This window comes from Dactylosporangium sp. NPDC049525 (assembly GCF_040676755.1).
Lineage (GTDB): Bacteria > Actinomycetota > Actinomycetes > Mycobacteriales > Micromonosporaceae > Dactylosporangium.
Genome location: NZ_JBFAPO010000014.1, coordinates 20,021 through 77,691 on the forward strand (window position 1 = coordinate 20,021; position 57,671 = coordinate 77,691).

Annotated in this window: 46 protein-coding genes and 1 pseudogene (1 of these 47 cut by a window edge); 42 read left to right on the forward strand and 5 right to left on the reverse strand. The window is 71.2% G+C overall.

The features are described from left to right. Window positions 1-688: 688 nt before the first annotated feature. The 35 genes and pseudogenes from AB0K00_RS21430 (at window position 689) to AB0K00_RS21600 (ending at window position 39,296) form a co-directional block, all read left to right on the forward strand. Window positions 689-1,162 (forward strand): pilin, encoded by a 474-nt coding sequence (locus tag AB0K00_RS21430; protein ID WP_363523178.1) that lies wholly within the window; start codon window positions 689-691, stop codon window positions 1,160-1,162. Between the two features lie 7 nt (window positions 1,163-1,169). Next, complete coding sequence (locus tag AB0K00_RS21435; RefSeq protein ID WP_363523180.1) at window positions 1,170-2,105, forward strand: hypothetical protein; 936 nt, start codon at window positions 1,170-1,172, stop codon at window positions 2,103-2,105. Between the two features lie 32 nt (window positions 2,106-2,137). Further along, window positions 2,138-3,082 carry a PrgI family protein gene (locus tag AB0K00_RS21440; protein ID WP_363523384.1) on the forward strand — a complete coding sequence of 315 codons (945 nt, stop codon included), beginning with the start codon at window positions 2,138-2,140 and terminating at the stop codon, window positions 3,080-3,082. After that, a complete protein-coding gene (locus tag AB0K00_RS21445) occupies window positions 3,079-4,887 on the forward strand; it encodes a DUF87 domain-containing protein (protein WP_363523181.1) in 1,809 nt (602 codons plus the stop codon). Before AB0K00_RS21440 ends, AB0K00_RS21445 begins: the two co-directional genes overlap by 4 nt. Before the next feature lie 71 nt (window positions 4,888-4,958). Beyond that, the gene (locus AB0K00_RS21450) at window positions 4,959-7,511 is read left to right on the forward strand and encodes a DUF87 domain-containing protein (protein WP_363523182.1); all 2,553 of its coding nucleotides are present in this window, start codon (window positions 4,959-4,961) and stop codon (window positions 7,509-7,511) included. Window positions 7,512-7,919: 408 nt separating this feature from the next. Next, window positions 7,920-8,903, forward strand: a complete 984-nt coding sequence (locus AB0K00_RS21455; protein WP_363523184.1) for a replication-relaxation family protein — start codon at window positions 7,920-7,922, stop codon at window positions 8,901-8,903. 590 nt (window positions 8,904-9,493) lie between these two features. Beyond that, complete coding sequence (locus tag AB0K00_RS21460) at window positions 9,494-10,318, forward strand: hypothetical protein (protein ID WP_363523186.1); 825 nt, start codon at window positions 9,494-9,496, stop codon at window positions 10,316-10,318. A gap of 263 nt (window positions 10,319-10,581) precedes the next feature. Further along, window positions 10,582-11,031 (forward strand): hypothetical protein, encoded by a 450-nt coding sequence (locus tag AB0K00_RS21465; RefSeq protein WP_363523188.1) that lies wholly within the window; start codon window positions 10,582-10,584, stop codon window positions 11,029-11,031. A 127-nt stretch (window positions 11,032-11,158) separates the two neighbouring features. After that, the gene (locus AB0K00_RS21470; RefSeq protein ID WP_363523189.1) at window positions 11,159-11,989 is read left to right on the forward strand and encodes a hypothetical protein; all 831 of its coding nucleotides are present in this window, start codon (window positions 11,159-11,161) and stop codon (window positions 11,987-11,989) included. A gap of 297 nt (window positions 11,990-12,286) precedes the next feature. Then, entirely contained in the window at window positions 12,287-12,577 is a 291-nt protein-coding gene (locus tag AB0K00_RS21475) for a hypothetical protein (protein WP_363523191.1), read from the forward strand. Window positions 12,578-12,883: 306 nt separating this feature from the next. Then, complete coding sequence (locus AB0K00_RS21480; protein ID WP_363523193.1) at window positions 12,884-13,564, forward strand: RNA polymerase sigma factor; 681 nt, start codon at window positions 12,884-12,886, stop codon at window positions 13,562-13,564. Window positions 13,565-13,582: 18 nt separating this feature from the next. Beyond that, window positions 13,583-13,738, forward strand: coding sequence for a hypothetical protein (locus AB0K00_RS21485; protein ID WP_363523194.1), 156 nt, complete (start codon window positions 13,583-13,585; stop codon window positions 13,736-13,738). Window positions 13,739-13,954: 216 nt separating this feature from the next. Then, on the forward strand, window positions 13,955-14,170 hold the full coding sequence (locus tag AB0K00_RS21490) for a hypothetical protein (protein ID WP_363523196.1): 216 nt from the start codon (window positions 13,955-13,957) through the stop codon (window positions 14,168-14,170). Between the two features lie 131 nt (window positions 14,171-14,301). Continuing rightward, window positions 14,302-15,603: a hypothetical protein gene (locus AB0K00_RS21495; RefSeq protein WP_363523198.1), complete on the forward strand. Its 1,302-nt coding sequence runs from the start codon at window positions 14,302-14,304 to the stop codon at window positions 15,601-15,603. A gap of 105 nt (window positions 15,604-15,708) precedes the next feature. Continuing rightward, window positions 15,709-16,347: a GGDEF domain-containing protein gene (locus tag AB0K00_RS21500; RefSeq protein ID WP_363523200.1), complete on the forward strand. Its 639-nt coding sequence runs from the start codon at window positions 15,709-15,711 to the stop codon at window positions 16,345-16,347. Between the two features lie 129 nt (window positions 16,348-16,476). Further along, the gene (locus tag AB0K00_RS21505) at window positions 16,477-16,605 is read left to right on the forward strand and encodes a hypothetical protein (protein WP_363523202.1); all 129 of its coding nucleotides are present in this window, start codon (window positions 16,477-16,479) and stop codon (window positions 16,603-16,605) included. A gap of 46 nt (window positions 16,606-16,651) precedes the next feature. Continuing rightward, window positions 16,652-17,389: a hypothetical protein gene (locus AB0K00_RS21510; RefSeq protein WP_363523204.1), complete on the forward strand. Its 738-nt coding sequence runs from the start codon at window positions 16,652-16,654 to the stop codon at window positions 17,387-17,389. A gap of 303 nt (window positions 17,390-17,692) precedes the next feature. Then, window positions 17,693-18,739, forward strand: coding sequence for a hypothetical protein (locus tag AB0K00_RS21515; RefSeq protein WP_363523206.1), 1,047 nt, complete (start codon window positions 17,693-17,695; stop codon window positions 18,737-18,739). A gap of 152 nt (window positions 18,740-18,891) precedes the next feature. Then, the gene (locus AB0K00_RS21520; protein ID WP_363523208.1) at window positions 18,892-21,006 is read left to right on the forward strand and encodes a hypothetical protein; all 2,115 of its coding nucleotides are present in this window, start codon (window positions 18,892-18,894) and stop codon (window positions 21,004-21,006) included. A gap of 265 nt (window positions 21,007-21,271) precedes the next feature. Continuing rightward, entirely contained in the window at window positions 21,272-22,975 is a 1,704-nt protein-coding gene (locus tag AB0K00_RS21525; protein WP_363523210.1) for a DUF4314 domain-containing protein, read from the forward strand. Between the two features lie 150 nt (window positions 22,976-23,125). Next, on the forward strand, window positions 23,126-23,896 hold the full coding sequence (locus AB0K00_RS21530; protein WP_363523212.1) for a hypothetical protein: 771 nt from the start codon (window positions 23,126-23,128) through the stop codon (window positions 23,894-23,896). Window positions 23,897-24,196: 300 nt separating this feature from the next. Further along, window positions 24,197-25,303 (forward strand): M23 family metallopeptidase, encoded by a 1,107-nt coding sequence (locus tag AB0K00_RS21535; RefSeq protein ID WP_363523214.1) that lies wholly within the window; start codon window positions 24,197-24,199, stop codon window positions 25,301-25,303. Between the two features lie 265 nt (window positions 25,304-25,568). Then, the gene (locus tag AB0K00_RS21540; RefSeq protein ID WP_363523216.1) at window positions 25,569-26,168 is read left to right on the forward strand and encodes a hypothetical protein; all 600 of its coding nucleotides are present in this window, start codon (window positions 25,569-25,571) and stop codon (window positions 26,166-26,168) included. 88 nt (window positions 26,169-26,256) lie between these two features. Continuing rightward, window positions 26,257-27,522, forward strand: coding sequence for a hypothetical protein (locus tag AB0K00_RS21545; protein WP_363523217.1), 1,266 nt, complete (start codon window positions 26,257-26,259; stop codon window positions 27,520-27,522). A gap of 109 nt (window positions 27,523-27,631) precedes the next feature. Beyond that, on the forward strand, window positions 27,632-28,522 hold the full coding sequence (locus tag AB0K00_RS21550) for a hypothetical protein (protein WP_363523219.1): 891 nt from the start codon (window positions 27,632-27,634) through the stop codon (window positions 28,520-28,522). A gap of 185 nt (window positions 28,523-28,707) precedes the next feature. Next, on the forward strand, window positions 28,708-29,880 hold the full coding sequence (locus tag AB0K00_RS21555) for a hypothetical protein (protein WP_363523221.1): 1,173 nt from the start codon (window positions 28,708-28,710) through the stop codon (window positions 29,878-29,880). Continuing rightward, a complete protein-coding gene (locus tag AB0K00_RS21560; protein ID WP_363523223.1) occupies window positions 29,877-30,314 on the forward strand; it encodes a hypothetical protein in 438 nt (145 codons plus the stop codon). The genes AB0K00_RS21555 and AB0K00_RS21560 overlap by 4 nt, the downstream gene beginning before the upstream one ends. Before the next feature lie 118 nt (window positions 30,315-30,432). Continuing rightward, window positions 30,433-30,768 (forward strand): hypothetical protein, encoded by a 336-nt coding sequence (locus tag AB0K00_RS21565; RefSeq protein WP_363523225.1) that lies wholly within the window; start codon window positions 30,433-30,435, stop codon window positions 30,766-30,768. 309 nt (window positions 30,769-31,077) lie between these two features. Then, complete coding sequence (locus tag AB0K00_RS21570) at window positions 31,078-32,256, forward strand: AAA family ATPase (RefSeq protein ID WP_363523227.1); 1,179 nt, start codon at window positions 31,078-31,080, stop codon at window positions 32,254-32,256. Window positions 32,257-32,303: 47 nt separating this feature from the next. After that, window positions 32,304-33,902, forward strand: coding sequence for a VWA domain-containing protein (locus AB0K00_RS21575; protein ID WP_363523229.1), 1,599 nt, complete (start codon window positions 32,304-32,306; stop codon window positions 33,900-33,902). Window positions 33,903-33,934: 32 nt separating this feature from the next. Then, on the forward strand, window positions 33,935-34,384 hold the full coding sequence (locus AB0K00_RS21580) for a hypothetical protein (RefSeq protein ID WP_363523231.1): 450 nt from the start codon (window positions 33,935-33,937) through the stop codon (window positions 34,382-34,384). Window positions 34,385-34,568: 184 nt separating this feature from the next. Continuing rightward, window positions 34,569-35,258 (forward strand): hypothetical protein, encoded by a 690-nt coding sequence (locus tag AB0K00_RS21585; protein ID WP_363523233.1) that lies wholly within the window; start codon window positions 34,569-34,571, stop codon window positions 35,256-35,258. Between the two features lie 295 nt (window positions 35,259-35,553). Continuing rightward, window positions 35,554-38,133, forward strand: a complete 2,580-nt coding sequence (locus AB0K00_RS21590; protein ID WP_363523235.1) for a hypothetical protein — start codon at window positions 35,554-35,556, stop codon at window positions 38,131-38,133. Window positions 38,134-38,470: 337 nt separating this feature from the next. Further along, window positions 38,471-38,569: pseudogene (locus tag AB0K00_RS21595) on the forward strand (DUF4209 domain-containing protein); the annotation flags it as partial. Window positions 38,570-38,789: 220 nt separating this feature from the next. Then, window positions 38,790-39,296, forward strand: coding sequence for a hypothetical protein (locus AB0K00_RS21600; RefSeq protein WP_363523237.1), 507 nt, complete (start codon window positions 38,790-38,792; stop codon window positions 39,294-39,296). A 648-nt stretch (window positions 39,297-39,944) separates the two neighbouring features. Here the strand turns inward: AB0K00_RS21600 and AB0K00_RS21605 are convergent. Further along, complete coding sequence (locus AB0K00_RS21605) at window positions 39,945-40,928, reverse strand: LysR family transcriptional regulator (protein WP_363523239.1); 984 nt, start codon at window positions 40,926-40,928, stop codon at window positions 39,945-39,947. A gap of 180 nt (window positions 40,929-41,108) precedes the next feature. Here AB0K00_RS21605 and AB0K00_RS21610 point away from each other — a divergent pair, with 180 nt between their 5' ends. The 7 genes from AB0K00_RS21610 to AB0K00_RS21640 all read left to right on the forward strand — a co-directional run bounded on the left by AB0K00_RS21610 (window position 41,109) and on the right by AB0K00_RS21640 (window position 49,928). Then, window positions 41,109-42,335: a hypothetical protein gene (locus AB0K00_RS21610; protein ID WP_363523241.1), complete on the forward strand. Its 1,227-nt coding sequence runs from the start codon at window positions 41,109-41,111 to the stop codon at window positions 42,333-42,335. Next, complete coding sequence (locus tag AB0K00_RS21615; protein ID WP_363523243.1) at window positions 42,335-44,404, forward strand: Hsp70 family protein; 2,070 nt, start codon at window positions 42,335-42,337, stop codon at window positions 44,402-44,404. The genes AB0K00_RS21610 and AB0K00_RS21615 overlap by 1 nt, the downstream gene beginning before the upstream one ends. After that, entirely contained in the window at window positions 44,401-44,829 is a 429-nt protein-coding gene (grpE, locus tag AB0K00_RS21620; protein ID WP_363523245.1) for a nucleotide exchange factor GrpE, read from the forward strand. Before AB0K00_RS21615 ends, grpE begins: the two co-directional genes overlap by 4 nt. Then, window positions 44,829-46,634 carry a dynamin family protein gene (locus AB0K00_RS21625; protein ID WP_363523247.1) on the forward strand — a complete coding sequence of 602 codons (1,806 nt, stop codon included), beginning with the start codon at window positions 44,829-44,831 and terminating at the stop codon, window positions 46,632-46,634. The genes grpE and AB0K00_RS21625 overlap by 1 nt, the downstream gene beginning before the upstream one ends. Further along, a complete protein-coding gene (locus AB0K00_RS21630; protein ID WP_363523249.1) occupies window positions 46,631-48,652 on the forward strand; it encodes an alpha/beta hydrolase in 2,022 nt (673 codons plus the stop codon). The genes AB0K00_RS21625 and AB0K00_RS21630 overlap by 4 nt, the downstream gene beginning before the upstream one ends. A 400-nt stretch (window positions 48,653-49,052) precedes the next feature. After that, on the forward strand, window positions 49,053-49,295 hold the full coding sequence (locus AB0K00_RS21635) for a hypothetical protein (RefSeq protein ID WP_363523251.1): 243 nt from the start codon (window positions 49,053-49,055) through the stop codon (window positions 49,293-49,295). 171 nt (window positions 49,296-49,466) lie between these two features. Beyond that, complete coding sequence (locus AB0K00_RS21640) at window positions 49,467-49,928, forward strand: hypothetical protein (protein WP_363523253.1); 462 nt, start codon at window positions 49,467-49,469, stop codon at window positions 49,926-49,928. A gap of 422 nt (window positions 49,929-50,350) precedes the next feature. Here AB0K00_RS21640 and AB0K00_RS21645 read toward each other — a convergent pair whose 3' ends face one another. The 4 genes from AB0K00_RS21645 to AB0K00_RS21660 all read right to left on the reverse strand — a co-directional run. Continuing rightward, window positions 50,351-51,778, reverse strand: coding sequence for a hypothetical protein (locus AB0K00_RS21645; RefSeq protein ID WP_363523255.1), 1,428 nt, complete (start codon window positions 51,776-51,778; stop codon window positions 50,351-50,353). Beyond that, window positions 51,775-55,035: a BTAD domain-containing putative transcriptional regulator gene (locus AB0K00_RS21650; protein ID WP_363523257.1), complete on the reverse strand. Its 3,261-nt coding sequence runs from the start codon at window positions 55,033-55,035 to the stop codon at window positions 51,775-51,777. The genes AB0K00_RS21645 and AB0K00_RS21650 overlap by 4 nt, the downstream gene beginning before the upstream one ends. A gap of 524 nt (window positions 55,036-55,559) precedes the next feature. Further along, complete coding sequence (locus tag AB0K00_RS21655) at window positions 55,560-56,807, reverse strand: hypothetical protein (protein WP_363523259.1); 1,248 nt, start codon at window positions 56,805-56,807, stop codon at window positions 55,560-55,562. Window positions 56,808-56,809: 2 nt separating this feature from the next. Next, window positions 56,810-57,671, reverse strand: partial view of a bacterial transcriptional activator domain-containing protein gene (locus tag AB0K00_RS21660; RefSeq protein ID WP_363523261.1) — the end only. Its footprint extends 1,607 nt past the window's final position; the window shows 862 of its 2,469 coding nt (coding positions 1,608-2,469); the start codon falls outside the window, past its right edge; it ends in the stop codon at window positions 56,810-56,812.

Here is a 57,671-nt window from a genome sequence, read left to right on the forward strand (position 1 = left end):
GGGCCGGCGGGGCCGGCGGCCGCCCCGGGGCGCGGCCCCCCGCCCCCCCTGCCCGGGCGGCGCCCCTCCCCCCCCCCCGGGGCGTCGCCCCCCCACGGCCCTTTCGCTGTCCTCCACACCCCGCCGTCTCGCGGTGACGGCTTCGACACGCGCGGGCGGGGCGCCGGTGGGTTTGTGAGCGGTGTCGGGTCTGGCGGCCGTGAGCGAGACACGGTTCGGTCGCGCCGGATCGGCTGCTGTGTGCGGCTGTGAGTCGCTGTGTGTGGAGCTGTGAGCCGCCGTGTGCCGCTGTGAGCCGCTGTGAGCGGTGGGGGCGTTCGCCACGGCTCACAAACCCGGATAGGGGGGTGCAGGACTTCCCGGCCATGGCCATCGACGGCCACGCGTGCCGGGGTCCTGCCCGCCGCCGGGCGAACCCCCAGTTGCGAGTGCTGCGCCAGCTGCGCGCCTCGGGTGCCGCGCCATCGTGATGCGCTGACACCTCATCCCACAGCCGACCCGTAGAGGGAGGACGAGCTCCTCCCGAGCGCGTTCGTAGCTGCGCGACCGCACTCGCTCACCGGGTTCCAGCTCGGCGGCGGCCACATCCGCTGTTTCGAGCATTCGCCCCGCACCGCCCGCCGACATCCCGCGCCCCTCTGGCGCCGGTGCCGGCCCTGCGGTGCGGGGCGGGAGGTGAACCCCAACCATGTCCCGCTTCCTGCGGGCACGTCTGCGTGCCCACAACCCACACACCACCACACTCCAGGCCGCATGCCCCGAGCCCGGTCCGAACGCGACCGCCGAGGCGAGTATCCCGGTGCGTGCCGTCGGCCGCCGGAGGCGGCGGATCGCCGCCCGGGTGCTGACCGTCTCAGCGGTCGCTGCCGCGCTGCTGGCGGTCCCGACGGTCGCGTCCGCCGATCCCGGCGCCCCGGTCGTCGTGGCGGCGAACGCGCTGCCCGTCGTCATCGCCAACCTGCAGACGTGGATCATGGGGATTCTCGCCGCGGTGGCGACCCTGTTCCTCGTCCTCGCCGGGGTGTACTGGGCGACCGCCGGCGGCGATCCCGCCCAGGTCGACAAGGCCAAAGGAGCGTTGAAGAACGCCCTGGTCGGCTACGGCCTCGCGGTCCTGGCCCCGATCCTGCTGCAGGTCGTCCAGGGCATCGTCGGGGGCTGAGACGATCATGGGCTGGCTCCTGGACAACATCCTTACCTGGTTCGCCGAGAAGATCCTGGCCTGTTTCGACGGATTGATCGGCGTGATCACCAACGCGCTGCTGATCACCCCGGACGTCACGGCGTTGCCGCAGGTGCAGGCCCTGACCGGCCGGTCGGTCCTCGTCGTCGACCTCGTCTTCGTGCTGTTCTTCGTCGCTGCCGGCGCGCTCACCATGAGCGCCGGCGGCGACGACCGCTCCCGCTATACCGCCAAGGACCTCATCCCGCGATGCATCGTCGGGTTCGTCGCCGCGCACTTCAGCCAGCTGTGGTGCGCCAAGATGATCGAACTCGCCAACGCGCTGGCCGCCGCCCTCACCCGGGACGACCTCGGCGGCGACGGCGAGCTCCGCCCGGCCGCGGTCACCGCGATCAAGACCCACATCCTCGCGGCCCGGGACCAGACGGTCGGCGTCCTGTTCTGCGTCTGCGCCGTGATCATCCTGATCCTGCTCGGCTCCACCGCGATGAGCATGATCACCCGGTTCGCGGTCGTCCTCGTCCTCACCGCGATCGCACCGATCGCGCTGGCCTGCCACGCGCTGCCACAGACCGACCCGGTCGCCCGGATGTGGTGGCGCGCCTACGGCGGCACCCTGGCCGTGCCGGTCGTGCAGGGCTTCACCCTCTACGCCGGGCAATGGATGCTCACCGATCAGAGCAACCTGCTGTTCGCGCTCGGGCCGATTCCCGGCAACAGCGGCGGCGTCACGAACCTCTTCGTCATCATGGTCCTGCTCTGGACCACGGTGAAGGTCCCCGGCCTGATGCGCCGCCTCGTATCCCAGGGCGGCGGCAAGCAACCCAACTTCCTCGGCGCCGTCATCCGCGTCGTGGTGGTCCAGCAGCTGTCCCGGGCCGTGCCCGGCCTGGGCCGGATGACCCGGGCGGTGGCCCGGTGAACCGCCGGGACGAGGACGCCGTCCGCGCCCGGATGCCCGCCGACGTCGACGCCCCGGACAAGGTCGTCTACGGGCTGACGTTCCGGCAGCTGGCGATCCTCGCCGTCGCGGCGGTCATCGGCTACGGCGCCTGGAACGCCCTGCACACCCTCCTGCCGGTCCCAATCCTCATCGGCGCGTTCGTCGTGCTCGGCGGTCTGGTCTTCGGCCTGGCCGTCGGCCGCCGCGATGGGTTGTCCCTGGACGTGTGGCTGCTTGCCGGGCTGCGGCACTCCCGCAGCCCGCGGGCGCTGTCCACGACTGACACCACGGCCAAGGTTCCGGACTGGGTGCAGGCGCCGGCGTCGAAGGTGATGCTGCCGGCGCCGCTACGGCTGCCCGCCGACGCCATCGGTGATGACGGACAGATCAGCCTCACCGACCGCACCGGCGGCACGAAGGCCGCGATGGTCGCCGCGACCAGCGTCAACCTGGCCCTGCGCACCGCGGACGAGCAGGCCGCCCTGATCGACACGTTCGGGCGGTGGCTCAACTCGCTGTCCACGGCGACGCAGATCGTGGTGTCCGCGCAGCCGGTCGACCTGGCCTCCGCCGCCCGCACCCTGGCCCGCGTAGCGGACCGGCTCCCGGACCCGGCCCTCGCCACGGCGTGCGCCGACCACGCCCAGTTCCTCGCCGACCTCGCCGAACGGCGTGACCCGCTGCGCCGGCAGGTCCTCATCGTCACCCGCGCCGGCGCTGGGGAACGCGGCGAGCACGCCGCCCGCCGCCGCGCCGACGACACCGTCCGAGCCCTGTCCGGGCTCGGCGTCACCACCCGCGCCCTGGACGGCCCGGCCGTCACCGCCGCCCTCGCCGCCGCTGCCGACCCGTACCGGCCGTCCCGGCCAGGCGGGCTCGCCGCCCCCGACGCGGTCATCACCGCCGCGGCGCCGAAGCAGGCACCGCCCCGAACCCGCAGGAAGCCACCGTCATGACATTGCTTGCTCGTCGTACGGCACCGGCCGCCGCCCCGCCGACCGCGGGACTGGCGGCGGCCGTCGCCCCGGCCTCGGTCGAGGTCACCCCACGGATGCTGCGTGTCGGGGACGGCTACGCCGCCACCCTCGTCGTCACCGGTTACCCCGCCGAAGTCGGCCCCGCCTGGCTCGAGCCGCTGCTGTCCTGGCCGGGCCGCCTCGACCTCGCCCTGCACATCGACCCGCTGCCCGCGCCGATCGCGGCGAAACGACTGCGCACCCAACGGGCCCGGTTCGAGTCGTCCCGCCGCGCTGATGCGGAGCGGGGAAAACTCGCCGACCCCTACGTGGAGGCCGCGGCCGACGACGCCGCCGACCTCGCCGAACGTCTCGCCCGCGGCGCCGCCAAGCTGTTCCGGGTCGGGTTGTATCTGACCGTGCACGCCCGAACCGAGGCGGAGCTCCTCGACGCGTGCGCGCAGGTGAAGGCCGCCGCCGCGTCGACGCTGATCGAGGTGCAGCCGGCGACGTGGCGGCATCTACCCGGCTGGACTACCACCCTGCCACTGGCCACCGACAGCCTGCAGATGCTGCGGACCATGGACACCGCCGCGCTCGCTGCGGCGTTCCCCCTCGCATCCGCGGATCTGCCGGCGCCGCTGCCCGGCGACCCGGCCACCACCGGTGGTGTCCTCTATGGCATCAACCCCGACAGCTCGGGGATCGTGTGGTGGGACCGGTGGGCGCAGGAGAACCACAACTCGGTGGTCCTGGCCCGTTCCGGCGCCGGGAAGTCGTACTTCGTCAAGCTCGACGTGCTGCGCAACCTGTATCAGGGCGTGCAGGTGTCGATCGTCGACCCGGAGGACGAGTACCTGCGGCTCGCCGACGCCGTCGGCGGCACCGTGGTCCGGCTCGGCCAACCCGGCGTGAAGATCAACCCCCTGGACCTGCCGGTCGGTGACACGCGTCCCGACGTCCTGACCCGCCGCGGCCTGTTCCTGCACACCCTCATCGCCGTCCTGCTCGGTCACCAGCCACCACCGACCGAACGCGCCGCCCTGGACCGCGCCATCCTCACCACCTACCGCACCGCCGGGATCACTGCAGACCCGGCCACCCACCAGCGGCGCGCCCCGCAGCTGGCCGACCTCGCCACCGCGCTCCGCGGCGACGACGACCCGGCCGCCACGCAACTCGCCGCCAGGCTCGCCCCGTGGGTCGACGGGTCGTTCGCCGACCTGTTCAACGGCCCGACCACCACCCGCCCGGACGGGCACCTGGTGGTGTGGTCGCTGCGGCACCTGCCCGACGAACTGCGCACCGTCGGCACGCTCCTCGCCCTCGACGCGATCTGGCGCAGCGTCGACGCCCCCGGCAACCGCCGGCTCGCGGTGCGGCGCCTCGTCGTGGTCGACGAGGCGTGGCTGCTCATGCGCGACGGTGAAGGCGCCCGGTTCCTGGCCGTCATGTCCAAGGCCAGCCGGAAACGCAACGCCGGCCTCACCGTCATCACCCAGGACGTCGCCGACGTCCTCGGCACCGACCTCGGCATGGCCGTCGTGTCCAACGCCGCCACCCAGATCCTGCTCAAACAGGCACCGCAGGCGATCGACGCCGTCGGTGACGCGTTCGGGCTGACCGTCGGGGAACGGCGGATGCTGCTCGCCGCCCGGACCGGCCACGGCCTGCTGATCTCGGGCACCAACCGCACCGGGTTCGAGTCGATCGCCTCACCCAGCGAGCACCTGCTCGCCACGACGAAACCGGCGGACCTGCTCGACCTCGACGATGACCTCGACGACGAAGAGGCCGCGTTGTGAGCCCGCCGCAGCCCGGCGGGACCGCTGTGTGGATCCTTGCCGGTCCCAGCCATCCGCCGCCGTCGTCCCCGATGTCCGCGCTGTCACCGGCGCCCAGCCCCTCCGGGCCGGGCGCCGGTCTCATTTCCCCACCCTTCAGCCCACCGTCCAGCCCGGTCGTGGCACGGCTCCTCGACGCCGTGCACTGGGCCGCGGACCGACCGTGGCTGCTCGCCGTCGTCGCCGCCGGGCTCGTGGCATGGGTCGCCGGCCGGAACCTCCTCGACGGGTGGCGGCACACCCACCACGCCGCCGACGCGCGGCTGGTCACGATCGCGCCGCCGCCGGGGGTCGACGAACACGCCGCGGCGGCGCTGTGGGCCAACCTGCACGGCACCCTGACCCCGTCCCGCAGGCGCCGCCTGCTGTACGGGGCGCCGCACGTGGTGTGGCAGTACACGTGGACCGGCCGGCAGCTGCTCATCTCCGTGTGGGTCCCCGGCACCGTGCCCCGCGGCGCGGTCGAGGCCGCGATCCGCGCCGCCTGGCCCAGCGCCGCCGTCCACACCGACGACAACCCCCCACCCCCGATCCCGCCCGGCGCCGCCCCGGCGGTCGGCGGGCACCTGCTGCCCCAGGCCGCGGAGTGGCTGCCGTTCAACACCGACTTCGACGCCGACCCGCTCCGCGCGCTCACGGCTGCCGGCGCGCAACTCCGCCCTGGCGAGCACGCCTGCGTGCAGATCCTCACAAGGCCCGCACCCCCGCGGCGCGCAGCCCGGGCGCGGCGGGCGGCCGGGCGGCTGCGCGACGGCAAGACCGCCGTGCCGGTCATCAACCCCGCCGCCCCCATCCTGTGGCTCCTGGAAGCGTTCCAGACCGGCAGCTCCGCACGGGGCAGCACAGCTGGGCAGGCGCAACGCCGCGACCCGCAGGTCGAACGGGACGTGCGGGCCATCCTCGACAAGATCGCACAGCCGCTGTGGACCGCCGGCATCCGCTATGCCCTCGCCACCACCGACACCCGGCCCGGCGCCAACCCGGTCGGCCGGCTGCGCGGGATCGCCGACGCCGTCGCCTCCAGCTTCGCCGTCTACGCCGCCCGCAACCGCCTCGGCCACTGCGCCCGCATGCCGCAGTCCGTCGCGGTCCTCGCCGGCCGGCGGCTCGGTCGCGGGTTCCTGCTCGCCGGAGACGAACTCGCCGTCCTCGCCGCACTGCCACGGGACCTCGCGGTGCCCGGACTTGACCGAGCGCGAGCGAAGTCGATGCCCGCACCGGTCGCGGTCCCAGCCGGCGGCCGCGGGGTGAAGGTCCTCGGCGACGCCGAGGTCGGCGGACACGGCGTCGGCCTGTCCGTCACCGACGCCCGCTACCACCTGCACGTCGTAGGGTCCACCGGCTCCGGCAAAACCACCCTGCTGGTCAACCTGGCCGTCGACGAGATCAAGGCCGGACGAGGCACCATCGTCATCGACCCGCACGGCGACATGATCACCGACATCCTCGACCGGCTCCCCGCAGACGTCGCCGACCGGCTCGGTGACCGCCTCGTCATCTACGACCCCGACCAGCCGAACCCGCCCTGCCTCAACCCTCTCGAAGGCGCCGACCCCGACCTCGTCGTGGACAACATCGTGTCCATCTTCGCCAACATCTTCGCCAAGGCGTGGGGACCGCGGATGGACGACGTCATGCGCGTGGCCTGCCTGACCCTGCTCCGGCACGCGAACGTGACCCTGCAGCACATCCCGCCGCTGCTCAACAGCGCCCAGTTCCGCTCGGCGATGACCGTCGACCTCGACGACCCGGCCGGCCTCGCCGGGTTCTGGCAGTGGTACGACGAGCTCAACCCGGCCCTGCGCTCCCAGGTCATCGGACCCGTCCTCGCCCGGCTCCGCGCGTTCCTGCTGCGGGACTTCGTGAAGAAGACCATGCGGTTCCCGAAGTCCAGCTTCGACATGGGCAAGGTCCTCGACGGCGGCGCGCTGCTCGTCCGCATCCCCAAAGGACAGCTCGGCGAAGATACCACCCGGCTGCTCGGCTCCCTGGTGCTGGCGCAGGTGTGGCAGGCCGCGACCGCCCGCGCGACCGTCGCCCCGGACAAACGCCGCGACGCCACGCTGATCATCGACGAGGCGCAGAACTTTCTGACCCTGGCGAATTCGCTCGATTCGATGCTTGCCGAAGCCCGCAAGTACCGGCTATCCCTTGTCCTGGCCCACCAGGATCTTGCCCAGTTCCCGAAGGACCTCCTCGCTGCGGCGTCGTCCAACGCGAGGAACAAGATCTACTTCACGGTCGCGCCCGAGGACGCCCGCGTCCTCGGCCGGCACACGCTGCCCGAGCTCGACGAGCACGACCTGTCCCACCTCGACGCGTACACCGCCGCCGCCCGCCTCGTCGTCAACGGCCGCCAGACCCCGGCGTTCACCATGCGCACCCGGCCCCCGAAGCCGGTGGTGGGGGAGGCCAACGCGATCCGGCAGGCCGCCGCCGCGGCCATCCCGGAACAGGACACCAGCGCCATCGACACCCTCGTCGAGCGGCTGTCACAGCCGAAACAACCCAACGGCAACGGTGGCAACGGCGGCGACAGTGGTGGCGACGGGCGGCGTGGACGGCCGAAGCAACCCAGAACCTGACCTCGACCCAGTAGGCCATCGGCCTTGCGGCCCCAACGATTTCCGCTCCCAGAGGGGCGTCGTGGAGGTGCTCGTCGACCCCGTCGTGGTGTCCGACGCTCACCTGTCCCGCCGCGACACTCGCCGACCTGCCTGACCTGCGCTGTCAGTGCAGCACGTGCGCCTGACAGCGCCCGCACCGCCCCGTCTCGCCCGCCAGACACCCCTCGGAAACGAGGGATCTCTTCCTGCCCAGGAGTACCAGCACCCATGTCATCCACTGACCCGAATATTGCTCAAGTCGATCCAGGTCCCTCTGCCTCTCCCCGTAGTTCATCCAGCCGTTCCTCTCGCTTTCCTTCTGCCTCTCAGTCCCCTGCTTCTGGTCTACCTGTCCTCGGTGATCTCGGTCCGGCCGTACCTGGTCCCGTGTCCTCCACGCGCTCCACTCCCGACCCGTCCGACCCGTCCGACCCGTCCACCCCGCCGGTCGCGATCATGTCCGCTGCCGCGGCGTCCGGCGCTCGTATCGTGCGGGCAGATCCTCTGGCGGTGTTCCGTCGCATCGTGCCCCGCGACCGGGCCCTCCTCGCCCTGCTGGCGGAGCACTACCTGCTGTCCACGCCGCAGATCGCGGCGGTGTTCTTCGCCAATCGGCGCACCGCGCAACGACGCCTCACGACCCTGCACCGCCTCGACGTGGTGCACCGCTTCGCCTACCCCAATCCCGAGAACACGGCCGTGCCCTACCTGTACACGCTCGGCCCGGTCGGTCTGCAGCTGTATCCGGACGCCTACGACGATCCCGACGGCCGGCACGCCCGGGCACCACGTACGTCCCTCGAGCGTGCGCGGCGGATCGCGGCCAGCGCGAGCGCGGCCCATCTGATCGGCGTCAACCAGTTCTTCGTCGACCTGCTCGCCGCCACCCGGCACAGCGAGGCGTCCAACGGGCCAGACGCGGCGGGCGCGCGGCTGCTGCGCTGGTGGTCCGAGCAGCACGCCACCGACGTGTACGCCCAGTCCGGCATCCGCCCGGACGGGCACGGCATCTGGCACGCCCACGACCGAACCGTCGGGTTCTTCCTCGAACACGACCGCGGCACCGAAGACCTCCCTCGCGTGGTGGCGAAGCTGCGCGCCTACGCTCGACTGGCCGAGTTCGGGCCCCGCTACCCGGTCCTGCTGTGGCTGCCCACCCTCGAGCGGCAGACGAACATCCTGCGGCTCCTCACCGGGGTCCGCCTGCCGATGCCGGTCGCCACCGCCGTGCACGGCCCGGACCCGTCCGGAAGGGTGTGGACCCTCACCACCGACCTGCCCGCCAACCCGGGCCGCCGCTGGCAGCTGCACGAACTGCCGTCGGATCACGGGCCCCGCTCCGGCACCAACCCCGGCCACTACGAGCACTGACCCGCGCACGGCACACCCCAGGCACCTGCATGCCTCGGCAACCGGCCGCAGACCGCGCCGACCGCTCACAGCACAGGTCAACGCCGTGCAGAACAGCCACCGACGCGCTGTCACCGTCGGCGACTGTCACACCACAAGATCATTTGTGAGCGTGGTGTCGTCTCACAGCGACACCACGCACGACGCGGCCCGTCCGCTCACAACCGCTCACAGTGCAGGTCACCCGCTACATCGCCTGCTAAGTCACCCGGTAAACCGGTCTGGGCGCTGTGAGTGCGGGCCGCTACCGTTCACGGCACTACACAAACCCCACATACATTTCTCCACCCGGTTCGGTCCCACCTGAGGGACAACCCGCCGCACCACCCGGTGCCCGCCACCCACCCGCCCTCACCGGCCGGTCGGTACCCGCACCGCGCGGCGACCCCAGGTCGCACCAGACCACCGCAAGTCTCAGCACCACCAGCACCACCACGGCGCCGCACGCAAGCGCTACCAATCCCAACCTTCCGTCCGCACCGACCCACGAACCCGGTGGGCCGGTCACTGCTGCGCGCCCTCAAGCGCCCACACCCAAGGAGGACCCCCTCATGGCCAAGAACCGCACCAACCGAGTCATCAACCAGACCACCCGCTCGAACCCGAGCACCAGCACCAGCCCGGCCACGAGCACCAGCTCCACCAGCACCACGCAGGCCACCAACGCCAGCTCCAACGGCGCCACGCCGGCCCGCAAAGCCGAGCTGGTCCCGACGGTCACCACCATGATCGTCTGTGTTCCGGCGGAACTGCCCGCTGAGGCACTGGTCAGCCGTCAGCTCGACAAGCACTTCGGTGTCTGCGGCACCCTTGCCCCCCGCTTCTGGGCCACGCCCAGCATCTGGGTATGGCAGCGCAGCCAGCTGGTCGACCCCCGCAAGGGTCAGCCCGTCTACTGCGCCGGAGGCCCCGCCCGGCTGCTCGACCTGGCCGGTATGCGCCACGCCGCAGCTGTCGGCGCCGGTGTGCGCTACCAGGTGTGGTCCCGCGTCGTGCAGGGCACCCGCCCCGCCATGCCGTGGCCGCAGCTGCTGCTGCAGCACATCGCCGACCCGGCGAAGCTGTCCCTTGAGGATGCGATCGTCCGGTACAACGACCAGCCCCGCGTCATCGCGATGCGGATGCACAACGCCGTCACCTACGGCGCCGGCCGTCTGAACCTCCGCGAGCTGGAGATGTTCCAGGCCGGTCCGATGGCCTACCAGCACTACAGCGCCAGCACGGCGCTGACCGCTGACACGCTCATCACCGCTGACGGCACCCGGCTGGCACCGGCCAGCGACGCGTTCGCCCACCGGGTGACCTACCTCGAGCAGGCCAACCGCTACCTCGCCGACCTCGACGAGGACCAGCGGCTGCTCGCCGTCGCCCTCTAACCCACCAACCGCACCACGGACCCGGCCGGGCCAGCCCTCGCAACCAGCATCCCTGTACCCGGGGGACGCAACGCGTGTGCTGCCCGACCGGCTCCACCACGACCCAGCGGCCAAGCCCGGCCGCCCGCAGCTCGCAGGCGCTCGCCGCACGTTGCGCGGTCCACCCCAACGTGCCGCCCAGCCCAGCCCAGCGCTGCGCGACGCCGCGCGCCCGCCTTCACCACTCGACCGGCGAACACCCACCCACGGAGGGAACCCTGTCCATGCCCGAACTGATCTTCCCGCTCGACGAGGTGCTCGTCCTCGCCGAGCACGCCGCCGCGGCACCGTCCAGCGCCCCACCGGCCTCCGGCGAGATCCACGGACCGGCGCTGCTGCTGGCCGCCTCCGACGGCATCTACCTGCTGTCCAACGGTCTGCCGCAGCTCAACGCCGCACCGGGCGAGCCGCACGCCTACGGCATCCGCGCCGTCTACGCCGACGACTACGGACCAGACACCACACCGGCCAATCGCGACACGATGACCGGTGTGTCCGGCGAAACGCTGACCGGACTGCCGATCCCAGAACCGCTCCTGCGCCGGCTCCGTGCCATGGCCACCACGCATGACCTGTTCACCCTCACCCTCGCCGCCGACCACGTCGTGCTCGGCGTTGCCCGCCGCCACCCCGGCGGCACACCCGGTGAGACAGCGCCGCCCAGCGGCGCTTGAACCCGAGCACGCAACCCCGCCTGGCGCCCCGGGCCGGGGCGCACCTGTACGCCCGGCCGGCGATCGGCCGCCCTTTGCCCCTTTGCCCACCAACCCGTTTCCCGAGCCGTTGACGAAGGAGAAGCCCGTGCCCTCTCGACTGTGGTTCCGTCTCGACGACGTCGTCCCGCTCGCCGAGCACGCGATGGCCTGCACCGCCCACGCACGCACCGAGGCCCAGACCCGCGCCGCAGCCCCGCTGCGCCCCGCGCTGACCTGGACCGGCACCGCCACTCTGGACATCCTGCAGTCCAACGGCGTGCCCGCCTGGTACGGCCACAACGGCACCGTCCACGCGGCCGAAGCCCACACCTGGCGACACACCGCCACCGGCCGCTACGGCACCGTCAACATCGACGGCTACCACCACGCCTACATGCCTCTCGCCGGTGGGGACGGTCCCGGACCGCGACCCATCGACAGCATCCGCGAGGCCCGCGAGACCGGCCGGCACTGGATGTGGGTCGACATCGATCCCGCAGACACGCATCACATCGACTGGACCCGGATCGGATTCACCGCGTCCCGCGACGAGCACGTTCCGGCCGACACCAGATGGCTGCCGGCGCACGTCACCTGTGACGCCGTCGCCGGCGCCGTCTACCGGGCACAGATCCCGGACGGCTACACCACCGACGCCGGCCACCTCCTGCCCCGCTTCGACTGCGGCACCGTCGTGCAGATCGTCGCCGACCTCGACGCCGTCCAGGCCAATCCGGACCGCACCAGCGACGTGATGGCCGGTGAGTACCCGTGGCTGTACCTGTACGGCGACGGGCGCGGCAACGCGCTGCAGATCAGCAAAGCGACCGACGACGGCACCGCCACCACGATCCGCGAGGTCGACCTGGTCGTCCCTGACGCTGACGGCTGCTACAGCGTCGGCGCGTACGGCTGGCCCTGGCGCCTGGCCTCGTAGGCCCACCTCCGCGGCCGTCATCCATGCGGCGACGCCCGCCGCCGAGGCGGACCGACCGCCCTGAACGGCCTTCCACCACCCGTGCAGCGCGCGATGCCCGCTCCTGAGCAGCGCGCCTGAGCGACAGCACGACCCCCTGGCCGATGCCCGGCCACCGCGCAGCCGCACCTGTTCCGGGCACGGCCGCTCGACCTGGGTGTGACCCGACCGCGGTCCGGCCATGGTCCGGCCACCCGCGCACGCCTCCCGGGCCGGCCCTCCGCCGTGCCCGTCCCATCACTCGCCGGAAGAGCAGTCATGACCACACAAGATCAACCCGCGCACCAGCCACCCGACGGTGACCGGCCGCTCGAACCCGGTGACATCGTCACCGTGCACTGCGACCACGACCCGCACCAAGACACCCCGCCGGATCAGGCATTCGTCGTCATCGACGGATTTTGGCAGGACCGGATCGCCATTGCGGCCCTCGGAGGCGACGGGCTCGAGTGGCGCAACCAGCCCCGCGAATGGCTCCGGCTGGAGTCGCCGGCCCACCTGCGCCAGGCCCGCCACGGCGACGGCCACGTCATCTACGTCGTCGACTGACCGCCGCTCGGCGCAGCGCCACACCACGTCGCGCCTGGGCGCCGGTCATCACGGTCGATCGACCCGGCGATTCGCTACGCAGCCGCAGCCGTCGCTCAGGCGGTGAACGACTGCCCAAGCCACCTCGCACCCACTGAAGTCGAATGGCGCGACGCCGGCCGCTGAGCCGCGCGCCCGACCCCGCACGACCCCTGGCCGATGCCCGGCCACTGCGCACCCGCGCACCTTGTTCCGGGCACGGCCGTACGGCCGTGCCCGGATTCCGTTCCCGGCCCTCTCCGGGCCGCTACCGAAAGGAATCCGCACATGGCCACCATCAGCACCACCGCGTCCGACACGCCGTCGAACGGGCCGGTCACCGGCCTGCAGGCGCCGACTTTCGCCGGCCGGTTCCGGCGGCCGGTCACCGAGGCCGACATCGTCCTGGCCGCCCGGGTCCGGGCCGGGGACCGCGACGCCTTCGCCGCCCTATACCGGTCGACGGTGCAGCGGGTGACGGCGTTCGTCGCCGCCCGCGTCTACCGCCGCGACCTCGACCTGGTCGACGACCTCGTGCAGGAGGCGTACTGCCTCGCTCTGACCGAGCCGTACCGCGTCGACCCGGACCTGATCGGCTCGATGTACCAGCTCGCCGCCCGCGCGATGACCAACCACAGCTGGTCCCAGCGGCGCTACCTGCGCGCGGCCCACACGCTCTACACCGACCGCACCACCGCTGCCGCGAACGAGCCGGAGACAGGCCCGGTCGACCGGCGCACCATCGCCGCCATCACCCGCAGCACCACCCACAGCGGCGGGTTCGCCCACGCCCTGGCCCAGCTCGCCCCGGACCAGCGCCGCGCCGTGCAACTGCGCTTCCTCGACGGGCACACCCGCCCCGAGGCCGCCGCCCGCATGGGCCGCACCGTCGGCGCGGTCCGCTGGCTGGAGCACCGCGCCCTGCGCAGCCTGCACGCCCTGTGCACCACCGCGGCCGGCCCGGCCTGACCGGGCTTGGGAAGGGACATGGCTAGATATCAGGTGCGCGGTCCGCATGGCACCACCCGCGACTACGCGCGCTGGACGGTTGTCGATACGGCCGACCGCGACATCGTCGTCCACACGACCCGTACCAAGGCTGATGCCGTTGCGGCGGCCCGCGAGCTGAACCAACAGGCATAGCAATGCGTCCACCGCGTCCGAGGTGCGCCGCACAGCCAGAGCTGCGCACCGCCACGGCCGGACCGGCCTGCGCCGGGTCCGGTCTGGGACCAACCAACGTCATACCCCGCATGCCCCGCCACCGATCCCTTGGTGGCGGGGCACTTTCCGTATCCACACACCCGGCCGGCGCCCGGTCCCAGCCGGTGACGTGACCCTGCCGAGAGGAGCACGACTGTGCAACCGCCCGACCTTCCTGCCGGAGCGCAGCTGCTGAGCGTCGACGAGGTGGTCGACGCGCTCGTCACCGGCGACCACGCCGACACCGCCACGGGAACCGTCGCCCTGGACGCCGCTCTGATCGACGCGCTGCGGGCCGGTCTGTTGGTGGCGTGCCGGCTCTCCGACGGACGGATCGCCTTCGCCCCGACCAGCAACAAGCAGGCCGAGTAACAGGTCGCCGCCCTGAGGCGACCTGCGCTGACCACATCTCGGCGCGGACTTGCTTGTCCGCGCCGGTCAAGCGTCCATCAAGACGCGTCCACACCCGCAAACCCCTGCCATGCAGGAGAAAGCAGGCTGACATGCCCAAGCGCACCAACACCGGCCCCGACCACACCACCGGCCCCGCCGCCGGGATCGTCGACGTGCCGCCGCTGGACGAGAAGTCCCAGCAGATCCTCGCCGCCCTCACCGAGTTCGGCGAGGTCACCGCGGCCGCCCTGGCCACCCACCTCGGGATCGGCTACTCCACCACCACCCCGAAGCTGCGCAAGCTCAACGACCACGATTTGGCCGAGCCCACCAAGGCCGCAAACGGTCGGACCGTGTGGCGGCTCACCGACGCAGGCCGCGCCCACCCCGCAGCCACCAGCAGCAACAACGGCACCGCCGACCACGCTCCGGCGAGCAACGACACCGCCGCCGACGGCGCCGCCGGCACCTCGGCGCAGGACGCAGCCGCGATCACGGAGCCGGCACACGACACGGACCTCCGCACCGAGCAGGACGTGATCACGACGGCATCAAGCGCAGCAGACGCCGCCGCCGCAACCCCGGCCGTCGACGAACCGGCTGCAGAAGCCGACATCAACGGCGGTGTCGGCGCCGGTGCCACCGCAGACGAGGCCGACACGATGCGCGCCGACGACCTCACGGCAGCCACGGCCCGCGACCACACCGGCAGCGGCACCGACAGCGGCACCGACGACGGCGACGACACCGCGAACGCCGCCTGCGAAACGCCGGTCGCCGACAGCGACGACGGCGCCCGCAACGGCGACGACGGCGAGGAACCGGCAGGCGAGAACGGCGACACCGACACGGCCGAGCGGACGCTGAGCGAGGCAACGGACCAGGCAACCGACGAGGCAACCGACGAGGCAACCGACGAGGACGCCGCCGACGGCATCGGACCGGCTCCGACGAGCGGGGACGACGTGCCGACCCCCGTCGACGATGCCGCCGCCCCGGTCGCTGCGCAGACGGGTGACACCTCGACGGGCAAGGTCCGGCGGCCCAGCGGCAGCCTGGACAAGGCGGTGCTGGCGATCCTGCAGGCGCGACCCGATCTGGTGTACAAGGTCAGCGAACTGTGCAAGCTGATCGACAAGGCGGAGGAGGGCACCGGGATGTCCCCGGCCAGCCCCGGCGCGGTCGTGCTCGTCTGCCAGCGCCTCGTCGGCCGGCACCAGGCGATCCTGGCGGTCGAAAAACCGGCCAGCTTCCAGCTCATGCCCGGCGCCGCCGACCCGACCGCGCCGACCGCGCAGCCGGACACCGCCGGGACTTCGACCGACACAGAGTCCGACACCAGGTCCGACACCAGGTCCGACACCGAGTCCGAGACCCGACCTGGGGCCGCGGACGCGGTGACCGCCGGCTGAGCCGGCAACCCCTCGGTTCTCCTCAGTGCCCGAGGGCGGGCGTCGGAAGTTTCGCGCCTACCACGCCCGCCCTCGGCGCTCCCCGCGAACGAAGGAGCGTTACCAGTGTCCCCTCTCACCGCACTGTCCGCCGCCGCAGCCGCCGGCGTGCTCGCCGGGCTGCTGCTCGCCGCGGTGCCGCTGTGGCGGCTGCGCCGCGCGCTGCGCACCGCACGACACCAGGCCCACCACGACGACACCACCGGCCTGCCCAACCGGCGGGCGTTCATCGCCGCCGTCGACGACGCCCAACGCAGCGGCCAGGCGTTCGGGCTGGTCCTGCTCGACCTCGACAAGTTCAAGCAGGTCAACGACGTGCACGGCCACGACGCCGGCAATGAGCTGCTCACCGCAGTCGGACACCGGCTCGCCGGCCAACCCGACCCGGTCCGGCTGGCCGCGCGGCTCTCCGGCGACGAGTTCGCGCTGCTGGTCCGCGGCGACGCGGACGCGACCTACCGTGCCGCGCAACTGGCGGCGACGGCCACCGCCGCCACACCGATCGCCCTCCAGGCGGAGGTCACCGTGGCCGTCGCCGCGAGCGTCGGCTACACGACCAACCGGCCCGGCGTGAGCACCCGCGACCTGCTCGGCGAGGCAGACACGGCGATGTACCGCGCCAAACGCGGAGCCGGACCCGTCTGCCGCTACGAGCCGGTCACCGCGGCCACCGAACCGCACGGCCGCTGCCGCGACCGCCGCTGACCCGCGAGCTCATCCCACGCCACGTCCCCACCTCACGTTCCGAACCAACGTCCCGATCCGGGCCGCCGCCGAAACCTCCACGGTCGTGGAGCCGGCGGCGGCCCGCCCGTACGAAGGAGCCCGTCCGACATGACCTCCCTCTACTTCGACCTGCCCGCCGCGCTGCGGCTGGCCGAACACGCCGCCGCCTACCTCGTCATCGACGTGCCCAACGAAGACACCTTCACCCTTCGGCTGTCGCGCACCGGTCCCCAGTAGCCGAACCTTCGCCAGCCGCCCGGCACCGTAGCCCACCTGGAGCATCATGCTGACGCCCGACACCATCCGCGCGCTCACCAGTTGGCTGGTCACCGCCGCCGATCCCTCCTCATTCGCCGCACCTGGTACCCCCGCAGTGCCGCCCAGCGCCGCAGCACCGCCCGACAGCATCGCGGCGAGCTACTCCTCGGGCGGCATCACCGACATCGACGATGTCGAGCCGCCCTACACGCTGCTGGTCCTGCACGACGGCGACGCGGTTGACGCGCCGCCCGGCACCCGCTGCCTCGCCACGGTCGCGGTCGCGATCCATCCGGTGATCGTCGGCAGCTACCGCCGCGGCCTGATCGACCTGCTGCCCGACCTCGCCGCAGCCCTCGCGCCGTCCGGTCACGGCGCAGCGCTGCGGCCGAACGGGCTGTCCGCGCTCGTCCGGCGCCGCGCCGCCGAGGCGCTCACCGGCGTGTTCACCCCTCCACAGGCGGGCATGCGGTTGCTGGCCTGCGCCATCGCCTACGACGATGTCCACACCGGCACCGGCACAGGCACCGGCCCGAGCACGGGCACGGGCGGCAGCGAGCCGATCCTGATGGTGCGACGCATCGACGCTGTCGACGTCGACGGCCGGGTGTACCAAGCGGTCCGCCTGCCGGGCGCGCACGCGACCGTCCTGGTCGACGACGAACCCGACCCGCTGGACACCCCGGCCACCTACGCCGGCCTCGCCGCCCTGCTCGCCGCCGCCGTCGCGCACACCACCGCGACACCCGCCACCGGCGGCTGACTTTCCCCGCGCAGCAACGGCGCCGACCAACTGCTGCACCGGCGCACAGCGGCGGCCCGTGCTGTGACCGCGAGTACGACTTGACCCTCGTCGAGGGGCAAGCGTCGATCTGTGAGTCGCCGCCCAGAACACGTTCGTCCCAACGCGTCCGGTCCGCGAGGACCGGACCGCGATCCAGCACGAAGCGCCGAAATCCCGAACGACCGTCCGACTTCGACCTGCCGCACCACCGGCGACACGCAGCCCGAAAGCCCGCTGCCGGTGGCGTGATGCCGCCGGCCCAACCCGGTCCGGAGGCATCCGTTGTCCTTCCACCACGTCAGCACCCTCACCGACTACGCCCGCACCGCCGTCGACCTGCGCATCCGCATGACCGAAGCCGCCGGCGGCACGGTCGACCGCGCCTACCTGCAGGAGCTGTTCGCGGACCGCTTCGCCTCCGCCGACGCCCCCGGCAGTGACGACCCGCAGGCCGCGGTCGCCTCGGTCGTCGACGCCGTCGCCCGCAGCGCCAAGGCCGCCTGGAGCGTCGGGGAAAGCTTCGTCCTCGCCCCGGCGATGACCGCGATCGTCGCCGCCGCAGGCGAAGCCCTCGACCTCACCGGCGACCTGCTCACGGCCGAATCCGCCCCGTGCGACCACGGGGTGCTGTTCCTGCCCGAAGCGATCTACCACCGCCGCCCGACCGGCGTGGTGGCAGCGATCGGGGCGATCACCTGGGCGTCGTTGAGCACCGTCAGCGGCGACCGGTTCTGGCTCATCTGCTCCTACAGCCCCGTCGATGACCCCGACGACCCGGCCGCCGCAGCAGTGCGCCGCGACCTCGCCCGTAACCAGCAGGTCCGTACCGGCCTGGGCCCGTACCTGCTCAACGACATCGCCCAACTGCCGGTCGCTCGGCCGGTTCCGGCCCCGCCGGACACCGCCCCCGTCGACGAGCACGACCTGGACTGGCAGAGCACCCCGGAAGGCCGGTACGTCATCACCGACGACGGGCGCCGCACCGACGTCGTCGCGTCCGTGCTGTACGCGTTCTGGCGCATCCAGGCCCAGCCGATCACCGTCGCACCGAAGACCCCCGCCGACCGACCCGCCCGTCGCCGCGCACAACGCGCCTCGATCGTGCACGAGACGCGGGTGGTGATGCTGCGCCGCACCAGCCCCACCGTCGACGCCGGTGACGGCGAGGCGAAGTGGCACTACCGCGTGCGGTTCTTCGTCCGCGGCCACTGGCGGCGCCTGATCGACAAGCAAGGCCAGCCGTACCGCGTGTGGGTCCAGACCCACATCAAAGGCCCCGACGGCGCGCCGCTGCTGCTCGGCGAGAAGGTCGCCGTCCTCGCCCGCTGACCCCGGCAGCGGCGGCCGGACAGACCATCCAGAACCAGTTCCCGCACCAGCGCCACGGACCGGCACACCGCCGGTCCGTGGCACAGCCATGCCCGCAACCAACCACGGCGTCGCCACCCGACGGCGCCCACACCACATCGAAGGAGACACCCATGACCAGCGGTGACCGGCCCGACGGACACACCGAACCGGACCAGCCCGACACCACCGACAGCAGCGACACCGCCGGCGCGATCGGCGCCGCCGTCGACATGCTCACCTACCCCATCTCGCCGGACTACGTGAAGTCGTGGTCGCCGGTCCGCGCGCTGTGCGAACTCATCGCCAACGCCCTCGACGAAGACCGCGACGCCACCATCGGATGGGCCGACGGGGTCCTCACCATCACCGACCAGGGCCCGGGCATCCCGGAGGAGGGCATGATCCTGGGCCACTCCACCAAGTCGGCGCAGCAGATCGGCCAGTTCGGTGAGGGTAAGAAACTCGCGTGCCTCGTGATGGCCCGCAGCCCCGAGATCGGCGCGGTGCGCTGCGAGACCGTCGGCTACGGGTTCGTCCCGACCGTCGAGCGGAAGCGGCTGCTCGAGGGGCTGATCCCGTCGCTGTCCGGGCAGGGCGCGGAGGTCCTCGTCTACCACCTGCACCGCAACGACCGCGCCCGCGGCACCGTCTTCACCGTCGAATGCCCGCAGGAGTTGGCGGACGAGGCGGTCGGACGGTTCCGGGCGCTGAGCGAACCCGGCTACCGGCCACCCGCGGCGCCGGGCGCCGTGGTGCTCACCGGCACGCCGGGCCGGGTGTGGATCGGCGGTGTCCTCGTGTCCACCATGCCGGGCCTGCTCGCCTCCTACGACCTGCCATTGGACGACAAAGGTCTGCAGAACAGGGACAGGACCGTCATCGAAGCCGGCGCGCTGCGCGACGCGGTCCAAGCCATCCTGGGCGCCAGCGAGGATGAGGCGGTGGTCGACCGGTTCGCCACCCACGCCCTCGCCGGCGGGAAACTCCGCGAACCCGAGCAGTTCGTCGCCAGAGTCGAAGCCGCCCGGCCCCGCGCCGCATGGCGGACGTGGGGACGGACACACCTGCCGGCCAACGCGTTCTACGCCAGCGCCCGCCAGGAGGAGGCGGTACTGGACCTGCAGGACATGGACTACACCCGCGTGACGGCCAGCGGCCTGCCGGCCTACCAGGAACACGTCCTCATGACGCTGCTCGGCGTCGAGGTCGCCCGGGTACGGCAGCAGCGGCACTACGAACGCAACCACGACAAGACCACCTGGGTCCCGGACCGGGACCTCAACCCGACCGAACGCGACCTGCTCACCGCCGGCAAGGCACTGGTCTGCCGGCTGATCGGGCCGTTCGCCCTGGACCGGGTTCGTGTCTACAGCGACAGCGAGGAGTCCCCGTGCGCGGACGGGTTCTACACCCCGCGCAACGGGGACGTCGCGGTCCACCGTGACGTCCTCACCGACCGGGACCGGACCCTGGCGGTGCTGTTCCACGAGGCGGCGCACCGGGTCCGGCACCGCGGAGGCGGCCGGTGGATTCCCAGCCAGGACTACAGCGACCGCAGCCGCGGCTTCGAGCACATGCTCACCGAGTTCGGCGGGCTGCTGCTCGCCCTCCTGGCCGACATCGCCGACGGCGGCAACCTGCCGACGCCGACACTGCCACTGCCGGCGCCAGCCACCCGGCGGGTGCGGCTGAACGCGGCGGATGACCCGGCGGTGCCGGTCACCCGGCGGGAGTTGGCGCACCTGCTCATCGACCGGCTCCCGCACGCACTGACGGCCGGCGGGTTCCGCGACGAGCGTGACCTGGTCGCCTCCACCGCGGTCCGCACCGTGTACTGGAACCTGCTCATCCGACCGAAAACGGCCGGGTTCCGCCGCGCCCAGGGCGTCAGCACCGCCTGGGACTACGAGAAGGTCGCGCTGCTGGCCGAGGCGGTCGGCGTCCACCCGCCGGTGGTGTGGCTGGCGTCCAACCTGTGCGAAGGGCCGCTGCACGGCCGCCGCCGCGACCAGTGGGGCCAGCCCGGCCGGTGGGTGAAGCAGGTCCGTGACCACGTCGACCGCGCCTGCGCCGACCTGCAGGCCCTCGGCGGTGCCTACGCCGCGCAGATCCCCGCGCTGCAGTCCCTCGCCGCCGGCACGACACCCGCCCCGACGGGCGACGACAGCTGGCAGGCACCCGCCCGCGAGCTGATCGCCCTGGAACGGCAGCGTCTGCACCTCGACCGCGACGAGCAGATCGACTGACCGTCCCCAGCCAGGTTCCGCACCACCGCACGACAACTGTGCGGCCCAGGCGTCGACCGTCACGGCCGAAGCCGCCGCGGCACCAGCGCCCGTAGGACCGGGCCACCGCACGGCCTGCGATCCCGAGTTTCACCTCTCACCTGTGCCGCGGATCTGCGCGCCGGGTGCTCCGCCGTGTCCCCGCGCCGGCTCGCCCGGCGCGGGGCGCCCGATCCCAACCCGATTCCCGGCCGAACCACGGCCGGCCATGCACATGGAGGAACTGATGCAGTACGAACCCGGCCAGCGCGTCGCGCTGGTCCACACCAACGACCCGCACACCGAGCTGCGCCCCGGCGACGAGGGCACCGTCCACCGCTACGACGCCGGCCAGCGCCGCGTCGACGTCACCTGGGACAGCGGCTCCACCCTGTCCATGCTGCTCGACAGCGGCGACGTCATCACCCCGATCCTGGCCGGTCCTTGGGACGCTGCCAGCCCTGCGAACGCCGTCAGCCCGACGGAACGGGTCGGCCCCGCCGGTGGCGTCGCTTGGGCGGAGCTGCTCGACGCCCTGCGGATCGTCGGCGCCACCGACGGGACCACCGCCGCCGAATGGTGGCTGCAGGACGCGATCGGCGGACGCGCCGGCGGCGACACCGCAGCGACGGCCAGGCGCATCCTCAAGGGGATCGACGACGAGGACCCCGCCGTCCTCGACACCCTTCCCTCTCCCGTACAGGACTGGGCCAGCGGCATCACCGTACCGCGGCCCGCGACGGTGTCCGCCGCCGTCGGTTCCGATCACGCGGCGTCGCTGCTCACCGGTGAGCAGTGGCAGCAGGCCGAGGACGCCTACCACGACGGCTACACCAGTTCGGTCACCGACACCATCGCCGCCGCGTGCCGGCGCCGGCTGCACCCGACCGGCGACGACCGGGACCTGTCCCACCTGCACCCGGACCACGTCACCTTCGGCAGCGTCGGGGTGTTCTCCGGCGACTGGAACGACGCCGGCGTCATGGCGGCCCACCCGCTGACCGCCGGCTACGTCGGCACCCTCATCGACCGGTGGAACGGCTGGGCGGTGTTCACCTGCACGAAGCCGGTGGCGGAGGCGATCGTCGCCGACCAGCAGCAGGTCCGCGACGCCTACCGCGCCGAACTCGCGGCGGCCGGGGTGCCGGAGGCGGACCTGGACCGGCAGACCGACGAGGCGTACACGCGGCTGTGGTGGGACGGCGACGTCATCGTCGCGGACTCCACCACCCGCCACGACGACCCGAGTGCGTTCGAACGGATCGAACCGGACGAGCAGGGCCGGTACGTGGTGATGGGCTGGTCGTGGACGTGGGAGGCCGTGGACCCGTACGACTGTGCCCGCATCGTCGGGGACCTGCCCGGCCCGGACTCGAGCCAGGAGTGGCGGCTGCTCACCCACGCCCCCTACACCCGGGTCGGACCGCAGCCGTACACGATCGGCGGCCTCGTCTGGTCGGGCGCCGGTGCAGGGTTCGCCGGGCAGTTGCGCTACGCCGGCGAACCGGTGGCCGAGGTCGTCGACGTCTGCGGGCCTGCTCCGGCCGAGTCACCGGCGCAGCTGTCCAAGCTGACCAGCCGGTTCGACGCCGAGGACTGGCACGCGTACGTGGCGGCGGCGCGCCGCGGCGACCAGCCGATGACCGAGGCCGCGGTCCTCGACGCCCTTGCGGAGGACACGCTGCTCGGCGCCGACGTCGCCGACGCTGTCGCCAACGGAGGCGGTCTAGCCAGGCTCCTCGACGACACCGGCACGATCTGTGACCTCGAGCGAGTCTTCCCGACGCCGGCCACGGCGGACGAGTTCCACGCCGTGCAGGACCGGCTGCGGGCGTCTCGCCGCGACCCGCGCGGGGTGGCCTGGCAGTACTGGAACGGCCGGTCGTGGCAGCACCTGACCAATGCCGCAGACACCGACCAGCCGCCCTCCGGCGGCACCGCCACCACCTGATCAGCGGGCCGCAGGCCCGCCCACCGATCTCCGGCGGCCAGCCGGACCGATGCCCGACGAACGCGCCACCGCCTCGGCGGCGGCGCGGTCGTCGCCATGCCCACGCGACCCCTTTCCGACCGTCACGTTCCGATCCACGGAGGACCCGTCATGTCAGCCCACGGCCGCAGTGACACCCGAACGCCCGCGTCGTACCGCACGACCCGCCCGGCCACCTACCGCACCACCAACCCGGCCTGGGAAGCCGGCACGGCGGCGGGCCCGTCCGTGCACAGCACCGCCGGCCGGTTCGGCGCACCGCCGCGCGTCGTCGCGCCGAACCCGGACCTTGTCCCCGCACGGCACGATCACGGCGCCGTTGCTTGGGCCGGCCGCCCGCTGTCAGCCGAGCCGCGCCGGACGGTGCGGGCGCAGTACATCGACAGCGACTGCCTGATCGGGGTGCGCGACCCGGACCGGCCTGGCCTGCTGCAGGCCCGCAGCGTCGACGCCGGCGGGCACCCGCGCGTCATGCTGCCCGTCCTGCGCCGGCTCTGGACCGCCGCCGGCCGCGACACCGTCCGCCTCGCCGCGCGACTGCTCGCCCACGACTGGCACTACCTCGACCCGGGCATCCCCGCCATCTCGGCCGCTGCGTCGGCGTCGCCGACCGCCGCCGGGGCCGCCGCAGGCGGTGATCAGCCCGGCGTCCACGGACGGCGGGTCATCGCCGGTGTCGGGATCACCCACACCCCGTTCGGCCCCGACACCACGGACACCACGGACAGCTCGGCCGGCGGCGACCCGGTGATGGTCGTGCCGCTGGCGCATCTCGGTCTGCTCGACGCGGCGTGGCTGTACCTGCTCGACCCGGCCGGTGACAGCGTCGCCGTCCACACCGGCGACGGCGGCCTCGTTGGCCAGCACCTCCTCGACACCTGAACCGCCAACCGCGACCCGACGCCGCACCGCGCGGCGCTCAGCACCGGCTGGATCGCCAACCCCGGCAATCCCATCGCGCTGGGCGCCGCGCTCGCCTTCCCGTGCCATCACCGAAAGGGCAACCCTGATGCACCGCCGAGTTCGTAACCCCCACGTCCATCTCCCCGTCGGCTCGCACTGCGGTGCACCGGCCGCCGTCCACGTCACCGGCCCCAGCCAGCCGCGAGCCCGCGGGCGCGTCGCCTGCCGATCCCGTGCGCGGATGCGCACCGGCGGACCACCGGCCACCTCGGGGCCGTCATGACCGGCCGCGTGCTCGCGTTCGCCGCCGTGCTCGTCTGCGGGATCGTGCTCGCCTGCGCTGGGCTGGCCGGTGTGGTGTTCACCGGCGGTAGCGCCTCGGCGAACTGCGCCCCGGTGCAGCCAGCGAGCCAAGCCGCCGGCCAGCCGCCACCGTCCGCGCCGAGCGGGCCGTTCCCGGCGGTCGGACAGTGGGATAGCGCGCAGGTCGGCAACGCCGCCACCGTCATCTCCGTCGGCGTGCAGCGGCAACTCCCGGCCCGCGCCTGGGTGATCGCCATCGCCACGGCCATGCAGGAATCGAGCCTGCGCAACCTGTCCGGCGGGGACCGGGACTCGGTCGGGCTGTTCCAGCAACGTCCCTCGCAAGGCTGGGGCACCGTCGAACAGCTCATGGATCCGGTCTACGCGGCCGGGAAGTTCTACGACAAGCTCGTCACGATCCCCAACTGGCAGACCCTGCCGCTGACCGAGGCCGCCCAGGCAGTGCAGATCAGCGCCCTGCCCGACGCGTACGCACGGTGGGAACCCGACGCGGTCACCATCGTGCAGACCCTCACCGGGCTCACCGGGGGCCTTGCCGCCTGCGGCATCACCATCAGCGCGGAAGGCTGGACCCAGCCGGTCAAGGCCAAACCCGGCTCCGGGTTCCGCACCGCGGACCGGCCGACGCACGACGGTGTCGACCTCATGGCCAACCGCGGCACCCCGATCCACGCCGCGTCCGCCGGCACCGTCAGCCGGGTGCGGTGCAACGCCACCGACATACGCATCGGGCAGCCATGGGGCTGCGACCGCGACGGCGACCCCGACCTCACCCGCGGCTGCGGCTGGTACGTCGACATTGAGCACCCCGGCGGCGTGGTCACCCGGTACTGCCACATGCTCACCCACCCGATGGTCACCGAAGGTCAACCGGTCGCCATCGGCCAGGTCATCGGCGTCGTCGGCACCTCCGGGCACTCGTCCGGACCGCACCTGCACTACGAGGTCCATCTGACGACTGACGGTAGCCACGACCACAGCTCCGCCAGCGCCAAGGACCCGGTGTGGTGGCAAGCCGCTGTCGGCGCCCCACTCGGCCCTGAGCCGACCACATCCCCTTGACCCGCAAGTACTTCCGCGCCAATCGGCCGGAGTGACTTGATCCCACGCGGGACGGCGAGCGTCGATCGACACGGTCGGCGCCGCCCGCCTGCCGTTCACCCACTGTAGTCGCCGGTCGGGGTGCTGCGGCATCCGCGAACCGGCAGAACAGGAGTACCCGTTGACGATCCACCACACCGACGGCGCCCGAACCAAACCTCACACCGAACGTCGGACCGGGCGTCCGCCGACGTTGCGCCACGCCGTCACCGCCATCCTGACCCGGTTGGAAGACCAGCTCGCCCCGAACGGTTGGGACCAGCCGCCGGCGCTGCTCGGGGTCTTCCACCGTCCGCGGCTGCAGCAGGCCCGGCCCGGTGCATCCGCCATCCTGCGTCCCTGCGCTGTGGACGTGCCGATGGGCCGGATGGTTGAGGTCGACACCACCCTGGTCACGGCGCAGACCTGGGGCCGGCCAGGCCCCGCCGCACCTGCCATCAACCTGCACCCGCTCGACGTGCTGCTCGGTCTGCCCGACGAGCTCACCGCACCCGCCATGCGGCCCTGGCTGCGCGAATGGCTGCACCGCGACGGCCGCCGACTGGTCGGGTTCGGGCTGTGTTTCGAGGGCTGGCAGCGCGGGATCCGGCCCGGCGACCGCCACGGCGACCTCACCGCTGGCCTCGCCGCCGACCCGCCAGTGCAACGCACCGAGGTCCGCGTCATCGCCGCCCTGGACAGCCACGGCCACACCTGGGAACTCATCCGCCGCCGCGGCGCCATCGCCCCCGAGATCAACACCGGCGATCGCACCGGCCGGCGCATCGCCGCCAACGGTGTCCTGACCGCCCTGCACCGCCTCAACCAGCTCGCCGAGGGCCACTGACCCCGGCCCGGGCCAAGACACCCACCACAACCCAGGCCGCCGGGGCTTCCGGCGGTCCGGACCCCTTCACAAGGAGGAGGACCAACTGATGTCCACATCCTGCCTACTGGGCAGCCCGCACCCGGACGGGCGCACCGTCACCGTCGTGCCGGTGTCCGCCGGGCACTCACCCGAGCAGATGCTGCCGCTGCTGCGCCGCGTCCACTCGGTCGCCTTCGACGGCGAGACCACGTCGATGGTCCAACGGCTGCTCACCCACGGCTGGCTACAGCTCGGCATCGACGTGCCGACCAGCGCCACCGCCGAGGCGACGTTCGCCGACGCCCTCACCCACACCCCGCTCGGCCTCGTCTACGCCGATCCGCCGGCACCGTTCCACGTCCGGCTCGGCGAGCCGTTGCAGGCCGGGATAGCGCAGTGGCTGTACCTGCTCGACGCGCGCGACGACACGGTCGCGGTGTACGAGGCGACCGTCCACGGCCGCTGGCTGCGCCACAGCCACCACCCGCTGCGCCTGGCCCGACCCGAACCGCTCCCCGCGACGATCGCCACCACCGGCGACGCCGCCACCGCCCGGCACATCCACCAGTGGCGGCCGGCCTGGGTGTCCCTCGACGGGTGGTCCGCCGCCTGGGACGCCCAGATCTGCACCGTCGAGTACCACCGGGGCGTCATCGTCACCCGCCTCGACCCCGGCACCCTCACCGCGGTCATCGCCGACACCGACACCTGGTACCACGAGCGGCGGACCGGCTCCGGACTGCCGCAGCTACGCATGGACGGCGCCCGGTTGACGGTGACCTGGTTCGCCGGCACCGGCCACCCCCAGCAGCACACCATCGCCGCGGACACCGACTCTGGCACCGACTCTGGCGCTGAGGCGGACACGGGCGTCCGGTTCGTCGTAGGCCCGCACATCCTGCCGTGGATCCTCGCCGGTGAACCGAACCCCGGCGCCGACGCGCGGCACCTGCGCAACGGCATCCCACCGATCGTGGAGTGGGCGACCGAGGCCGCCCTGCACGCCTGCCACCCCGCCCTGCAGCGCTACCCGCTGCCGGTCCTCGCCGCGGCGCTGCGCGCCCTCAGCACCGGGATCGGCGGCGGCCTCAATGGCGGGATCGGCGGCCGGATCGGCGTCCTCGCCCCCACCGACGGCGTCACCAGCCACCACGTGTGGCTACTCACCGACGGCCACGCCCTGCTCGTCACCCCGACCAGCCACGACCCCGACGCCGACACCGTCACCCTGCCGCGACCCCTCGCCGGCAGCTGGACCGACGACCCGCCGGTGCCGGTGTTCACCGCCAGCCAACTCGCCGCCTTCTGCCGGCCGAACCCGGCGGCCCGCTGACATCCCCGCGGCCGATCCGGCCCAGCCGTCGACGCTTCCCGGACCTTCCCGGAATCCGTCACCGGCACCAGCGACCAGTCAAACGCGCTCGATAAGGAGTCATCCCGCCATGCACAACGGAGCCTATGTCGGCCGGCCCGATCCGACCGACCCGACCATGCTGCACCTGCGCCGCATCGACGCGGACGCGGCACCCGAGACCATCGTTCCCGCGATCCACGCCATCCGGCAGCGCACCTTCGACGGCGACACCATCGCGACCGCGGCCGCGCTGCTCGAGCACCACTGGACCCGCCTCGACGCCGCCACCACCGCCGCGCACACCTGCGCCACCGGTGACACGCCGGTCGCCGGGGTCGGCACCATCCGCGGCGAGGACGACGCCGAGCCGCCCACCACGCTGTCGGTCACCCGGCTGGGGGAGCTGCCCGCCCGGTGGGTCTACCTGATCGACCCATCCGCGGAAACCCTCGCCGTGCTGTCCACCGACGGACCTGCCCACCTGCTGTCCACCGGATTGTCCCCCCGCCTGACGGCGGACCCGGCGACAACCGGGCAGCCGTCGCAGGACGCCGCCGACACCACCGCCTCACCGGCGGCTGCCACCGCGCCGCCGTGTACCTGCCGACAGCGGGCCGAAGCCGCGGAGGCGCGGCTCGCCGAAATCGAGGCCCAGGCAGCACACGTCCGCCGGCACGTCCGCGACGGCGTCGCCGCCGGCAACTTCGACCTCGAAGTCACCAACGACCTGCTCGAACGGCTCGGACTGGAGCCGCTGCCGCGGTACTGGACGGTCAACCTCCTCGTCGCGATGACCGTGACCGTCCCCGCCACCGACAGCGACGACGCGGTCGACACCGCACGGGATCTGGTCGAGAACTTCCTCGACGACGCCGACATCGTCGACGGGCACGACGTCAACGACGTCGACACACCGATTGCGGGCGGCCTGGCCGACGAACCGCCCGCCATTCCCGCCCGCCGACCGGACATGGCCTGACCGCGCCGGCGGCACCGTCCCGCGGCTATCGCCCGACCCGGACGCTCATCAGACGCTGACCAGACGCTGCAGCGGTCCACATCCGCCGCGGCGTCGCCTGCCTGAACATCTCCCCGCCGTGCCTGGCTGCAGCTCGCCCCAGGCGGGCGCAGCCAGGCCGGCCCACCGGAAAGCGAGCACAACGCATGTTCCGACGTCTCTGGTTCGACCTGCACGCCACGGTGCTGCACGCCGAACACGCCCTCACCCGTGCCGAGGACACCCTCACCCAGCCCGGTGCGCTCCAACCGGCGCTCGTCCTGCGGGACGGTCCCAGCCCGCTACTGACCAGCAACGGCATCCCGATGCTGGCCGCGACCCCGCCGGTACCGGCGACCCACATCGACACCCCCACCGACGACCCCATCACCGAACACCCCGTCACCGGGCACACCGTCGCCACCTACCGCACCGCAGCCGGCACGAGCGGCACCGCTACAGACGGTGCCGTTGACACGGCAACCGCGGATACCGCGGGCGCCGCCACTACCCCATCTGCGGTCCGGATGCTCCGGCTGCCGCTGCAGGCGCGAACGGCGCTGACCGTCGAGCCGCTGCGCGAGGTGCTGCGCCGCGCCGCGCACGCCGGACATGCGTGGTTCACCATCGACATCGACCCTGCCGGGCTGCGCGCCGTCATCAGCCGGGCCGTGCGGGACAGTGCGCCGCCGGCGTCAGCGACCTGGCGTGACGCCATCATCTCGCACGGCCAGCAGGGCCCGGACCAGAGCAGGTACCGGGGCCAGACCTGCCCCGGCTACCAGGTGCACGGCGGCGCACCCGCCCGGTTCCGCACCGAGGTCATGTACCAGGTATTGGCCGACACGTTGTGCAGCCATCGCCTGCACCGGGTGGTCACCACCGTGTTCGAGGACGGTCAGCCGTGGCTGGTCGACGACCTCGGCGAACGGACGCCGGTCACTGCCGACGCCGACGGCTGGTGGCCGATCGCACACCCGCAGCTGCCCTGGACAGCGTCACCGTGCGCCGACGATGGCTGGAGCGGCCCGGAGTCGGTGTTCGAACCGTACGGCGCCGACGGCTCCGGCCTGCGCTGCGGTGTGTGCGGCGCTGTCGACGAGGTCACCCACCGGGACCTGCCGTCGATGGCCGGCTACGGCTTCGACACCGCGACCACCTGCACGATCTGCGGCTCCTGGGACGGCTCCGACCCGATCTTCGGCGAGCGAGCCCACCCCAAGCCGTGGCCGCCGCAGCCTGGCACCGCCAGCCGCGGAGCCAGGCCCGGAGCCAGGCCCGGAGCCAGGCCCGGAGCCAGGCCCGGAGCCAGGCCCGGTGGGCAGGAGCCGTCGGCATGATCGACGACGACTACACCCTCGACGAGGGCCGGGACTGGATGCCCGACGGCTGGTGGCGCCTCGACGGCAGGATCCCGCTGACCGTGCGCCAGCAGCGCAGCGACATCCCGGATCTGCCAATGGTGGCGTTCGGGCCGCAGTTCTCCGGCGGGGTCCTGTCGGTGTACGGGGCCCGGTACCTCGACCTCGGCCACTTCACCCGCTGCGACGCCACGAGGCCCTGGCAGACCACGGCCGAGCGGACAGCGTTCGACACCCTCCGCGCCGCGCATCCGGACACGTTCACCACCGTCGTCGGCGGCGACAGGCCCACCGCGGTATGGCTGGCGCTGCGCCTGACCCGGCTCACCGACCCGGTTACCGACACCCTCCTGGCCGTGCACGACCGCACCTGCCCCGCCGGAGTCCACCGCTGGGTCGACCTGACCCACTGAACCGTCACCGGCCGCGCCGCGCGCCGGCACCCAGCTGGTGCTTGGGCCGGGGCCGAGGGCCGCGCGGCGCCACCAACCGAACCACGGCCACGACCACGACGTTGAAGGGAAACGTGCCATGCGGCACCACCACGATCGGCGCGCTGACGCCGACACCTGCGACTCCATCGACCCGTACACCGGCGACGAACTCAGCTACGAGCAGCTCATTGAAGCGCTCGTGACCCGGCTGCTCAGCGGCGACACGCTCGAGCAGCTCTGCGTCGACGCCGACCTGCCCGTGCTGGTCGACGACACCGGCGAGCCGGTGACCGTCGCCGCGCGTACCTACCCCGACGCCGGTGTGCTGACCCTCGACCGCGGCATCTGGTTGGAGATGTCCGACGGCAGCGCCTTCGGCCTGACCGTCACCGTCTCCCGCCGCCCCTCCATCGAGGTACACCTGCGCCACTAGCCCGTATCCGCGGACCCGGACCCGCTGAACCGCCGCCTGCCGCACCCCGCGTGAGGTGGGCAACCGTGCCGGCAGCGAGGGGCAACCCGACGGCGCCGAACCGCACGAGCGGCCTGGACCTGCGGGGCAGGCCGAGCTCCCGCTGTTGCACGCACCACCGGGGTGTGGTCACCCGCCGTCCGCTCCGGGCCGACTCGGCCGAGGACGGCACGGCGAGCACCTCACCCGTCTCCGCTGCGCGGATCCATCCGCCCGCGCATCCGGAGACGGGTGCGCGGGCCTCGTCCTCCTGCGAATCGAGGCAACTCCATGACCACGCCAACCCCGAGCCCGTCCACGCCGGAACCACCGACGGCAACGGCCGCCGACGCTCCCGAGCCCGCCGCTGACCCGGGCACTGAGCCGGCAGGAAGCCGGCCCGGCTACCTGTATCCCCTGGTTGCTCTGTACCTGGTCGAGCACCCCGACGAGTTCCACCAACCGGGCGCGATCAAGAACGCCCTCGGTGTCCCGTCGTCCGGCGCGGTGTCCGAGGTGCTCAAGAAGATGGCCGCCGCCGGCCACGCCACCCACGAGACCGGTCCGCACCGGTTCCGGATCACCCAGGCCGGTATCGACGCCGCCGGCACGATGCCGCCCGCCGCCCCCTGCGCCGCCTCCGGCGGCGGAAGCGGGGCAGGCCGCTCCGGGCGGCGCGGGCCGGTCACCCGCCCCAACGGCGAGCAGTACTTCCCCCGCAAGCTGGCCGGCGCCACGGACGTCGACGTGCTGCGCCGGCTGCGGGACAAGCGGATCCCGGTGCTGCTGTACGGGCCGCCCGGCACCGGCAAGACCGCCATGGTCGAGGCCGCGTTCGACGACCTGCTCACCATCACCGGCACCGGCGACACTGTGGTCGAGGACTTCCTCGGCAACTTCATCCCGCTGCCCGACGGCGGGTACGAGTTCGTCTACGGCCCGCTCGTGCAGGCGATGCGGCAGGGCCGGGCGCTGCTCATCGACGACGCCACCCTCATCCCACCGAAAGTGCTGGCGGTGCTGTACCCGGCGATGGACGGCCGCCGCGTCATCCACATCCCCGGCTACCGCAACGAACGCGTCGACGCCGTCGACGGGTTCTACGTCATCGCCGGGCACAACCCCGGCGTCCACGGCGCCGTCCTCACCGAAGCCCTCGCGAGCCGCTTCGACGTGCACATCGAAGTCACCACCGACTGGGACCTCGCCAAACACCTCGGTGTCCCCGCCGCGGCGATCACCGCCGCCATCGCACTCAACGCCGACGCCGACGCCGGGAAGGTCACCTGGGCACCGCAGCTGCGCGAGCTGCTCGGCTTCACCCGGGTCCGCAAGACCCTCGGTCTGCCCACCGCTGTGGCCAACCTCGCCGGACGCGCCCCGCTCGACGACCGGCCCGCCGTCATCGCCGCCCTGACCGCCGCGTTCGGCACCCCGGTCACGCCACTGACCCTCGGCAAACAGCGCTGACACGGACCAACGAGACCAACAACACCATCATCGAAGGAGGAACCGCGATGCCACATCCCAGCAGCCACCTGCGCCCAGCCGGACTCACCAAGACCCACCCGGACTGGGCCGAGTGGGACCAGGCATGGACTCGCGAAGCCGCGAAACTGACCGGCCGCACCGACCTGACCGTCGTCGTCGCCCCCGGCGCCGGCGGCGGCGCACCGGCCTGCTTCCACCCGTACTTCCGCCGGATCGAGGTCGACGCCACCCACATCGGCGACCCCGACATCGCCAACCCGCGCCGCGCCGCACACAAGAAGCTCGTCCCCACCGGCTACGGCGCCCTCGTCCATGAAGCCGGCCACGCCGCCCACACTCGGTGGTCGGCGCCGCCCGGCACTCCGCGCGTCGTCGCCGACATCGCCATGGTGCTCGAGGAATCGAGGGCCGAAGGCCGCCAACGCGCCCGCCGCCGCGGCGACCGGCCCTGGCTGCGGCACATGGTCAACGTCCTGGTCAACGAGGACGACGCCCCGGTCGACGACCCCTGGCACGCCGCCTACGCCGCCGGGCTGCTCCTGGCCCGCGTCGACGCGCGCATCCTCACCGCCAAAGACGTCAAAGCCGTCCGCGCCGCGGTTACCGGCATCCTCGGCCGCAAACGGCTCGCGCAACTGCGCGAGATCTGGCGGGAAGCCCACGCCGTCGCCGACACCGACGCCGACACGATGATCGAGCTGGCGTGGCGGTGGTGCCGGCTGCTCGGCATCGACCCCGCCGCCCAGCCGGCGACCCCGGTCGCGGACGACGGCGAGTTCGCCGGGGCACTGGCCGCCGCGATCGGCGGGTTCCTCGCCGCAGCGGCCGGGCTCACCCCGGCCGCCCACACCGCGCAGCGCATCGCCGAACGTCACGGCGCCCCGGCCGAGTGGACGCTGCGCGACCCGACCGCCGAGGAACGGCAGGCGGCCAACACGCTCGCCGCCCGGCTCCGTGCGGCACGGACCAGCAGCGTCGAACCGGGCACCCGCCCGTCGGCGATCCCACCCGGGCGGCTTCGGGCCCGCGCCGCGATCACCGCCGACGCCCAACGCGCCGCCGGGCCGATGCCCACCGCCCAACCGTGGCAGCAACGCGCCACCCTGCCACCGCACAAACCGAAACTGCACCTCGCCGTCCTCGTCGACGTGTCCGGGTCGATGTGGGCGTTCGCCGAGCCGATGTCCTCGGCGGCATGGATCCTCGCCAACGCCGCCCGACGGACCGACGCCACCGTCACAACCCTCGCCTTCGGCGAAGCGGTGACGCTGCTCGTCCCGCCACACCACAGGCCCGCCCAGGTCCAGCAGATGCAGGCCGACGACAGCTACGAACGGTTCACCGAGGCGGTCAAACTCGCCGACCAGCTGCTCAACCTGCGCCACCACAACACCGTACGGATGCTCGCCGTGGTCTCCGACGGCTGGTTCGTCGAGGGCGCCGAGGCCGCGCAACGCCTCATCACCACCCTGCACCGCAGCGGGTGCGCGGTGCTGTGGCTGCACCCCGACGACAGCGAAGCCTGCCACACCTACACCCACACCACGACGGTCGCCGTCACCAACCCGGTCACGGCGATCGACGTCATCGCCGACGCCGCCGTCACCGCCCTCACCAAGGCGTAACAGCGACCCAGACGACAGGAGCAGCAACCCCAATGTCAGCAACCGATCCGCGGATCGCGGGCTGGGCGGGACAGATCCTCACCGCCGTCGACGAGAGCATCGCCGAAGGCATCCTGCCCGCCACCGTGCGGTCCTTCACCGACCTGCACGACTACTGCGACGCCAACGACTTCCTCATCGACGCCGGCGTCCCGTACGACGGCACCGAAGCCACCATCGGGCTCACCGTCGCCGTCCAGAACGCCGTCGACACCGCGCTGCGCGCACCCGACCGCCCCTGGTGCACGCACGGCACCTGCCGCTTCCGAGGCCACGACCACACCACCACCCAGGCCGACGACGGCACCGACCTGGACACCCCGGCACCGATGCGCTGCGCCGACTGCGGCCAACCCGCGCACTACGACACCCGGCTCGGCGACTACCGCCACGACAACCCAGCCGCACCGGACTGCTTCCTCATCCACGCAACCAGGCGCTGACACCGCCGGGAACCCGGCCCCGCCCGCGAACCCATCGGCCAGAGCTGGCTGAGCCAGCGATCCGTGAGGACACGAGCCGGCACCGGCGACCTGAACAACCACCACTGCTGATCTGCGCCGCAGCGCTGCCCCGGCTGCGGCCGGGCAGCGCTGCGCCCCCGACTCCAGAACCTGGAGCACACGCATGCCCCAACACACCGACCCGCTGCGGTTCCCGCTGCAGCATCACCTCGACGCCCACACCAAATCGGCCGGCTGGCACATCGGGCCCGACGCCCTGGACCCCACCCACCCCAGGCTCGGCCCCCTCGTCACAACGCTCATCGAAGCCACCGCCCGCGACGCAGCCGCCACTCACCTCTGGCACCTCCTCGACGCGCCCCTGTCGTTCCTGCTCGAAGTCATCGGCGACGGCCCGATCGACAACCACGAAGGAGACCTGCTGCAGCTGATCACGCTGCTGCAACTCCGCGGACGGACGCGCGAGCAGCGCGAGGAGGCAGCCGCAGACATCAGCGACACCTGCGAGGCCCTCCACGCAGTCGGCATGACCACACCCATCACCGCCGACATCACCTGGCACAGCGGCGGCCAGACAGACTGTGGCACTGCGGTGCTCGCCGCGCTCGTCGACGCCGGCTTCCTCGCCGACCTCACCGAACACCGCGCCGCCCGCCGCCACCAGGCCGTCATCGGTGGCGACAGCGTCCACGCCGACCTCGCCGCCGACGGCGGCTTCACGCTGCACAGCACCGGCCACGACGGCAGCCCGCCATGGCACATCACCGCCACCGGCAGCACCCCGCCCGGCTCCTCGCCGCGCTCATCCGCGCCTGCACCACCCCCGACGCCAGGACCGGATAGCGACCTTTGACCGACGTCGCTCAGGCGCCACCCGAACGCCACCACCCAGCGCCGGCAGTCGGACCCGGCCGCGCGTAGGGGTCGATACTGCACGCCCCTCACCCGCCGTGGTCACTGTTGTTTTCCGGTCAGCCAGCGGAGTCAACTGCGGACCTTGGTGAAGATTCCCAGCCCTTTGAACCGCCGCCGGTGACTGTCCTTGATCGGACTCAGTGCGAGCGATCAACCAACTTGAGCCGCGGACCGCGTTGCCGAAGAATCGATGCAGCGGCTGGGTCCCCGGCGGCGCCGGTGAGGAGCATGCCGTGACGGGAGTACCACACCGCGACGCTACCAACGGCTTTCAGTTCGCCGCGCACATCATTGCCTCGCTCGCCGCGCCCACCACCCGGGCACGCACGGTTTGCCGCGTGCTGGGGTTGTTGGTGCTCGCCGGCGCCGTACTGATAGTCGCTTTCATTGGGCCGTCAGCCGTGGAGCCCGGGAGCCACAGCTATTCCGGTACGACATGGCTACGACGATCCGGCGTGCCGGATTGGGCTTCGGCAGCCGGGCAACCGGCCCGAACCGTCGCGATGAACGTGCGGGTCGACGGCGACGCCGACAAGTTCACAGTACGCATCGACTACGAACTGCGCTTGCCGGCCGATGACGATCTTGTGGACCAGATCCGCGGTGGTTGGGTCAAAAGCGGGGAACTGGCCAAGTACCTGGCTGGAGGCCCGGCGAGTACGCCGGTCAGTCTGGAACGCTCTGAGGCCGACGCATGGGCAATCGCGCGATTCCGGTTCGTCGGCACCGACTCGCAGACGTTGGATCTGGGCCGCGACGAAGACCTCGCCTCGCCAGCCGCCGCCGCGACCAATCGGACGCTCACAATCACCGTGCAGCCAGGCATGATCGGTTCGATTTCTCCGCAGCCATCCAGCCAGGACTCGCACTCCGCCCGCTTCGAGGGCCCGCCGGAGTCCGTATATTTCAGCGTGAGTTCCGACGGCCCGGATCCGTACGCCGCCGCTGAGCCGTCCGGACCGGTGGACCTGCTCTTCCGGCTGGTCACCAGGGCGGTGCCGGTATGGATGCTTGCGATGTTGCTGCCATGGCTTGTGGTGCTGCGCGGTGCCCGCTGGTCGGCCCACGGATGGTTGCCCGCTCTGCGGGTGCTGGGACCCGTCGCCGTCGGGGTGATGGCGGCAGGCATCGGTCTCGTAGTCCCGCTTAGGTTCGGGTTTGCCGAAACGATAGTGGCGTCCATCGCTCTGGCGGCTGCGCCAGTCCTGCTCGGTGGCGTCATTTTGACGATCAACGGTCGCCCGTTCTGGAGCCGGTCCGCGGTTGTCGGTGTGCTGGTCGTCGCGGCGGTGTTCCTCGGCGCTGGGATCGTGCTTTCGCCGGTCGGCGGCGGCACCGTGAGCTGGGCGGTGCTGGGGACGTCGCTCGCCGCTGCGGCTGCGCTAAGCGGTGCGGGTGCGGCGCTGTGCTTCAGGTGGACCGACGGCGTCTTCGGCGCCGCTCTCGGGCTGATGACGGCCACCTGTTCGTTCTTCCTTGACGTGTTGCGCGGACTTGAGATCAACGAGATCGTCCCGACGATGCTGCTCGGTGTGACCGCCATTGGCCTGCTGGTCGTTCGGACGAGTCGGGTTGGCCTGCCGGCGCGCCGACTGGCCGCGTTTGCCGGCGTTGCCGCCGGCAGCCTGCTGTTCGTCCCGATCGTCGGGCTCCTCACCGATCCGACGACGACGCTCGAGGACTACTTCTTTTTCTTCGGTCCGTCCATCCTCATCGTCGCAGGTCACTTGCTCAGCCTTGCCCTTGGTGTGACAGCGATCGTGCTGCTTCGCCGCGCCGGCAGATCCGGCGCCGCGCTACGGAATCCGGTCATCGCCGCCATCGGCCTGGTGCTGCTACTCATCGCGGCGACCGACACGCTGCCGTTCCGCTGGCTTGATCTTGTCTCGGTTGCCGTGCTGATCGTCGCGTGGCGGTTGGTCGCGCCACCGGACCGACGTCGACAGGCCGCCCGCCTGGCAAACGTCAGCCGGGCATCACACGACGAGCTGGTGACCGCCGAAGCGCGTCGCCGGCTCGTCCAGGCAAGCGCTCACGACCTGTACCGAAAGTCGCGCGGACGGCTGGGCTCCGCGGAGACGTCGTTGACTGAGTACGACCGAGAGCAGGACGAACTGGACAGCGCCGCCAGGGCGAGGGGCCAACTCATCGCCGGCGTGCCGGTTCACCAGGCACTGTCGACCGGCGGCGGCGCTACGCCGTGGCGAAATGGCCTTCGCGCCGCCAGCTACGCGATTCCCGCCGCGCTGCTCTTGATTGGGTACGAAATTTTCGCCTTCACCCGAGTTGCCGGCAGCGACCTGTTTGCCCAGGCCCCGACGGTTGTGCTAGTGGATTTCGGCCGCCACCTGGCGAGGTGGTTCGTCTACGCGCTGATTTTCGGCTACTTCTACCCGTTGTTGCGGGGTGTCGGCCCGGTCGCGAAGGCGTTCGCTTTCGGCGCCGCCATCCTGGCCACCGAGCTCCTGCCCATGCTCGATGGCGAGGGTATCGGTGCGTCGGATCTGAGCGCGTCCCCCCGTGACATCGTCGTCGCCGCCGCGATCCGCGTGGGACAGCTCATTGTCTTCGTCGCCACGCTCGGGCTGCTCTGGGAACGGCGGCTGGCTCACGCCGCGGACTACCCCTGGGACCGGCTGCGCAACATTCGCAGCCTTCGAGCCCTCGCCGCACCAATCAGCACCATTGCGATCGCGGTCCTGACCACCGTCGGCACGGCGTTCGCCGGCGCCGCCGTTGTCGCCCTGCTCGCCGGCGGCGCTAGCGTCCAGCCACCGACGACAGATCCGGCGACAACCTCAACGCCTCGGTGACGCTGAGGCTGCCGGGAGCGACTTTCGCCCGGTACATCGACGAGTTCGAAACCTTGTGCACAGCGCTACGGAACGCCCGGTAAGGACGACCTCGTCGCTACTTCATCTCACACGGCGGTCGTGACCCTCGACTTGTCCGTAGCCTCGCCAAGGCCTTCGGCCATTTCTGGGACGGTGACTACGAGTCGTGTATCCACCTCGCCGTACCAAAGTTCGAGAAGGCCGCTCGCAGCCTCCTCATCGAGCTGGACGAGGGCATCTACCGGGTCCAGATGCAGAACGATCCCGGCGGATACCCCGGCCTCTACACGCTCATCGCTGACCTCGAAAGCTGGCGCTGGACGAGTCGTGGGCGTACTTCTTCCGGTGGCTGCTCGGCGGCCCGTTCGGTGCCAACCTGCGAAACAACGTCGCACACGGGCTGTCTACGGAGATGTCCCCGGCCAACGCGGCACTCGTCCTTCGCGCGGTCTCTGTGCTGGCCGCGGACGTCGGTGCCATGGACCACCGAGTCCACGCTCCGAGCGATGCACGACCTCGGGATCGGGAGGCGGTCCTGGCCCTGCTGGCGACGCCGCTGCCACGGTCGGCGCTCATCTTGCGGGTGAGCGTCGGTTACGCTGACCCGACAATCGGCGATCATGGAGTGTGTTCGGATGGCATTGTCAGAGCTCGCCGCGGTGGAGGCGGCCTATCAGGTGTTGCATCCGCTGGATGCGGCTGGTCGTCGGCGGGCGTTGCAGTGGTTGTCCGACGCGTTGGGCGCCGAAGGGCCACTGCCGGAATTCGCGCCTGCTGCCGCCACGTCGGCAGGGCCGGCCGGCGAGGACCGTGCGCTGGAACGCGTACCCGCCACCAAGTCGGCGCCGGCCCGCACTCCGCGGCGACGCGCCGGCACCGGCGCCGAGGCCACGGCGGCGGAGACGGAAACCCCGGCGGGCCGTCCACGGCGGGTCCGGGCGGCCAGACAGGCCGCTGCGCCGGTGGTGACCCGGGAGCGGATGTACCGGCGGATGCCACCCGCTGAGCAGGTCATCGCCGCCTACCAGCAGGTCGGTAGCATCAGTGGACTCGCCGATCATTTCAACGTCCCCACGTACACCGCGCAGGGCTGGGCCCGGCAGTTGCGCAAGCAGGGCCACGCCATCGGCCGAGCCAGCTGAACGACACAACAGACGTCACAGACTCCCGTCGGCTGGAGCGGTCGATACCCGGGGGGCCGCGAACGCCGACACACGCCGACGGCACTGGTCTCGCCCCACAGATCGAGCTCACCGACGAACGCGACAACGAGCGGTAGTGCCCGCTCGCCGGCCGGCGTCAGGGCGTAGGTCTGACCGCGCGCCTGGCTCTGGCCGGCTGACGAAGCCGTGATCGACGAGACGCTGCAGCACGAGCGGATGATTACCCGCTGGCAAGATCTGTCTGATCTGTACGGATAGCCCCGTGTCTTGAGAAAACTCATCGGACGGGTCATCTGAGAAACGCCAGCTCGTAGCCCACCTCGACGTTGTAGCCGGCGCTATTGAGTCGTCGGGTGTCCGCTGGTGGATCGGCTAACAGGCAGCGGCTCACCGCTTGTCCAAGTCGCCGCGCTCCGACAGCAGCACGGCTAACTCCCGCGCCGCTTCCCCGTCGCCCTTGTCAGCCCGACGGCGCAGCAGGGCGATGGCCCGTCTGGGTCACCGCGCTCCGCCATCAGTCTGGCCAACTCCCACAGCGCGGCCTTGTCGTTGTCGGCCCGGCGGCGCAGCTCGTCCACGTCACCACGCTCCCGCAGCAGCACGGCCAATGTTCGCGCTGCAATCCGGCTAACGCCCGCCACCGACGCTTCCGTGGCCAGCGCCGGGCGCCGTGGCCTGCGCGACGAGGAAGCGCAACCGGCTCGCGGTGTCGATGGCGACCCGGCGGAACGCCTCAACCGACGGCCGGTGATCATCGGCGCGGTATACGACGGCCGCAGTGCAGGCGGAGGCATCGGTAAGCGGGACGGACCGCAGGCCGCTGAACGCGACGAAGCGGCTGATCGACACCGGGACAGGGATTGAGACGTCGTCGCTGACGCTGACGAACATCATGGCGGCATGCACGTCGTCGAACTCGCGGCGGCAGTCCAGCGGAGCGCCGTCACGCAGCTCCGCGAAACTCCAGAAGCTCGACCAATGTGCCGGCGCCTGGTGGAGGGTCTGCACGGTGGGCGAGGCCACGAACTCGGCCGACGTCACGCCGAGTATTCCGGAGAACCGGTGATGCTCCGACATCAGCAGCACCCGAGGCTCGTCGAAGAGTGGATCAGCGTGCAGCTGCGGCGAGCCGATCGGTAGGTACTGCAGGGCGACATCCACCTGACGTTCCAGCAGGCCCGATTCGAGTTCGGTCACGAGCACCGGCGTGACGGACAGCTCGACCTTGGGATAGGAGGCCCGGAACGTTCTGATGATCGGCGTGGTCAGCTCGGCCACTCCGCCATGCAGCAGGCCGACCCGCAATTCGCCGACGACGGCTGCGGCGGCCTGCCGGGCGGCGTCGATGGCGGCGTCGGCCGCCCGCAACGCCAGCCGTGCCGGTCCGAGCAACGCCCTGCCGGCCTCGGTCAGCTCCATGCCGCGCGATCCACGTTCGAACAGCGCGGACCCGACCTGTCTTTCCAGCTGGCGAAGCTGCTGGCTCAGCATCGGCTGGCTGACGCGCAGCTGCCGGCTTGCCTCGCTGACGCTGCCCTGCTCGGCGATGACTATAAAGCGGTGCAATAATCGTAAATCCACCAGCTGCTCCCGCGATATGCAGAATGCCAATAGCCGCTATTGAAAGATAGCAACTTGTCGGTCGGCCCGGGCGGGCTGATTCTTGCTGCAGGGTGCTCGCGGCAGAGCCGGCGCCGCGTCTCCACCCTGCTGTATCGTGACGCGTGCCCGTCCAGGTACGGAGGAGATGGTGTCTACTCCCGGGCCGGGACGCGCCCTTGAGGATGCCAGATGACCACTCCAGGCGTCGGCCTGCCATTAGGGAGCTTCGATGCCCTGGCCGTCCCGCTCGACGACCTCGTCGATCGGCTCATCAGGAACGTCGCGGACGCGTGGCCGGACGTGTTGGATGATCTTCAGGCCGGACGGCGCGACGAACGCCGCCTCCGGCTCCTGGTCTACGCCGACCGGCCGGAGCAGGGCGAACGATTCCGTTCAGTGCTCGTGCAGTCCGGACTCCGGGGAGCGGGGCCGTCCGTCACCGTGGTGTCGGACCTCGACGACGGCGAGCCGCTGGAGACTCCCGACGCGATCTTGCACCTCTTGCATGACCGCTTCGACACCGCGGACGCCGACGCGTTCGGCGCAGCCGTTCGGCGGCTGGTCGGAGAGGAGCGGTTCCGGGCGGCCATGATCGTCGACAGCGCGTTGCAGGGGGACGCGCTGGGCTCGATCGAGCAGTGGACGGCGTACCAGACTGCCGGTGACCTGACGATGCGCATGGCTGCGGTGTCGGTCTCCTGGGCCGCGCTGGCGCGGGACAGCCACACCGCGGAGTGGGCGCTGCCGCTGATCACGCAGCTTGCCTTGGCCGTCCCGGCGGACCTGCTGCCGGCCGGGCTGGAGCCCGCGGCCCAGCAAGCCGGACTATCGGAGATCGTCGACAGACTGTGGCCGCTGCTCGGCGAGAGCACGGGACGCGCGGTCGTGTCCGTCTCGCAGCCGGAGCGGATCTGGATCGAGTCGGGGATGCCGGCGATTCTCCACTGGCTCACCGAGGAGATCGTCTCGGTACAGGGTAAAACCATGCTGCGTACGCTGCTGCGCCGTCTCGACTTGGCGATGTTGAGGCCCGGCGACTGGCGTCAACGCAGGCTCAAGGAGCTGACCCGCAGGTTGCTGCGTGCGCCGGCCCTCCTCCAACTTCGGGTGAAGGCGCTGGACTCGCTGGCCGCCGTGACGCCGGGGCCGGCCGTCGAACGGCGTTTCGGCTTCACGCCGTTGCTCCTCGACCCGACGCGACGCGGCGAGCTGCGTCGGCTGGCGACCGCGCGGACGACGGCGGACTGCCTGGGAACAGACACCTTGGGCGCGCTGGTCAGCAGGTGGCGTCCGGTCCCCGGGCTGCTGCCGGACGTCACGGCGAGCGCCCGGATCGGCGAAGTGCGCGGGTTTCTCAACCGGCTGGACGATCCGGATTTCATTGCTGCTGTTCACGAACTTGAGGAGTTGGGCTAGTGGCCGGCGGCTGGCATCTCGCCATCGATCTGGGACATTCCACGACCTGCGCCGCCATGCGGCAGGACAGTGACGCGGCGCCGATACGCGTTCGCCTTCCCCTGTCGGTGGCGTCGTCACATGATCAATTCCTGATGCCCTCGGTCGTACGCATCAGCGCCGGCGGCGTCTGGGAGGTTGGCCTGGCTGCGACCCAAGGACCGGACGGGCTGGGGGACCCGGCGATCGAGTGGAACGTCAAACAGCTTATCGCCGAACATGCGGTCCACCACCCTGCGCGGCCGCCGGCCATCGAGACGGCCTCGTTGGCTGCCGCGCTGCTGCGCCCGGTCATCGAAACCGCCTGCCAGGCCAACGGGGGCAGCGTGCCCAGAACGGTGACCTTGACCCATCCGGTCACATGGGACGAGGCGGCGGTGCGCCGGCTGTGCGCCGGCGCCGTCGAAGCGGCTGCCGCCGGCGGCTACGCAGACTTTCCCAGGCCGATGACGCTGTCGGAGCCGGTGGCCGCGGCGGGGAGCGTGCTCGCGGCCACCGATCTGGGAGAGCGTCTGGCGGACGGAGACCTGCTGGCCGTACTCGATCTCGGTGGCGGCACGCTGGACCTGGCGCTGGTGGAGCATTTCGCAGGGCAGCTCTATGCGCTGAAGACCACCGGCGCGCAGACCGGCGGTGACGACTGTGACCGGGAGCTGCGCGCAATCGTGGCCGCCAGGATCGAGCCTGGCGCCTGGGCGATCCTGGAGCAGGACGACCGCTCCGGACGCACCGCTTCCAGGCTGCTGAACGACGAGATCATCAGGATGAAGCATCGCCTGACATCGCATCAGAACGGGCTGCTCGAAGTACGAGTGGGGCCGGAGACGGTGGCGGCGACCATCAGCATCAGCCGCCGGGAATTCGAAGCCGCGCTCTGTGCGCGATCCGCGACCGGGCGCCCCACGCCGGTCTTTGCCCAGATCGTCGATCTGCTGTCCGAGCTGTGCGGGCAAGCCGGTCGTGAGGTCAAAGCCGTCGTCTTCACCGGCGGGGGCAGCCAGGTTCCGGCGCTGCGGGACGCGGCCGAAAGCCGCGGCTTCGCGAACATCTACACCGCGCGCACGCACTGCTACGACGCGAAGCAGACCGTGGCGCACGGAGCGCTCATACCTGATCTGCTCGCCGATCTCTCTTTGCCGGAGCTCATCGGAATCCTGTGCCCGGACGACCTGCAGGTCATGGCGGACCGGCCGGCCGCCAATTCGTATCTGACCGCGAAGAAGGACTGGCGGACCCTGCGCGGCTGGTTCCGGACGTCTACCCACCGGTACCGAACCCATTGGACGCAGGAGAAGATTCAGCTGAACCTGCGACGCGCGCAGATCTTCTACGATCCCCGATACCGCGACGACCAGACCAGCTTCCGCACCCCGGGCCGTCGATGGATCGTCTTCAACCCGCCCAAGGGCGTCGACGGCGTGCGGGATGACGCGCCGCCGGCCATGGCTGCGGCCTGGCTGTTCGAGGCGTTGGGGGCCGCACGCGCGGAAGTCACCCAGGAGACCGTTCGCAGTCAACCAGCCACCACCGGTGATCCGCAGCTGGACGCGTTCCTCGCCTACCTGGCACGGCAACGATCGCCGCAACCCACGGTGGGCGACCTGATCGCACGCGGACGTTCGTCGGGGATTCACCACACGCTGAACCGCCTGGTCCGCAGGGGTCGTGCGACCAAGCGCCGACGAACCGGCGTGATCGGCCGCCTGATTGATGACTTTCCCTCCGAACAGCTGCAGTTCAATCTTTCCCCCAACAGCTTCCGTGTCTGGCGGGAGTTCGTCCATCACGACGTCGTCATGGACCCCCGGCTGCGCGAGCAGCTGGTCCGCAGGATCGCCGAGCGCCTGAGGTCCGGGCACACCAGCCCACGCTTCGCGGAGATCTGCTGCCTGATCAGCCTGTCCGGGCGGGTCCGGGCGTACTGGCCAGAGCACACCGCCGAGATCGAAGCTCAGGCCCACAAACATCCTCTGCACTCGCTGCTGCAGAAGGCAGCCGCCCTTGTTCCGGGAACGGAGGAGATCTGGTGACGACATTCTTCAGATCCTGGTGGGCCAGGTTCCGTACGCCGCGGCCCACCGCTGCCGCGGCGCCGGCCTCGGTGTCGGCCCGCCAGCTCGTCGAAGCCTTCGCGGCCATGGGAATGGATGAAAACGATGCCGTAGCACAGCGAGCCGCCCTGATTTGGACCGTTGTCGCCGTCCTGGACAAGATCCGTGGTGGTTCGCCGATCGTGTGGGAGATCGTCGTCGACGACCTCAACGCTATCGGGGTGGAGGTGCTCCTGCCCGACGGCCAGCCGTTCGACCCTGAACGGCACGAGCTGGTCGAGGTGGTGCCCCACTCCGACCCATCGTTGGTCGACACGGTGGCCCGCACGGAGTTGGTCGGAGTGAACGACCATGGGCGCCTCATCCGCAGGCCCCGTGTGCACGTCTATCGAAAGGATTCGTGATGGCCGCCCGCGAACACGAGCTGCTGACCTTGATGAGAGACATCGGTGTCGCAGCCGTCGAGCTCGTGCACACCAAGGTTCGGGTCTCGGACAGCATCGCCGATCTCGACGCGTTCCTTGCCAGCCGGCCCGGAGAGGCGGTGTTCGCCGTCCTGGGCAGAACAGGCGCCGGCAAGAGTTCGTTGATCAACGCATTGCTGGATCAGCCGGACCTCCTGCCCACCGGCCGGCGGACAACGACGAACTGCCGGGTCCGCATCAGCTACGCCAGCGAGCCACGGGCGCGCCTGGTCTTCAGATCGGGCGCCGAACGGGAGATCGATATACGGCGCCTGTCGGATTTCGTGTGCGTGCCGCCCACCCCTACATCGGTCCCGCAGCTGCCGGAGGGCGAGCTCGACTACGTGGACCTCCAGGTTCCCAGCGCGCTGCTCGAGCAGGGCATCGTCCTCGACGACACCACCGGGGCCTACGGCGTGATGGCTGACCACACCGACCGTGCGTTCGCTGCCGCGCTCGGAACGACCGGGGTGATCATCGCGTCCGAGGCTGTGCGTCCAGCCGGCGATCAGGAGCTCAAGCTGTTCGCCAGAGTGACCCAGGGCCTCACCGAGACCGGCGCCGCCGCGCTGGCGGTCATCACGGTCCTCACCAAAGCGGATCTGGTGAACGCGCAAACTCTGGCATCCGTGACGGCGAATCTCCAGCGCCGCGTCGGCACGGCGACCGGAATCGACAAACCCACGCTGTACCAGGTCGACAGTAGATTCCAGGACGGCAGGCTCCGAAACCCCCACACCATCGTGGCGCTTCGTTCGGAGCTGACGCGGCTGGGTCCCCAAGACCGCTACCTCATCGCCGCCCTCGGCAGATCGGGGTTTCAGATCCAGACGTTGCGGGCGCGAGTCGTAGAGCGCATAGCCAGGCTTCAGACGCCGCTTACGCGTGCCGACCGGGAAGCTGCCCGGCCCAGAACCCGGCGTCTGGAGGAGCGTCGGGAGAAACTCAAGAACGAAATCGCTGAGCGGATCGCCGAGGCGCGCTATCTCGTCGACGTGCGGGTCACCGAGTTCAGGAACGGTGAATCCTCGGCGGGCGGCCTCGCCGTACGTGACGTCGCCGAGAAGATCAGCCAAGGCGCCTCCGACCAGCAGGCCGCCTCTATGGTGGAGACACACCTGGAAAAGTTCTCCAAGGAGCTGTCCCGAGAGGTGATTCAGGAAATATTCAACAATCTCGACAAGATCGACGACGAGGATCTCCGGGCGCTGCTCACCGAACGCCGTGACCTGCTGGACCATCAGCCAAAGGCAACCGGACCCGCCAGAGCGGCCACCGACTGGTATGCCGCGCTCAGCAAGTTCGCGGCCGACCAGTCTCGAAGCATCTGGATTGTCTTCACGATCCGAGGGGTCCTCACCCCGTTCACCGGACCGGGATTCGCCTGGGCCGCCGGGGGCGCCGCGCACGCCCTCATCCAGAGCCACCTGGCGGCAGAGGATCGCCGCCGCCGAGGCGCCACCGCCCATCAACAGGCCGCCCCGCTGCTCAACGCCGGCCTTGGACAGATCCAGCAGGACTTCAACGTCCTGCTCCGGACCATCGTCGAACGGAGCCGTGCCGCAGTTGACGAACTGATCAGCGCCGAACGTCACGCCTACCTCCAGGACGAGGCGCTCGACGTCGCAACCGACGTCGAGGCCGCCGCCCAGCGTGATCAGGAACTCGCGGTGCTGCGTCAGGCGCTGCACCGGCTTGATCACCTCGACCAGCGGTGGAACGAGCTCCGGCAGATCCCGCGATGACAATGCCCTGGGACGGACTCGCGCCCGACCAACGCCACGCTGTCTGGAACAGCCTCTCCCGTGCCGAACGTGCAGCGCTTTTGGCAACCTCGGCGAAGGAGATCTCCTGGACCGACGGCCTCCCCGGGGAGGTTCGCGACCACGCGGGCCGGATCGTCCTCACCGAGGCGATCCGTCAAGCGGATCGCCGTCACCACGATGCGCTCGCCGCGGTCCAGGATCCGCGGTGGACGGGGCGACCCAGCGACGGGATCACGCTCGGCGGCCTCGAACGTGCGGCCCAACACGCCGCAGCTCTCCACCGGCTACAGGAGGCGCTCGACCAGCCGGTCGGACTGGCTGAGGGGATGGCATCGATCCCGGTGCGGCCCATGCTTCTGGGCATCGACCCCGACCGGGAGCTCATCGCCTTCGCCATCGGCGATCTGGACCACGCCAGCCAGATCCAGGTTCTGGTGCCCGGCACCGGCGTCGGCCTTGAAGCGACCGGGCAGTGGCTGCAACGGACTCAGGACGAGATCCGGCTGACCCAGCAGGCGAATCCCGCCCGCACTCTCGCGGCCGTCACCTGGATGTACGGCACGCCGAGCTTGGCAACCATGGGTTTCGCGGCGAAGGCCCGCAGCGCTGCGCCCCTCCTCGCCGAGTTCGTCCAGGGTCTACGGTCCCGCGACCCCGCCGCCGACATCGACGTCGTCGCGCACAGCTACGGCTGCATCGTCATGACCGAGGCCGCGGCGCGGCATGGGCTCTACCCAGCCGCTGACCGGCTGTTCGGGCTCGCGTGTCCCGGGACCTTGGTCGGGCGGCTGCAGGACCTGAACGTCCCGGCCGGCAGGCTGTACTTCACCAGCGCGCCCAACGATCTCGTCCGCGGCACCGGATACATCCGTGACATCTTCGACGGCAACCTCGTCGGGTTCTACCGGCGGGTCCAGACCGGCGAAGGACCACTGTGGTACGGCCCGAACCCGGCGGATGCCAGATTCGGCGCCCAGGTGATCAGGTCCGAAGACCGCAGGCCAGACTCTTTAAATCCATGGACGATCGTCGAGGGGAGCTACACCGCGCACAGCCAGGCACTCGATCCGAATTCCGAGGAGGCCGCTACCCGAGGCGTCGTCCACAACGCCCCCCTCGATCCGATCCCGGCGAGCTTCGCCGACGAATCCGGCGCCGAACTGCCGCCCCTCGATCTGACCGCCAACATCGGCTCCGGGCCTGCCGAATCGTCCCTGCCGCTGGGACAGGCGATCCTCCTCGGTGCGGTTATGGCGGTCGGCGAAGCAATGGAAACCGTCTTCGAAAACGTCAGCGATGCCGCCGACAGCGCCATGGACCGCCCGCTCTGGGAAGCCGTGGACCCAGCGCCTGATCTCATGATGTTCGAGGACACAACCGCCAGGCAATTTGTCGGTGACGGGGGTCAATTCGGCGGTGGTGGAGCTTCCGGATTTTGGGAAGTGGATGCAGTCCCGGCGGCGACTGACGATCAATACCCGTTCGAACGCGGCACCGACGAGCCGTTTCCAGTCATGCCAGAAGGACTCGCTGAGTCAGTCAGTTTCTACGAGCCGTATCAGCCTTTCGGCGGCGACTATGGATCAAGCGCTGGCTTTGCGCTTGTGACGAGCCAGCACATCGATCTGGTGCCTGGCACGGACCCGGTCCACGGCGACCACCCGGCGAACGACTCCAGCCACGTCACAGGTCCGAACCACGTCGATGCTCCGATGCAGGACATCGATCCAGCCCACACCGACCATCCGGTCCATGACACCGGCCACATCACGGGTCCACGTCCGGACACCTACTCGACCCACGACACCAGTCATGCCACAAGCCCCACCCACAACGACCACCCGACTCACCCTGCCGGGCCGACTCACATCGATCAACCAATTCATGACACCGGCCACGCCACAGGTCCAAGCCAGGACGATCCCCCGATCCCCGACACCTACGATCCTCCGGCTCCGACCTACGATCCTCCGGCTCCGACCTACGAGGCGAACTGACCGCAGCAGCTGCGGCTGTGCCCTGGCATGAGGCGGCGCAGCGGCGGGCCGCGGCTCAGGGACCGTCCGGCGCCTTACGCCACGCAGAACTCGTTGCCCTCCGAAACAGTCAGCACGGTCCAGCCGTGACCACCCTGCTCGCCGTGCTCGGTTTCACCAAGCTACTTCGACGACCCACACCTACACCCACACCCACACCCACCGCCGACCCGATGACGGAATGAATTATTGCCGTCAATCGACGCCACCGCGAGATTCATCTGTCCGGATGAGGTTCCCCAGCGGACACCTGAAGTCCATGGCCGAGTACCCACCTATCTTTTTTCGAAGAGTGGGTCATGAGACGGAGTCGTTCGATCGATCGCGCTCTTGTGTGGTGCAGAGAAACCCTGGCAACCGGATGCACCTGACAGCCGGCAGGCTCAAAGCGATCGTCAGCGAGGCGGTCGCCGACGGCAGCTATGTGATCTGCCACGACATGCTTCCGTACGGAAACCATCCAGAAGCACAACCGGCGGTCTGCCGCGGCTTCGCCGACCGTTACAGCACCCGACGACTGCAGTTCATCACCCGCCTGTTCGGCTTCGTCAAGGTCCAACCGCCCCAGCCACCGGCTCCCGAACCGCCTGTCCGGCAGGAATAGCCTCACCGGCCGCGCAGCAAACAGTCGCATGGGCCAGGACGACTTGACCTTCATCGAGAGTCAAGCGTCGATCAATGGTGCCGTCACCCGGCAGCCGGCCACCGCGCCGTCATCACCGCTGCCCGGGTGATGACGACTGCCCAGGCAACCGATGACACGGGAGACGACGCCATGCACACCGACACCACCAACAGCAGTGACCGGTACCGGCCCTCCGCCGACGTGCCCGTTCCGTACGACGTCGTCGACGTCCTGCTGTGGCGGCTGGCGGTCGACGTCATGATCGAGCACCAGACAGGATCGGACGGACACTGCAGCAACCTGCGCTGCGCCGATGAGCAGGGCCCGTGCACCGCCGCTGTCCACGCCCAGCGCGCACTGCGCGTCGCTCGCCGCCCCACCGCACCCGCACCGGCGACGTCCCGCCCGCCGGTGCCCAACCGGACTGCCGCCACCCGGCCCGTACCAGCCCGACAGCGGAGGGGCACCGTCGTCGGGCGCGCTACCGTACGAAGCGGCAACGCCGGCAGGTTCACCGGCTGGTTCACCAGCGCCGCCTGCGCTATCAACCGCTGGCGTCCTGACCATCACCTGCCACGGCGGACGCCCGGCGCGGCGCTCTCCGCCGCGTGACAACTCGACGACCACAGCACCGGCCTGGGACCGCGTCGGCGAACACGGCGGCGCGGTCCCTTCGGCGACGCCCAGCTCCGCGGGTAACGGGGCTGCGTCGGCCTCGCTCGGCGGCGATACCCACCCTTCCGGCACCAGAGGTTCTCGCAGCGCTGTGCGACGTCCACTCCGAGTCCCGCTGGCCACTCGACGACGCAACCGGCGGCGCGCTCCTCCTCGGCGTCGACGACAACCCCGAACACATGTCCAGCGAGGTGTCTTCGCCGCCCTCTACGATGTCGGCCGATCGAAGCATCATCCGGCGAGACCCGGCGCCGCTGCCTCAACCGAGGCGGCGACCGCCGCGCCACCTCCTCCCTGTACCGGCACCACCGGTAGTCTCCGCTGGGACACCCGCCCTGCCGGCAAGGCAATGCACGCTGTCAGGCGATGGCGTCCCAGTGGCGATACACCGTGCGTGTTGAGCGGCCGACGCGGGCTGCGACTTCCCCGGGACTGATGCCGGGTTCGCGCCGCCGCCAGTAGGCGACAGCTGCTGCGGTCTCCTGAGGGCCTGCGTCCGGTCCGGCAGACCCGTCAGCGCCCGCTGCGGCGGCACTGATGTGGGTGGTTTGTACGGGCTCTGTCTGGCCAGGGGCGGGCACGCCGGATGGCGGTCGCGGTTCGCCCTTCTGTGCTGCTTTGTCGGCGCCGGTTCGCTCCGCGTCAGGCGGCAATGCGTCGTCGATGGCGGGGACAGCGGCAGGCGCATCCGCGCTGGCGTGGGTGATGTCGTGCGTCGCGACGTCTATGGCATCGGTCTCGGTGTGATCGCTGGAGAGGTTGCCCGACAGCGGCGCTGTGGGCCGTGACGGCTGGGTCAGCGGCGTGGCCGCCTGATCTGCCGCCGTGTCTGTGGGGAACAGCCGTGTTCGTTGTTGCAGGGGTGTCCCGGCGGTCGTCGGGCTTGCGGGGGTGGCCGGTGGCCGGTCGGGTCGGTGGGGCGAATCTGCCAGCTGCGGCGGCGCGAGGTCGCGGGCGATGAGGTCGGTGAGTGTTTCGTAGTCTGCTCGGTCGGCGAGCCGGTTCGCGATCTCGTTGAGGTCGTACACGGCGACGGCAATGTCCGCGGTGGCCGGGTCGACGTTAGCGCGGATCTTGCGGTGCAGGACTGTCGCGATCGCCTTCCGGCGTCGTTCGGCGTCGAGTTGGGCGTTGGCTGCGGCGATCGAGGCGAACAAGCCGAGTTGTGGGTTCGCCTTGGCAAGCGACCGGGCGCGGTGCGTGAGCTGCGGGTGCCGGAGCCAGTGGCCGAGCGGCTCGTAGGCCGGGGTGGTCGGTGGGAGGGCTCCGTGAGCGCGGAGCCGGTCGCGGCGGGCGTTGCCGGCGTCGGTGGACCACACCAGGTATCCCAGTGCTGACATCCCGGCGAAGAACCCGCCGTGCAGCGGTTGCGGGTGCGAGGTCCAGTTGAATACCACCGCGCCCGCGGCGATGAGCGCGGACAGGATCCGGGAGCCGGTGGCTCGTTCCCCGAGCCGGCGGCGCACGTCCGCGTTGGACAGGATCACCACGCCGCCGAGTTCCAGTGCGGCAACTGCAGGGATCGCCCACAGCAGCGGGATGTGCAGCGTCTGCACGGCGCCGGACGCCTGACCGGCGAGAGCGACGATGATCACGATGAGGTAGAACACTCGGCGTGTCAGTGTCGCGCGCCGTACCGCCCGTAGGAGTTCAGCGTCGATGTCATCCCGGCCGGTCGGCGAGGCTGGTGCGCCGGCATGCGGTGCTCTTGTCCCGCCTGCGCCCGGTCGGTTCGTGCCGGACTGGAGTCCGGTGATGTCGGGTTCGGTGGCTGTGGTGCGGTTCATGCTGCCGCCTCCGTGCCGGCGCTGCGGTCCGGCGGTGCCGTCGTTGCCTGATCAGGGACGTGCGCGGCCGGTGTGGTGCGTGGCACCGGCTGGTCGACGGGGGGTACGGCGGCAGCTGCGGTGGGGCGGCCGGGATCGGTTCGGCGTGGTCGGTGTCGCCGGCCGGTGGGTGTGGAGGTGAGGAGCCGGTCGGCGAGGGTGGCGGTTTCCTCGCTCGGTTCCGTGTCGAGGTCGGCCAGCCGCTGGGCCAGTGTGTGACGCAGCGCGCGGACGGTGTCGAGGCGGCCGATGGCTGCGTTCGCGCGCATCGCGGCCTGGTACAGCGCCTCGGTGTACGGGCTGTGGGAGATCGCGGCATCGAGGATGCGGATGACGGTGCCGGGCTCGTCGGCCAGCGCGTCGGCGAGGGTGAGCGTCGCGTCGATAGCCTGTCGTCGGGCCGCCTCGCGGTGCGGCTCGATCCATTCGTAGTCGACGCCGTCGGCGAGGTGCCCGCGGTACGCCTGGACCACCTGTTGACAGAGGGTGATCCGGCCGTCCGGGGTGTCGGCGAGTGCTGTTTCGCGGGCTGCCTGCCGCATCCGCCACAGGTCGATGTCGAACGCTTCGCGGTTGAGCAGGTACCGCTGTCCGTCTCTGGTGAGGTAGGTGCCGGCCCCGCCGGTGCGGCGCAGCACCTGCCGCAGGTCCGAGACGTAGGTGTGCAGGCGGTGGACGGCTTTGCTGGCCGGGGCGTCGGGCAGCAGGTCGTCGAGGATCGACTCGTAGTGCGCGGCACCGTCGTGGACCGCCAGATAGGTCAGCAGTTCCAGTGACTTTGCCCGCAGCGTTCCCCGGCTGGTGTCGGCGTTCACCACCGTCGGTGGACCGAGCAGCCGCACCAGCACACGTCGTTCGAGCCGACTGGGCTCTGCACTGGGCTCTGCAGGGGCCGTCGTGCCGGAGACGGCAGCCGCTGGACCGTGCGTTGCCGCCTCGTCCGGCGGTGCCGCAACGGCTCCGGGGGTTGGACTGGCCTGCGGACTGTCTGCCACGTTCGGCGTCGCCGCGGTTGCGGCGGTGGACGCGGAAACGGCGTCGATATCGGCGGTCGTGTCGGTACCGGGTGTCAGGTTCTGGCCGGGGCCAGCGGCTCCGTCGGGCGGTGCGGGCATCTGGTCGCCGCGTGGGACCTGGGCCGGTTGTGTGGGGCTGAAGGTTGGGCACTCGCCGGTGTGGGACTCGGCGAGGACGGCGAGCAGGTCGAGGGCCTCGCCGGCGGTGAGCACCGTCAATCGTGCGATGTCCGTGGTATGGCGGGTCTGGAGGTGGTCGGCGGCGCCGGGCTGGGCGTCGGTGTGGCCGGCTGGGCGGGTGGTGCCGTCGGTGCCGACGGCGATGGTGTCACCGTCGGGCCAGTCGCCGAGCAGTACACCGTGCACGTCCAGGTGGCGGCCCTGCCGCAGCAACGCGGCGACTCGGCCGCGGTGCTCGGCGAAGCCGCCCGTACCGGTCTCGGTGGAACCGGCATCGTTGTCGGGGCCGGTGTCGGTGTCGGTGTCGGTGAGCAGGATCGTCGGTGGCATCGGTTCCTCGAGTGGGTCGACGCGGCGGACCTCGGCGACGGAGGGCAGGGAGTGTTCCTGCAGGACTCGGCTGCGGTGCAACACGACTGCTTCGAGATGGGTCAGCGCGTCCGCAAGCCCGGGCGTGATCACGATCCGGGGCGTGTCCGGGAGGCCGGGCTCGATGCCGAACAGTCGTCGCGCGACTGGTGCCGGGATCAGTACCACCGTTCGGGCCGCCTGGTCGTCCAGCCCGTCGCTGGCGGCGGTGACCAGCAGTCCACGCGCGGCGGCCTCCGCGCCTGGCCCGACCAGGCCGAGCGCGGCCGTCGGCCACCGGTCCACTGCCGTCGCGTGGGGGTCCGCCGACGTGGGCCTTCGGGTCTCGGCCCCGTCGGCGCGTTCCGGTTCGACGGCGTCTGCGGGCGGCAGGAGCCCGACGACATCCGTGTCGTCCGGCGCTGGGATGCTGATCGAGCGTCCGTTGCCCGCCATCGTCGTGGCGGCGGCCGCCCGGGACGCGCCGGCGCGTTGACGCAGCGTCCGTATGACCGCGGGCATCGCCGTCGGTTCGGTGTCGTCGGATCGGGATGCCGAGGCTCGTGGCACGTAGCGGCGGCGGCGGTGCGCCCAGACCAGCGCGACGGCGGCGAGCACGGCGGTGGCGAGCCCGGCGTCGACCCAGCTGCCGCTGAACAGGCCGATCCCGGATCTTGCGGCACGCTCGGTCGGACGCGCTGTCCCGGATTCGCCGGCCTCAGCGGACTGGTAGCCGTGGCCGGGCCCGGATCCTGCAGGGCTCGCGGTCACCGTCACGGTGGGGACGCGCGGGATGGCAGTCGGGTCTTGGCCGGTAACACCGTCATCGGACGGTTGCCCGGTGGACGTCGTCGTTGCCGCCGGGTTACTCGGCTGCGCCTGGCCCGACGGCGGCGCGCCCGCAGAGCCGCCGCCGGGATCGGTCCCGGCGGACCGGTCTCGAGCGTCGCCCGGGAGGATGAGAATCCAGCTCGGTTCGATGTGGTTGCCGCCGCCCATACGTCCGGTCCGGTCGTAGCGGCCGGCGTTGAGGCGGTAGATCTCCTGCCACCGGTGCGGGTCACCCAGGCACCGTTCGGCGATGCTCCACAGTGTGTCGCCCCGCCGCACGGTCACCGTCATCGGCTGCCGCACACCGTGCCTCACCGTCGCACCGGCAGCGGTGGTCTGCCGCAGCGAGGGAGCGACGGTGTCTGCGGACGTGCGCGTAAAGGTCGGCAACGCGGTGACGGAGGGTCTGCCCGACGAAGCGCCGGCGGCTGCCGGCAGGGCCGCGGTCGGTGGGCCGGCGGTGTGCGCGGCCGTCGCGGCTGCCGACGCCGCGCCGGCGGCCGAAACGCTGGCGGTCACCGTGGTGAACGCCAGCAGCAGTGAACCGGCCAACGTGGTGACGGTGGTCTGCAACGGCGCTGGCAGGAGCCGGGCCGCTCGAGCTCCCTGCATGAGCACGGCGGCGACGTCCGCGGTGGTGGCGACGACGAGCCATGCCCACAGCAGCACAACCGCGGCAACCGTGGTGAGCACGAGCACCGGCGGACCCAACGGCTGCGCTACCACGGCGGCGAGGTCCAGGTCGAAGGCCAGGTCGAGCCACACCTGTCGGGTTGTGATCAGCCCGGCAGGCAGGCCGAACAGGGTGCACAGCAGCGCCAGCACGCCGGTGAGGTGACGCACCACTACACCGACGCGACGACCCAGCCGGTACCGCGGCCGCTGCCAGGTCCGCCGGCTGCGCGGCGCGTCCTGCAGTGCCGGATCGTATTGAGGGTGCGGGCGCCCGATAAGCATCACGATCGTGCTCCATGCTGGCCGGTGTCGATGGACACCGATGACGCTAAGCCCGCGGTCGGTCGCGACGCCCGATCTCGGCGTTCACACGGATCACACCGGATCACACTGGTAACACCGCAGGTCACCAGGGCCCCTTCCGTCCCACACCCGGTTCAGCCGAACGGTCGCGACAACGACGCGTAAGGCATGGGAAGGCAGGGGTCCGTTACCGGCGGGTGGCCGATCCTTGGGTAGCGGGACGTGGTGGGGCGCAGCCGTGCCCGCTTGACGGCGACCCGGCCGGCGGCGGGCGGGTTCCTGGACGGTGTTGGCGTCCTGCCAGTGTCAGGTTCGACAAAGTACGGCGTCCACTGCGGTGGTGGACGGGCGGCCGGCATGCGCTGCGTAGTGGTGGGCGGGTATCGGCGTCAGCCCGCGATCCATTCGGTCCTGCCGTCGACGTCGCGGGCGAAGCCGTCGACGTTGAGGTCGTAGGTGGCGGTGACCGTGTTCCAGTCGCGGGGGTCGCGGATGGACAGCGACCATTGGTAGTGGATGGTGGCCTTGCCGGATGTGATGGTGATGACGGTGACGGTGCCGTCGGGGCGGGTGTCGAGTCGGATGGTCGGATACCGCTGCACGGTCCACAGTGGCTCGGTGGTGATCGCGTATGGGGTGAGGTGCACCATCGGGCAGTTGTGCAGGTTGGGGGAGGACATGTCGGTGTCTGGTTTGAACACGCGTTGCGCGGCGCAGGCGTTGATTCGGTCGTGGATCTGTTGCTCGACGTGGGTGGTCAGGGTCGGTTTGAGGGTGGCGGGCAGGGTGATGGTGACGGGGGTGTCAGCGACGACGGCGGTGGCTTCAGCGGGTTCGTAGAGTGCGTTGCCGGGTCTGGTGGCGGTGTAACGGCCGGGCGGGGCCCAGAACGTCAACTGCTCCTCGGGTGTCGGCATGTCCAGTTTGGCGGCGGCGAGTGTTGCGGGTGCGATCGCTGGTTTCGGCATCGTGATGGTCGAGCCCGGCGGGTCGGAGATGGACCAGAAGCCGCTGAAGATGCCGGCGCGTTGGTAGAGCACGGTGACGGCGTCGGTCAGGTGTTGCCCATCGATGTCATAGGAGACCTTGATGAGCCGCTCCTTCGTCCCGGGCCGAGGCGACGACGGTGCCTGCGAGCGTTCGCTTTCGATGCGCAGATGTTCCGGTGGTTGGTAGCCGACCCGCAGCGCCCCCGGCTGGCACAGCGGGTTCCTCGAGCACCGCGCAGCGGCGGGGAGCCTGCTGGTGTCGCGGGCGGTCAGCTGGCTGAAGAAGTCGCGGACAAGGTCCCTCGGGCCGGGCCCGGAGTTGCTCAGGACGGCGAGCACGGCGACGAGTCCGATGACGACGGCGGCCACGAGGGCGCCCGCCTGCAGCGCACGGCGACGGGTCCGTGCCGTGTGTCCTCGTGGTGGCATGACGGCGGGTGGGCGTTGCGTGTCGGGCAGTCGGGGAAGCCGGACACGCTGGCCGGGCCGGATCTGAGCGTTGCGTGGCGTGCCGAACGCGACCAGTACCGTCGGGGTGGCGGTGCTCGCGGCCGGGGTTCCCCCGCCATGGGCTGACGTTGCCGACGCGTCGGCGAGCCTGTCCTGGCCACGCGGTACCGCGTCGTGTTGCTGGTCAGGGGTCTGCATGGCTAGTTCCTCGTGGATGCGGACGGACCGTGCCGTGCCGCCCACGCCGGCTGCGGCGTGTCGACGGGGCGCACGCGTGTCGGGTCCTGGGTGAGGTGTTGCTCGGCGACACGCTCGGCGTAGGCGGCGGCCGCCCGGCGCATGGCGGCGCTGTCGCCGGCGGCCGCGTGCAGGGCCATCAGCATGCGGTGGACGGCCTCATTCGTCGGGGACACATGCAGTGCCTGCCGTAGGAGCTGGATTGCCGTCGCCTGGTCGGGCGCGATGTCGGCGAGGTAGGTGAGCACATCGATCTGGTGGCGTGCGACGTGTTCCCGGGCGACGGTGAGCCACTCGTGATCCCAGCCCTGCGCGAGCTCGCCGGACAGGTCGGTGCGGCAGAGGGCGGCAGCTTCGCCGAGCAGCTGGTGGCGGTGGATCGGATCGATGGCGGCCGCCGCCGCGTCGAGTAGGGCTTGGAGTCGCCAGAGGTCGACCTGGACGGCGCGGGCGTCGAGGCGGCACCACGCGCCAGCGGGGTCGCCGTTCTGCTGGCGTTGCAGGAGAACGGGAACCTTGGCGGCATCGTGCAGGGTGCGGCGGAGCTCGGAAACGGTGGTGAGGAACCGACGGTGTGCCACGCTGCTGGGGATGTCGGGCCAGATCGCTTCTTTCAGCTCCGCCGCGCTCAGCCCGGCGCGGTGGACGATGAGCAGGACAAGGATCTGTTGGCCGGCGGACCGGCGGATCTGCACCGTGCTGTGGCTGCCGTCCGGATGGGGCAGCAGTACTTCCGGGACGCCGAGCACGCGGACCAGGAGGCGCCGTGGCCGCCCGGCTTCCTCCGGCGGCGGATCCGGCCACGGATCCGGCCGCGACGACAGG

Bases quoted from the DNA above. Each gene is read 5' to 3' on its own strand.
- AB0K00_RS21520 (WP_363523208.1), top strand. From the start codon at position 18,892: ATGACCAGCGGTGACCGGCCCGACGGACACACCGAACCGGACCAGCCC.
- AB0K00_RS21565 (WP_363523225.1), top strand. From the start codon at position 30,433: ATGCGGCACCACCACGATCGGCGCGCTGACGCCGACACCTGCGACTCC.
- AB0K00_RS21465 (WP_363523188.1), top strand. From the start codon at position 10,582: ATGCCCGAACTGATCTTCCCGCTCGACGAGGTGCTCGTCCTCGCCGAG.
- AB0K00_RS21435 (WP_363523180.1), top strand. From the start codon at position 1,170: ATGGGCTGGCTCCTGGACAACATCCTTACCTGGTTCGCCGAGAAGATC.
- AB0K00_RS21630 (WP_363523249.1), top strand. From the start codon at position 46,631: ATGACAATGCCCTGGGACGGACTCGCGCCCGACCAACGCCACGCTGTC.
- AB0K00_RS21440 (WP_363523384.1), top strand. From the start codon at position 2,138: ATGCCCGCCGACGTCGACGCCCCGGACAAGGTCGTCTACGGGCTGACG.
- AB0K00_RS21625 (WP_363523247.1), top strand. From the start codon at position 44,829: ATGGCCGCCCGCGAACACGAGCTGCTGACCTTGATGAGAGACATCGGT.
- AB0K00_RS21480 (WP_363523193.1), top strand. From the start codon at position 12,884: ATGGCCACCATCAGCACCACCGCGTCCGACACGCCGTCGAACGGGCCG.
- AB0K00_RS21550 (WP_363523219.1), top strand. From the start codon at position 27,632: ATGCACAACGGAGCCTATGTCGGCCGGCCCGATCCGACCGACCCGACC.
- AB0K00_RS21495 (WP_363523198.1), top strand. From the start codon at position 14,302: ATGCCCAAGCGCACCAACACCGGCCCCGACCACACCACCGGCCCCGCC.
- AB0K00_RS21655 (WP_363523259.1), bottom strand. From the start codon at position 56,807: ATGCAGACCCCTGACCAGCAACACGACGCGGTACCGCGTGGCCAGGAC.
- AB0K00_RS21525 (WP_363523210.1), top strand. From the start codon at position 21,272: ATGCAGTACGAACCCGGCCAGCGCGTCGCGCTGGTCCACACCAACGAC.
- AB0K00_RS21445 (WP_363523181.1), top strand. From the start codon at position 3,079: ATGACATTGCTTGCTCGTCGTACGGCACCGGCCGCCGCCCCGCCGACC.
- AB0K00_RS21575 (WP_363523229.1), top strand. From the start codon at position 32,304: ATGCCACATCCCAGCAGCCACCTGCGCCCAGCCGGACTCACCAAGACC.
- AB0K00_RS21530 (WP_363523212.1), top strand. From the start codon at position 23,126: ATGTCAGCCCACGGCCGCAGTGACACCCGAACGCCCGCGTCGTACCGC.
- AB0K00_RS21505 (WP_363523202.1), top strand. From the start codon at position 16,477: ATGACCTCCCTCTACTTCGACCTGCCCGCCGCGCTGCGGCTGGCCGAA.
- AB0K00_RS21600 (WP_363523237.1), top strand. From the start codon at position 38,790: ATGGCATTGTCAGAGCTCGCCGCGGTGGAGGCGGCCTATCAGGTGTTG.
- AB0K00_RS21535 (WP_363523214.1), top strand. From the start codon at position 24,197: ATGACCGGCCGCGTGCTCGCGTTCGCCGCCGTGCTCGTCTGCGGGATC.
- AB0K00_RS21570 (WP_363523227.1), top strand. From the start codon at position 31,078: ATGACCACGCCAACCCCGAGCCCGTCCACGCCGGAACCACCGACGGCA.
- AB0K00_RS21545 (WP_363523217.1), top strand. From the start codon at position 26,257: ATGTCCACATCCTGCCTACTGGGCAGCCCGCACCCGGACGGGCGCACC.
- AB0K00_RS21460 (WP_363523186.1), top strand. From the start codon at position 9,494: ATGGCCAAGAACCGCACCAACCGAGTCATCAACCAGACCACCCGCTCG.
- AB0K00_RS21585 (WP_363523233.1), top strand. From the start codon at position 34,569: ATGCCCCAACACACCGACCCGCTGCGGTTCCCGCTGCAGCATCACCTC.
- AB0K00_RS21560 (WP_363523223.1), top strand. From the start codon at position 29,877: ATGATCGACGACGACTACACCCTCGACGAGGGCCGGGACTGGATGCCC.
- AB0K00_RS21610 (WP_363523241.1), top strand. From the start codon at position 41,109: ATGACCACTCCAGGCGTCGGCCTGCCATTAGGGAGCTTCGATGCCCTG.
- AB0K00_RS21635 (WP_363523251.1), top strand. From the start codon at position 49,053: ATGCACCTGACAGCCGGCAGGCTCAAAGCGATCGTCAGCGAGGCGGTC.
- AB0K00_RS21450 (WP_363523182.1), top strand. From the start codon at position 4,959: ATGTCCGCGCTGTCACCGGCGCCCAGCCCCTCCGGGCCGGGCGCCGGT.
- AB0K00_RS21485 (WP_363523194.1), top strand. From the start codon at position 13,583: ATGGCTAGATATCAGGTGCGCGGTCCGCATGGCACCACCCGCGACTAC.
- AB0K00_RS21580 (WP_363523231.1), top strand. From the start codon at position 33,935: ATGTCAGCAACCGATCCGCGGATCGCGGGCTGGGCGGGACAGATCCTC.
- AB0K00_RS21645 (WP_363523255.1), bottom strand. From the start codon at position 51,778: ATGAACCGCACCACAGCCACCGAACCCGACATCACCGGACTCCAGTCC.
- AB0K00_RS21510 (WP_363523204.1), top strand. From the start codon at position 16,652: ATGCTGACGCCCGACACCATCCGCGCGCTCACCAGTTGGCTGGTCACC.
- AB0K00_RS21555 (WP_363523221.1), top strand. From the start codon at position 28,708: ATGTTCCGACGTCTCTGGTTCGACCTGCACGCCACGGTGCTGCACGCC.
- AB0K00_RS21475 (WP_363523191.1), top strand. From the start codon at position 12,287: ATGACCACACAAGATCAACCCGCGCACCAGCCACCCGACGGTGACCGG.
- AB0K00_RS21640 (WP_363523253.1), top strand. From the start codon at position 49,467: ATGCACACCGACACCACCAACAGCAGTGACCGGTACCGGCCCTCCGCC.
- AB0K00_RS21430 (WP_363523178.1), top strand. From the start codon at position 689: ATGTCCCGCTTCCTGCGGGCACGTCTGCGTGCCCACAACCCACACACC.